The 57671-nt window shown below is 44.2% G+C and carries 49 protein-coding genes and 2 CRISPR repeat arrays (2 of these 51 running past the window's edge); of the genes, 10 read left to right on the forward strand and 39 right to left on the reverse strand.

Translation table 11 applies throughout. The annotated features are described in order from the left end of the window. Positions 1 to 863 carry the 3' portion of a M42 family metallopeptidase gene (locus C400_RS0121840; RefSeq protein WP_016821647.1) on the forward strand. 217 nt of this gene lie to the left of the window's left edge, so 863 of the gene's 1080 nt are visible here — the last part of the coding sequence; the start codon falls outside the window, past its left edge; the stop codon is at positions 861 to 863. A gap of 95 nt (positions 864 to 958) precedes the next feature. On the opposite strand, the gene C400_RS0121845 is transcribed toward C400_RS0121840, so the two are convergent. Then, positions 959 to 1675 carry a metal-dependent hydrolase gene (locus tag C400_RS0121845; protein WP_016821648.1) on the reverse strand — a complete coding sequence of 239 codons (717 nt, stop codon included), beginning with the start codon at positions 1673 to 1675 and terminating at the stop codon, positions 959 to 961. Between the two features lie 350 nt (positions 1676 to 2025). On the opposite strand from C400_RS0121845, the gene C400_RS0121850 reads away from it, so the two are divergent. After that, a complete protein-coding gene (locus tag C400_RS0121850; RefSeq protein WP_017428194.1) occupies positions 2026 to 2739 on the forward strand; it encodes an expansin EXLX1 family cellulose-binding protein in 714 nt (237 codons plus the stop codon). A 230-nt stretch (positions 2740 to 2969) separates the two neighbouring features. Next, entirely contained in the window at positions 2970 to 5231 is a 2262-nt protein-coding gene (locus tag C400_RS0121855; RefSeq protein ID WP_017428195.1) for an AraC family transcriptional regulator, read from the forward strand. 71 nt (positions 5232 to 5302) lie between these two features. Here the strand turns inward: C400_RS0121855 and C400_RS0121860 are convergent, their stop codons facing one another. From C400_RS0121860 to C400_RS0121880, 5 genes are all read right to left on the reverse strand, one after another. Continuing rightward, positions 5303 to 6844, reverse strand: coding sequence for an extracellular solute-binding protein (locus tag C400_RS0121860; RefSeq protein ID WP_016821651.1), 1542 nt, complete (start codon positions 6842 to 6844; stop codon positions 5303 to 5305). Positions 6845 to 6953: 109 nt separating this feature from the next. After that, complete coding sequence (locus C400_RS0121865) at positions 6954 to 7847, reverse strand: carbohydrate ABC transporter permease (RefSeq protein WP_016821652.1); 894 nt, start codon at positions 7845 to 7847, stop codon at positions 6954 to 6956. Between the two features lie 18 nt (positions 7848 to 7865). Beyond that, entirely contained in the window at positions 7866 to 8858 is a 993-nt protein-coding gene (locus tag C400_RS0121870) for an ABC transporter permease (RefSeq protein ID WP_016821653.1), read from the reverse strand. 234 nt (positions 8859 to 9092) lie between these two features. Then, positions 9093 to 9869, reverse strand: coding sequence for an NAD-dependent epimerase/dehydratase family protein (locus C400_RS0121875; RefSeq protein ID WP_017428196.1), 777 nt, complete (start codon positions 9867 to 9869; stop codon positions 9093 to 9095). Between the two features lie 169 nt (positions 9870 to 10038). After that, positions 10039 to 10926 (reverse strand): DMT family transporter, encoded by an 888-nt coding sequence (locus C400_RS0121880; protein ID WP_017428197.1) that lies wholly within the window; start codon positions 10924 to 10926, stop codon positions 10039 to 10041. 212 nt (positions 10927 to 11138) lie between these two features. On the opposite strand from C400_RS0121880, the gene C400_RS0121885 reads away from it, so the two are divergent. Beyond that, complete coding sequence (locus tag C400_RS0121885; RefSeq protein ID WP_017428198.1) at positions 11139 to 11888, forward strand: YdcF family protein; 750 nt, start codon at positions 11139 to 11141, stop codon at positions 11886 to 11888. A 93-nt stretch (positions 11889 to 11981) separates the two neighbouring features. On the opposite strand, the gene C400_RS0121890 is transcribed toward C400_RS0121885, so the two are convergent. Beyond that, positions 11982 to 12452: a DUF523 domain-containing protein gene (locus C400_RS0121890; RefSeq protein WP_017428199.1), complete on the reverse strand. Its 471-nt coding sequence runs from the start codon at positions 12450 to 12452 to the stop codon at positions 11982 to 11984. A gap of 386 nt (positions 12453 to 12838) precedes the next feature. Between C400_RS0121890 and sigK the strand changes: the two genes are divergently transcribed. Then, entirely contained in the window at positions 12839 to 13540 is a 702-nt protein-coding gene (gene sigK, locus C400_RS0121900) for an RNA polymerase sporulation sigma factor SigK (RefSeq protein WP_017428201.1), read from the forward strand. A gap of 248 nt (positions 13541 to 13788) precedes the next feature. Here the strand turns inward: sigK and C400_RS0121905 are convergent, their stop codons facing one another. Further along, entirely contained in the window at positions 13789 to 14160 is a 372-nt protein-coding gene (locus C400_RS0121905) for a hypothetical protein (protein WP_016821659.1), read from the reverse strand. Positions 14161 to 14474: 314 nt separating this feature from the next. Here C400_RS0121905 and C400_RS0121910 point away from each other — a divergent pair, with 314 nt between their 5' ends. After that, on the forward strand, positions 14475 to 14984 hold the full coding sequence (locus tag C400_RS0121910; RefSeq protein WP_016821660.1) for a discoidin domain-containing protein: 510 nt from the start codon (positions 14475 to 14477) through the stop codon (positions 14982 to 14984). A 45-nt stretch (positions 14985 to 15029) separates the two neighbouring features. Here C400_RS0121910 and C400_RS0121915 read toward each other — a convergent pair whose 3' ends face one another. The 5 genes from C400_RS0121915 to C400_RS27045 form a co-directional block, all read right to left on the reverse strand. Further along, positions 15030 to 19619: a fibronectin type III domain-containing protein gene (locus tag C400_RS0121915; protein ID WP_017428202.1), complete on the reverse strand. Its 4590-nt coding sequence runs from the start codon at positions 19617 to 19619 to the stop codon at positions 15030 to 15032. Positions 19620 to 19850: 231 nt separating this feature from the next. After that, complete coding sequence (locus C400_RS0121920; RefSeq protein ID WP_017428203.1) at positions 19851 to 20729, reverse strand: hypothetical protein; 879 nt, start codon at positions 20727 to 20729, stop codon at positions 19851 to 19853. Between the two features lie 211 nt (positions 20730 to 20940). After that, positions 20941 to 22407, reverse strand: coding sequence for an Ig-like domain-containing protein (locus C400_RS0121925; protein ID WP_017428204.1), 1467 nt, complete (start codon positions 22405 to 22407; stop codon positions 20941 to 20943). A 666-nt stretch (positions 22408 to 23073) separates the two neighbouring features. Beyond that, a CRISPR array of direct repeats spans positions 23074 to 23515; the repeat unit is 32 nt; unit sequence CTTTCAATCCACGCACTCACACAGAGTGCGAC. Positions 23516 to 24350: 835 nt separating this feature from the next. Next, the gene (locus tag C400_RS28155) at positions 24351 to 24464 is read right to left on the reverse strand and encodes a putative holin-like toxin (protein ID WP_017428207.1); all 114 of its coding nucleotides are present in this window, start codon (positions 24462 to 24464) and stop codon (positions 24351 to 24353) included. 84 nt (positions 24465 to 24548) lie between these two features. Continuing rightward, positions 24549 to 25199: a hypothetical protein gene (locus C400_RS27045; protein ID WP_017428208.1), complete on the reverse strand. Its 651-nt coding sequence runs from the start codon at positions 25197 to 25199 to the stop codon at positions 24549 to 24551. Positions 25200 to 25371: 172 nt separating this feature from the next. On the opposite strand from C400_RS27045, the gene C400_RS0121950 reads away from it, so the two are divergent. Next, a complete protein-coding gene (locus C400_RS0121950; protein ID WP_014282582.1) occupies positions 25372 to 25587 on the forward strand; it encodes a helix-turn-helix domain-containing protein in 216 nt (71 codons plus the stop codon). Positions 25588 to 25847: 260 nt separating this feature from the next. Beyond that, positions 25848 to 26213: direct repeats of the CRISPR family, unit length 32 nt; unit sequence GTTTCAATCCACGCTCCTACATAGGGAGCGAC. Between the two features lie 654 nt (positions 26214 to 26867). On the opposite strand, the gene C400_RS26325 is transcribed toward C400_RS0121950, so the two are convergent. From C400_RS26325 to moaA, 20 genes are all read right to left on the reverse strand, one after another. Next, on the reverse strand, positions 26868 to 27860 hold the full coding sequence (locus tag C400_RS26325; protein ID WP_017428209.1) for a DUF6602 domain-containing protein: 993 nt from the start codon (positions 27858 to 27860) through the stop codon (positions 26868 to 26870). Between the two features lie 5 nt (positions 27861 to 27865). After that, on the reverse strand, positions 27866 to 28696 hold the full coding sequence (gene cmr6, locus C400_RS26330) for a type III-B CRISPR module RAMP protein Cmr6 (RefSeq protein WP_017428210.1): 831 nt from the start codon (positions 28694 to 28696) through the stop codon (positions 27866 to 27868). Between the two features lie 22 nt (positions 28697 to 28718). Next, positions 28719 to 29090: a type III-B CRISPR module-associated protein Cmr5 gene (cmr5, locus tag C400_RS0121965; RefSeq protein WP_017428211.1), complete on the reverse strand. Its 372-nt coding sequence runs from the start codon at positions 29088 to 29090 to the stop codon at positions 28719 to 28721. Next, the gene (cmr4, locus tag C400_RS0121970; protein ID WP_017428212.1) at positions 29087 to 30046 is read right to left on the reverse strand and encodes a type III-B CRISPR module RAMP protein Cmr4; all 960 of its coding nucleotides are present in this window, start codon (positions 30044 to 30046) and stop codon (positions 29087 to 29089) included. The genes cmr5 and cmr4 overlap by 4 nt, the downstream gene beginning before the upstream one ends. Beyond that, on the reverse strand, positions 30036 to 31325 hold the full coding sequence (gene cmr3, locus C400_RS26335; RefSeq protein WP_017428213.1) for a type III-B CRISPR module-associated protein Cmr3: 1290 nt from the start codon (positions 31323 to 31325) through the stop codon (positions 30036 to 30038). The genes cmr4 and cmr3 overlap by 11 nt, the downstream gene beginning before the upstream one ends. Continuing rightward, positions 31294 to 33222 carry a type III-B CRISPR-associated protein Cas10/Cmr2 gene (gene cas10 / locus C400_RS0121980; RefSeq protein WP_038978046.1) on the reverse strand — a complete coding sequence of 643 codons (1929 nt, stop codon included), beginning with the start codon at positions 33220 to 33222 and terminating at the stop codon, positions 31294 to 31296. Before cas10 ends, cmr3 begins: the two co-directional genes overlap by 32 nt. Then, positions 33114 to 34667, reverse strand: coding sequence for a type III-B CRISPR module RAMP protein Cmr1 (cmr1, locus tag C400_RS0121985; protein WP_017428215.1), 1554 nt, complete (start codon positions 34665 to 34667; stop codon positions 33114 to 33116). Before cmr1 ends, cas10 begins: the two co-directional genes overlap by 109 nt. A gap of 308 nt (positions 34668 to 34975) precedes the next feature. Then, complete coding sequence (locus C400_RS28160) at positions 34976 to 35128, reverse strand: hypothetical protein (RefSeq protein WP_232795407.1); 153 nt, start codon at positions 35126 to 35128, stop codon at positions 34976 to 34978. A 317-nt stretch (positions 35129 to 35445) separates the two neighbouring features. Continuing rightward, positions 35446 to 36126 carry a hypothetical protein gene (locus C400_RS0121990; RefSeq protein WP_017428216.1) on the reverse strand — a complete coding sequence of 227 codons (681 nt, stop codon included), beginning with the start codon at positions 36124 to 36126 and terminating at the stop codon, positions 35446 to 35448. 513 nt (positions 36127 to 36639) lie between these two features. Further along, positions 36640 to 37470 carry a hypothetical protein gene (locus C400_RS0121995; protein WP_017428217.1) on the reverse strand — a complete coding sequence of 277 codons (831 nt, stop codon included), beginning with the start codon at positions 37468 to 37470 and terminating at the stop codon, positions 36640 to 36642. A 26-nt stretch (positions 37471 to 37496) separates the two neighbouring features. Beyond that, a complete protein-coding gene (locus C400_RS0122000) occupies positions 37497 to 37934 on the reverse strand; it encodes an AAA family ATPase (RefSeq protein ID WP_017428218.1) in 438 nt (145 codons plus the stop codon). A 3-nt stretch (positions 37935 to 37937) separates the two neighbouring features. Then, positions 37938 to 38675: a tRNA(His) guanylyltransferase Thg1 family protein gene (locus tag C400_RS0122005; RefSeq protein WP_017428219.1), complete on the reverse strand. Its 738-nt coding sequence runs from the start codon at positions 38673 to 38675 to the stop codon at positions 37938 to 37940. A gap of 100 nt (positions 38676 to 38775) precedes the next feature. Further along, the gene (locus C400_RS0122010; RefSeq protein ID WP_016821668.1) at positions 38776 to 39123 is read right to left on the reverse strand and encodes a DUF2294 domain-containing protein; all 348 of its coding nucleotides are present in this window, start codon (positions 39121 to 39123) and stop codon (positions 38776 to 38778) included. A 185-nt stretch (positions 39124 to 39308) separates the two neighbouring features. Beyond that, positions 39309 to 39974: a molybdate ABC transporter permease subunit gene (modB, locus tag C400_RS0122015; protein WP_016821669.1), complete on the reverse strand. Its 666-nt coding sequence runs from the start codon at positions 39972 to 39974 to the stop codon at positions 39309 to 39311. Between the two features lie 27 nt (positions 39975 to 40001). Further along, positions 40002 to 40823 (reverse strand): molybdate ABC transporter substrate-binding protein, encoded by an 822-nt coding sequence (gene modA, locus C400_RS0122020; RefSeq protein WP_017428220.1) that lies wholly within the window; start codon positions 40821 to 40823, stop codon positions 40002 to 40004. Between the two features lie 75 nt (positions 40824 to 40898). Further along, a complete protein-coding gene (locus C400_RS0122025; RefSeq protein ID WP_017428221.1) occupies positions 40899 to 41978 on the reverse strand; it encodes a thiazole biosynthesis adenylyltransferase ThiF in 1080 nt (359 codons plus the stop codon). A gap of 90 nt (positions 41979 to 42068) precedes the next feature. Beyond that, entirely contained in the window at positions 42069 to 42773 is a 705-nt protein-coding gene (locus tag C400_RS28500; protein ID WP_017428222.1) for a molybdenum cofactor biosynthesis protein, read from the reverse strand. 59 nt (positions 42774 to 42832) lie between these two features. Next, complete coding sequence (locus C400_RS0122035) at positions 42833 to 43081, reverse strand: MoaD/ThiS family protein (RefSeq protein ID WP_016821673.1); 249 nt, start codon at positions 43079 to 43081, stop codon at positions 42833 to 42835. A gap of 133 nt (positions 43082 to 43214) precedes the next feature. Beyond that, entirely contained in the window at positions 43215 to 44027 is an 813-nt protein-coding gene (fdhD, locus tag C400_RS0122040; protein ID WP_016821674.1) for a formate dehydrogenase accessory sulfurtransferase FdhD, read from the reverse strand. 39 nt (positions 44028 to 44066) lie between these two features. Then, complete coding sequence (gene moaA / locus C400_RS0122045; protein WP_026065494.1) at positions 44067 to 45080, reverse strand: GTP 3',8-cyclase MoaA; 1014 nt, start codon at positions 45078 to 45080, stop codon at positions 44067 to 44069. 601 nt (positions 45081 to 45681) lie between these two features. Here moaA and fdhF point away from each other — a divergent pair. Next, positions 45682 to 48624, forward strand: coding sequence for a formate dehydrogenase subunit alpha (gene fdhF, locus C400_RS0122050; RefSeq protein ID WP_017428224.1), 2943 nt, complete (start codon positions 45682 to 45684; stop codon positions 48622 to 48624). A 12-nt stretch (positions 48625 to 48636) separates the two neighbouring features. Continuing rightward, positions 48637 to 49119, forward strand: coding sequence for a DUF1641 domain-containing protein (locus tag C400_RS0122055; RefSeq protein ID WP_016821677.1), 483 nt, complete (start codon positions 48637 to 48639; stop codon positions 49117 to 49119). Between the two features lie 84 nt (positions 49120 to 49203). Here C400_RS0122055 and C400_RS0122060 read toward each other — a convergent pair whose 3' ends face one another. From C400_RS0122060 to C400_RS0122085, 6 genes are all read right to left on the reverse strand, one after another. Next, the gene (locus C400_RS0122060) at positions 49204 to 49557 is read right to left on the reverse strand and encodes a hypothetical protein (protein ID WP_017428225.1); all 354 of its coding nucleotides are present in this window, start codon (positions 49555 to 49557) and stop codon (positions 49204 to 49206) included. Between the two features lie 170 nt (positions 49558 to 49727). Next, positions 49728 to 50729: a 2-keto-3-deoxygluconate transporter gene (gene kdgT, locus C400_RS0122065; RefSeq protein WP_017428226.1), complete on the reverse strand. Its 1002-nt coding sequence runs from the start codon at positions 50727 to 50729 to the stop codon at positions 49728 to 49730. A 48-nt stretch (positions 50730 to 50777) separates the two neighbouring features. Next, positions 50778 to 51785 carry a tripartite tricarboxylate transporter substrate binding protein gene (locus C400_RS0122070; RefSeq protein WP_017428227.1) on the reverse strand — a complete coding sequence of 336 codons (1008 nt, stop codon included), beginning with the start codon at positions 51783 to 51785 and terminating at the stop codon, positions 50778 to 50780. Positions 51786 to 51911: 126 nt separating this feature from the next. Then, a complete protein-coding gene (locus C400_RS0122075) occupies positions 51912 to 54353 on the reverse strand; it encodes an AraC family transcriptional regulator (protein WP_017428228.1) in 2442 nt (813 codons plus the stop codon). 197 nt (positions 54354 to 54550) lie between these two features. Beyond that, the gene (locus C400_RS0122080) at positions 54551 to 56224 is read right to left on the reverse strand and encodes a methyl-accepting chemotaxis protein (RefSeq protein WP_017428229.1); all 1674 of its coding nucleotides are present in this window, start codon (positions 56222 to 56224) and stop codon (positions 54551 to 54553) included. Positions 56225 to 56251: 27 nt separating this feature from the next. Then, the gene (locus C400_RS0122085; protein WP_017428230.1) at positions 56252 to 57256 is read right to left on the reverse strand and encodes a BMP family lipoprotein; all 1005 of its coding nucleotides are present in this window, start codon (positions 57254 to 57256) and stop codon (positions 56252 to 56254) included. A 289-nt stretch (positions 57257 to 57545) separates the two neighbouring features. On the opposite strand from C400_RS0122085, the gene C400_RS0122090 reads away from it, so the two are divergent. Further along, positions 57546 to 57671 carry the 5' end (the start) of a bifunctional cytochrome P450/NADPH--P450 reductase gene (locus C400_RS0122090; RefSeq protein WP_017428231.1) on the forward strand. It continues 3051 nt past the right edge of the window, so 126 of the gene's 3177 nt are visible here — the first part of the coding sequence; its start codon is at positions 57546 to 57548; the stop codon falls past the right edge of the window.

Raw genomic sequence — 57671 nt, forward strand, 5'->3', positions numbered from 1 at the left:
TTGTAAATGGCATTACGGAAAATGGAATGATTCGTTTTCAGCCGGTTGGAGGCTGGTGGAGCCAAGCCATCATGTCACAACGTCTTCAAGTATTGACCCCAAATGGCCCAATCATTGGTGTAGTTGGATCTGTCTCACCACATTTGCTTGATGAAGCGCAACGCAGCAAACCGATGGACATCAAACATATGTACCTGGATATCGGCGTAGACAGCAAACAGGAGGCGCAAAATCTGGGGATTGTACCCGGAACGGCGATCGCTCCGATCTGTGATTTCACTCCACTTGCGAATCCAAAAAAAATCATGGCTAAAGCATGGGACAATCGATATGGTGTAGGCCTGGCCATTGAGCTGTTGGAGGCATTACATAAGGAAAAGGACCAGCTTCCAAATACATTGTATGCAGGAGCTACGGTTCAGGAGGAAGTGGGACTGCGCGGTGCACGCACAGCTGCCAATCTGATTCAGCCGGATATTTTCTTTGCACTGGATTGCAGTGCTGCCAACGATATGGGTGGAGATCCGAACGCATACGGACAGCTTGGTAAAGGCGCACTGTTGCGGGTTTTTGATCCAGGTATGATTACACACCGCGGAATTGTGGAGTATGTGCAGGACATGGCGGAAACTCACAAAATCAAGTACCAATATTTTATCTCCACTGGGGGAACGGATGCTGGTCAAGTGCACTTGAGCGGAATTGGTGTGCCATCTACCGTCATCGGCATATGTGGACGATACATCCACACTTCCTCGTCCATTATTCACACCGATGATTATGATGCGGCCAAGGAACTGATCATTAAGTTGGTTCAAAATCTGGATCGCACAACACTGAATACCATTATTGAACGAGCTTAAGAAGTAACAGAGAATAAGAATCTATAAAAAAACAGTCAAGACACATACGTGTGCTTGACTGTTTTTTAATTTAATAGAAGAAAAAATAGAAGTTCTCAAATTAAATGCTTGTACCGAAGCAAAGCAATCACTACAAGTACAGCTGTTAAGGTGATACAGATATTTTCTACCTTTGCTCCCTTCCGGGTTCCGGTGCTCATTAATCTAAATCTTAGCTTCCATTTGAATGGCGGCAAAGGCTTAATTCCGTTATTCGTCAAGGAATCTGCCAATAAATGTAGCAAGTACGCTATACCTCCAGCCAGCCATATACTGTCGCCATGTAAACGTGTCGTGCCGTAAAGCAGCGCGGTCCATGCTACTGTCCCATATACCGTATGCGTCAATCCTCGGTGCGGAACAAGCGTACATATGATCAGCAGACACCCGGCGATATAATTCCACGGTGCATATGATTCCCCATACCAGGCAAGGCCGATACCAATTAGAAAAATGATAACTTTACGCATAGACCGTGACGGCATAAAAGAAGCGCTGATCATCAGCAAAGCCAAAACAAGATTCCAGGGTGGCGGAGCCAAACGGGTGAAAAACACCCAACCCGCAGCCCCAATCATTAGAAGCTGTATGAGCCTAAGCATTTTGTTCGGTAACGCACGGCTCACAAGCATTGAGTTAGGCTCGTCAATATCCGGCAGCAATGAACCAACCACAGCGGCTGCCACGGCAGCCGGAGTCACTTCGAATCCACTTAAGGCTAATACCGATAGGGAGACCCCGGTTCCAATAATTAAATGGGCTCTTCCCATCATGATGCATAACATCCTTTCTTGCAGTATACACAGAGTCGACATTACTCTATTTGAATCAGCATGATTCGATTGTATACGACAATCAAAACGAGAACAATAGTTCGCTTATTCTATTTAAAAGACTTCATCCAAAAGTCCTAGTTTCGCCCCCCATTACTTGACCCTCCCCTTATTCTTTATCTGTACAGCTATTTCTCAAAAAACACGCCATATGACCTATGGGTATGTTGACAAATATCTTCAACATTTTCTTTTTGCCTCAAAGTCCTATTGTACAATTTGGAATATTAGGTAATATAGTGTTTATATTTACTATATAAATCTATTAAATGAACAAGGAGGAAATGATTATGCAAGAAAAATCTCTGTTCCGAAAGTTCAAAACGATTGGTCTGACGTCGTTGCTAAGTGTCGTATTGTTCGCACTTCCCGCTTCAGCTGCTTGGAATGATACATACACCGGGTACGCCACATATACAGGATCAGGTTACTCTGGAGGAGCATTACTGCTTGACCCTATCCCTTCTGATGCCAAAATTACAGCGCTTAACCCCACACAACTGAATTATAACGGAATCAAAGCCGCATTAGCTGGAGCCTATCTAGAAGTCCAAGGCCCCAAAGGAAAAACGACCGTCTATGTAACAGATTTATATCCTGAGGGTCCGAGTGGCGCACTTGATCTATCTCCGAATGCCTTCAACCTGATCGGCAATCAAAAGGATGGAAAAATCAATATTTCATGGAAAATTGTCAAAGCTCCGGTTAGTGGCAATGTCTCCTACCGCATTAAAGAAGGCAGCAGCCAATGGTGGGCAGCCATTCAAGTACGCAATCATAAATATCCAGTCTTAAAAATGGAGGTCCAACAAAATGGGCAATGGCTCAATCTCGAAAAACAGGATTACAACCACTTTCTGGGTACTAACTTAGGAAAACAGCCTCTGAAAATACGGATTACGGACATTCGCGGTGTCGTACTGAACGATACCATCCCAGCTCTAGCCGAAAATGGCACAGGCCAAGCCTATATCGTTAAAGGTAATGTTCAATTTCCAGACTGATTGAAGTGCCGCCTCATCTTTGCTTCTTTTCATTTGAACCAATAAAAACGGCCGGGAACCGACGCAATCCAGTTTGCGTATACGTGTTCCCGGTCTTTTTACGGAAAAATCATTATTTTTCACAAAGAATCGGTTTGTTCACTGTCCTGTTCATAAGATCATACGTATAATGAATACATAAATAGGGTGTACTTTACAGCTACGTGCACACAGACAGGAGGCCTGTTCATATGAGCAATTTCAAAAAGCATCATAAGCTACACAGCAAATTGCTGGTCAGCATTACGTTATGTATAACACTAACATTGCTGGTATCCACCACTGTATATTATTTCTACTATATTCGCGTGGAAAAGGAGCAGGCGTTCGAAGCCAATCACAATAGCTTAACGTTGAGAAGCAAAGAGGTCATCAACATGACATCTATTGCTCAATCGTTGGCATTTCAAATGTATCGCAGCAGTACCCTATCCAAGCTGTTGTATTATCCCAAGCCCAATGTATATGATGTAACCGCTGCCATGACCGAATTAAATAATTATCTTAACTCCATGCCTTATATTGAATCCATCTACGTGTATAACCCTAAAAGTGACACCTTCTACATTGCGTCCTCACAAGGCCAAAACGGGTTATTCAGCAAGCATGAACTGGCTGATACAGACATCATTCGCGTGCTGGATCATTATCAGGACTACAAACCCTTTACGCCTATTCCACGCACGTATCCGTTGCTGTCTGCCTCAGACTCCGAAGCTGGCGTAGAGCAAGCAAGCCCAGACATCGTAGCCTATACGTATTTATGTTATGACGCAATCAACTCGAACGAAGCGATAAATTCGGCTGTGATTGTGAACGTGTCAGCGGCCTGGATGAACAAGGAAATGGCGTCGACCCCCATCTCAGGTGGGACTGCTTATATTTTAGACGATCAAGGCAGATTGTTATCTGGTACAACGTTGACAGACGAAGCTTTGAACGAAAAAGAACAGCTATGGCTGCACACTAGAGTCAAAAAACAGGAAACAGGCTATTTTGTAGAAGACTTTCATGGTAAAAGATCACTGATTTCCTATACTTCCCCGGATGGACTAGGTTGGCAGTATATTAGTGTCACACCTTATGAAAGCGTTATCAAAATGGCGAGTGTTATTCGTAATGCCATGGTACTGATCGCGGCCATCATCGGAATGGCAGGATTTGTAGCTTCCTGGCTGCTGTCCAAAATGCTGTATACGCCTATTGGTCAAATTGTTGTGCATATGAATTCACTGGAATCGGAGAAACGCAACAGTATGTACACGATTCGGCAAAACATTTTACGGAATGTGATTCGGGGAATCCGAAATCTTCCTGCTGGTGAAGAACCGGAACGACTGCGCGAGCTTGGGATTACATTTCAGTTCGACAAAGACTATCGGCTTGTACTCCTGCGCATAGATGAATATGCCCGCTGGCAAAGCGAGCGTGGACCTGATCTGCTACCTTACAAGTTTGCCATCATGAATATCGCTTCTGAAATATGCGGGCAAACATATCGGGTGGAGACCGTTGATATGGATGAGGATAGCGTCCTGCTGATGCTCAACATTTTAGACCCTGCGGAACATACAGACACGGTACTACTGGAAACCCTATTACGCCAAATACGCGAAGCCTGTCTCGAATATTTGAAGCTAAGTGTATCACTAACCTACAGCGTAATTACAAGTCAACCAGAACGGCTGCATTTGCTGTACCGCCAGGTAGAGAACGCATCTATGCACCGTTTTTTTCAGGGTCATGGCTGTATTATTGATGCGCGAAACACTACAGATGAAGATGTCCAAAATACTTATGTATTTCCATCGGATAAAGAAAAAAAATTGCTGGATACGCTGCTATCTGGTCATACGGAGGATGCACACCGGATGTTCCAAGATCTGTTGATGCATATGGAGCAATATCCGTTTTCCTCTGTGCGGGTGGCAATATCTCGGCTTATCATGAGTGTGAATAATGCCGTTCGGCATATAAGTGAGCTCAATGGATTTGCTATCGAATCTAAACCTGAATTACCATCCGCAGATCGATTAGAGACCGCCGAGGATCTTATTGCTCATTACCAATTGGTCTTTGAACAGATTCGCTCCAATCTGGCGGAAAAACGAAATACAAAGCAAGAACGATTGGTACAACAAATCAACGAACGAATGGAGCAAGCTTATACGGACCCTAATTTCTGTCTCAATCAGATTGCGGAAGAGCTGGATATGTCGCCAATTTATGTCAGCAGGCTTTATAAGCAACAAACCATGTCTACCATCGTAGACGTCATCCAGCAGCTTCGTATTCGCAAGGCCTGTGAGCTGCTGGAACAGACCGACTGGTCGGTGGCTGACGTGGCAGAACAAACCGGGTTTGCGAGTAGCTCTTATTTCCACCGTATGTTTAAACGCAGTTTAGGCGTGACACCCACAGATTTTCGCCGTTCTAAAGCGAATGCGCAATAGGCGATATCAAAAAAGCAAGCCTCCAACTTTCTGGAGACTTGCTTCTACTTTAGATCACAGCTCTTAACGTTTTACTTGATCCCCTTCTCCTTCACATAGGCTTCCCATTGTTTTGTATATTCGGTTTGAATCTTCTCCAAACCAGCTTGGTTCGCCTTTTGCATGAAAGTCTCAAGACCTTGATCAACATTGTCGATCAGCCCAGCTTGAAGCGGGTACAGATACTGCTTCTCGACCTGTTCTAATGCCGCCTTTTCTGCTTGGTAGGTCGTATAGTCCTCTGCAAAACCGGTAAACAGGTCAGGCTTCTGGATTTTATCCAGCTCGGCAAAAATCTTCTTCACACGGTCAAAGCCTGAATCAAACAGCATGTATTCCGGGTTACGCCAAGCCCAGCTGTTCATTCCTTCCCGTGAAAATCCATTCGTACTGCCGCTACCTATCATATGATAGTAACCATCTTTGACTTCGTAGTTTTTGCCTTCAATACCATATTGCGTAAGCAAATTATAACGTTTGTCTGTTACCAGCTTTTCATAAAAGGCCAATGCACGGGCTGGGTTCGGGCTGCTTTTTGGAATTGCAAAGCCATTATGGATCGGATGCACCGGAGTTGCATAGCCTGTTGTCAGCGGGAATGGATAGTACTCAAGCTTCCAGTCGGGATGAGATGCTTTGAGCTTAATGACCATATCATTAAACCGGGTTGGGTTGTCGCCAAAAATACTCGCAGCTTTACCAGAAGTGACCTGATCCTGAAGCGTATCTTTTACGTTTAATACGTTTTTAGGAATGAATCCTTTATCAGCCCAGCGTTTATAAGTATTCAGCTCTTCTTTTTGTTCATCTGAGCCCCAATATTTATACACCTCTGTTGGTTTTTCATATTTGATACCAATGCCATAAGGCAAAGCACCTATACTCTTCGTTACTAATTCGGTATAACGATCATGCAGATTTCCCTTGATATCACTGTTCAAAGATACCGTTTTCATACTAGGCTCATGCTGACGTATCCCGTCCATGTAAGCCTCGTAACTTTTGATGTCTGTCGGTTTAGGCAAATTGTACTTTTCGCGTAAATCCTCACGCCATACAAAACCGTTTGTGACATATTCTTTATACGTGCCAGGCACGGTATAAATTTTGCCTCCGATTTTAACCCCATCCCACATGTCCTGAGGCACGAATTTTTGCAAGGCAGGTGCGGCCTTAGGCAGCAGATCGTCTAGCGGCAGGAATGCCCCCTTCTTGGCATAGGCCTGATACTGCGTCCAATCTGCAGTGAAGATCAGGTCGATAGGCTGACCCGAAGACAATAACAGCTTATATTTTTGATCCCAGTCTGTCCACGTCGTATAGTTAAATTTGACGGTGGCATTCAGATCTTTTTCTGCCAACTTATTAATCTCTGCCTCAATGGTAGACAGATCCTTAGGAGCATCACCCAGCATATAAAATTGCAGCTGTACTTTCTGGGCTTTATCATCCTCTCCATTTGCTTTTTGTGAGCTGTTTCCGCTACCGCCCCCACATCCGGCTAAGAGCGCCATGATAACCATTACTGCAATCAGGATGGACATGCGTTGTTTTCTTTTCTTTGTGAATGTCATGTGAATCCTCCCTTTGAAATGGTAGTCCGTTTAAATAAAACGCTTACAAAAAGTGCTGCTTGGATGGCACAATGTCAGCACATTATGCCATCTCAGCCTTTAGTGCCGCTTATCCTTTTACCGCACCAATCGTCAGCCCCTTGACAAAGTAACGCTGAATGAACGGGTACAGGAGTAAAATGGGACCCGTAACCACGATCGCCATTGCCATTTTGGTCGACTCTGTCGGCATATCGTTGGACAGGGACACGCCGGTACCTGCACCCATTTGAGCAATAAATTGCATGGAGTTAATGACATTATACAGATAGTATTGCAACTGGTATTTATGCGGGTCATTAATAAAGAGTGAGGATGAAAACCAGTCATTCCAGTAAGCCAAAGCCAGAAACAGCCCCACAGTGGCAATACCCGGTGTAGATAAAGGCAGTACAATTCGGTAGTAAATTTTAAAATCACCCGCACCGTCTATTTTAGCGGACTCGAACAGTTCTTCCGGCATGGAGGAACGAATGAAGTTTTTCATCAAAATGATCAGAAATGGAGTCATTAATCCCGGGAAAATAAGCACTGTATACGTATCTAGCAGCCCCAAATACTTCGTGAGCATAATGTACCAAGGTACTAATCCGCCTCCAAACAACGTCGTAAAGTAAATATAGAATGAAAACGCGTTGCGGTATTTAAAATCTTTGCGTGCCAGCACATATCCGGCCATCGTCATCAGGAACAGGCCCAGCGTCGTACCTACAACCGTGGTAAAAATCGTCACCCCATATGCCCGCAACACCTCTTCAGGAAAGGTGAACACCGTCCGGTATCCTTCCAGCGAGAATTGCTGTGGAATGAAGTGATAGCCATCCCTGATAATCGATTCATTACTGGTTAGTGAAGCCGAAATAATAAGTAGGAACGGGAGTAAACAAGCAATGGATGCCACAATGATAATCACATAAGAGATAATTTTAAAAAGTCGAGTGTATACATCCTCTTTGATCGCCATCCGTTTCGGTCCTCCTTTCTAGAATAAGGCATATTCGTCGTTCAGCTTGCGAATGATATAGTTCACGGTCATGATCAGTACAAATCCGAACAGGGATTGATACACGCCTGCGGCCGAAGCCATACCCACATCAAAAGTTACTTTCAAGGAACGATACACATAAGTGTCCAAAATATCCGTCGTATTGTACAGCACACCGTTGTTACCGATTAACTGATAGAACAGATCAAATTGTCCTTTCATAATACTACCCAGTGCAAATAACAGCAGCACAACGAATGTTGACTTGAGCATAGGAACGGTAATGTACCAAATTCGTTGAAAAATGTTGGCTCCGTCTATTTTAGCTGCCTCATAATACTCGTCACTGATCCCTGTGATCGCTGCCAGGTAGATTACCATACTGTAGCCGAGATTTTTCCACAAATAGAACAGGATAATCAGGAAAATCCACACCCATGGTTTGTTATACACATCCACACGTTCACCACCAAATTGCACGAGCAGCGTGTTCAGAAAACCATTATCATAATTAAATATGTTATACACGATGACACTTAGAATGACGAAGGAAACAAAGTATGGAAGAAACATCACAGATTGAGTGATCTTTTTAAAGTAGCGGCCTCGCAACTCATTCAGCAAAATAGCGAGGACAATCGCTAACACGTTGCCGAGTAAAATAAACGCTGCATTATATCCAACTGTATTCAATGTCAATTTGGTCAGCGTGCCGGATTGCCATAGAAAGCGAAAATTCTGGAGTCCGACAAACTGGGCCTCAAATAGGCTGGTATTAAAGTCAAACTGGGTAAATGCGTAATAAATGCCAACCATAGGAATGTACGAATTTATGAAGAAAAAGATTAAAGTAGGTAACAACATCAGAAATAATACTCGATTGCGGATCAGTTCATAGAAAAAACCGTGTTTCTTGCCTGTTCCCAGCCTACCGTTCAAGCGGGAATCCGTCGTAAGCATTGCAGAATTTTTGGGCATAGGCTGATTCAATGTGAGTCACTCCCCCTCTATATACATTACCGACTGCAAGGTTTGTAGCATTGCCGCCGTATAACTATATATTATGTAAGCGCATTCAAAATGAAAAGTGAAGCCTCTCATGCTTCATGAACAAAGGAGTGTCCAGAGGAGTGAACAATTCTGATATTTGTGAAGTTTTATGTGATATGAGGCGCCTGATCGACGCCTTCAGCCCATTCGTCAAGCATATTTGGACGATCTGCTCTATTCCTTTTGCCCACCCTGAAAAATGGTTTCATCCTGTTTTACTCGAAATCCGTTTTTCTTGGCCTGCTCCAGCAGCTCAGCGGCATTATCCTGCGGCTTATATCCGATTAGTTCTTCCAAGTAACCAATGTCATAATAATTATCCGTATTGGCTGACGTACCGTACAAATTAAGATAACTCATCTCCGAAGGGGCCTCGATACAGCAGACGGTCAGATGGATCATATCGCGCTCGGAGATCCATATATGAGCAGCACGCTCCGAATGCGGCCGATCATCCCCAGGAAAATTACCGATGCGGATATTCATTGAAGATATTTTGCCCTGATCGGCATATAGCCGTCCCAGCAGTTCAATGTAGCACTTACTCAATCCATAAAAGCTATCCGGTCGGTAGGGATCTTCTACATCTATGGTTTCGCCTACTTTATAAAACCCTGTGGCATGATTGGAACTGGCAAAAATAATGCGCTTTACCCCATTTCTGACTGCAGCTTCATACAGCTTATACGCTCCGCTTACATTGCCAGACAGTACTTTACCGAGGAAATCCCCCTCATCCTTAATCCATGCAAAATGCAATACCGTATCCACTCCATGTGTAAGTTCAGCCAATCTTGCAGCATCATGTATATCCAGTTCGACAATCCCTGTTTCTTCATCCCTCTTCACATCGGCGGCGGTTATTTCATATTTCCCTTCCGTTTTTAGCCCTTCGTAGAGTACTTTTCCAATTGTGCCCGCTGCTCCTGTTATCAATAATTTCCGTGCCATCGTCCGCATCTCCCTTCTTTATGTGACAGTGTGCTGTCATCCATAGCTTAACCAACTCCCTAGAGTGGGAACCTTGTTACCATCATTCATTACATTCTGTCACCTATAAAAAAAGGACTCTGCTACCTGAGCAGAGTCCTTACTTGTTGCTATTATTAAGTTATTAATTTCAAGCTTGCCGTACTACCCTCACTCTGCGATTAACCAGATAAATGCTAAAGCCGATTAATACCAGACCGATCAGCAGAAAAGCCGTAATCGATTCGTGAAGCAGCATAGAACTGACAAATACCGAAATCACCGGCACCAAAAACGTATAGGAAGCGACCTTACTAGCATCTCCCGAATTGACCAGCGTGAAATACAGCAGCCAGGATAGTGAAATTCCCAGCACAGTCCCGAACACCAGTCCTGACACATATGGAACATTCCATACGATGTCTGACCAGCTTTCCGTTACCGATCCAGCTCCTGTCAACACGATGCCTCCAAGTGTACATTGAAATGCGACCAGCCACAACGAATCCACACGCTTGTTAACCTTTTTCACATACACGGTTCCCAACGCCCAGCTCACCGCTGTAACAATGGCAATAATTACACCTGCAATAGCCACATGTCCTGAAAATCCTCCGACACTGACAGCTGCCACGCCCAGAAATCCAATGATCAATCCAATCACTTTGAGCTTGGACATTGCTTCCCCCAGCCACATCCATGCAAAAATGCCAACCAGCACAGGCTGAAGATATACCAGCACAGAGAACAGGCCTGATGGAACGTACATGAGCCCCACGGTTTGCAAGCCGTAAAACAGTACTACGTTAAAAATACCTGAAATAGCATACACCCGCCAATTTTCTTTCCAGCAAATGCGATTCCATCTCGGTGCTAAAATCGCTCCCAATAGCAGACCACCCAACAGTGTGCGTAGTCCTGCAAACAAAAGGGGAGGCGTGAATTCCAGTGCAACTTTATAGATGGGCCAAGAAATGCCCCACAATACAACCAGTAGCGCGATCATCATTATCCGCTTGGCTGTCGTTAACTCTCCCATGATGCTCTCGCTCCTCTAATGAAAAAAATCACTAGACTTTATATATTACGCCTACGGGACAACTTTATCAAACAAAAATATATAGGTAAAAGCTTCGATTCTCCAGCACGCTTGTTCATGGGATAGGGTTCCGAACAGAGGAATCCAGTCTTTGGCCTATGTTACAATGTACCCAATAGATAAAGCTTATAAGGATAGGAGGGTGTCTGCACTTGATTTATTTCATCAAATTTTTATACAGCTTCGTGCTTCCTCCCGGTTTGTTCATCCTCGTGATGGCAGGGCTTGTAATCTGGCTATGGAAACGGGCGCGTAAACCTGCTGTGGTACTGCTCTTTGTTACATTGCTGCTGTATGTTTCATCGACCAATTTGGCTGGAGATTTGTTAATCCGTAGTCTGGAAAAGCAGTATCCACAGCCCCGTACCATTCAAGGCGATGTTATTGTCGTACTTGGGGGTGGAGCTACAGAGGGAACTCCCGACATCAATGGACAAGGTAATCTGTTAGGGTCTGCGGCCAACCGACTGCTCACTGCGGCTAGACTGCATGAAGCAACAGGTCTACCTATTCTTTTTTCCGGTGGACAAGTGTTTGGAGACAGTGGTAACGAAGCGAATATTGCGCAGAGGCAGCTAGTAGGACTCGGTATTCCGGCAAAGGACATCTTCATCGAAAACCGTTCCTTAAATACACAGCAAAATGCCGTATATACCTCCCAAATTTTAAAACAGCACCAGCTCACAAAACCTATTCTGGTGACCTCCGCATTCCATATGCCCCGTGCTGCACTGGAATTTCAGCGTGCAGGTATGCAAGCCACAGCTTATCCAACCGACTATCTGGCAAGTGAAAAGCTGTCACTGTATGCTGCCAAACTTTCACCGTCTGCTGGGGCCATATCTACAACCGGGACAGCCCTCAAGGAGTATTTGGGGATTTTGGCCTTAAAGCTTAAATAATGTGATACACAGGTGTAAAGCGAACACAGCACAAACAAGCGTCTTGCGCTCACCGCTATAAGCCAGTAAGCGATTAAGACGCTTGTTTTATCATTACATATTCTCATGCAAGAAAATTTCCGATATTTGTTCTTCTGATATGACCTTAAAGCCCTCCCTTTTTAACAAGGCGGAGGTTACCCCATTGCCTGCAATTTTACGGTTTTCGAATGCTCCACTATAGATCGCTGCCGATCCGCAGGACGGACTGTTTTCTTTTAAAACAATAAGTGACGCGTTAACCTCTCTGGCTATATGTAAAGCTTCGTGCGCACCTCTAATGTACATATCACTGACATCATTGCCTGAATACTCGATCACCTTGGCGGTGCCAGTCAGCACATCCTCCCCTGTCCCTCCAACAATCTCAGCAGGCTCTCTCGGCGTCATAAAGCCCCCCAGTAGCTCAGGACAGATCGTCATTGCCTTCTTTTCCTCTACCAACTTCTGAATATGTACATCCAGGCTATCCGTCCCGTTATATCGCACCTTCATGCCTGCCAAACATGAACTTACCAGAATCATTAATCCACCTCATATCCATTGCTTTCACTGTTGAGTAATTTAAAGTATAAACGAGTTTGATTGTAGAGTCATCGTACGAAATGTAGTTACTGCTATCTTTCTAACGGCCGTTGCTTCTGCAGCCATCCAATAAACCATGTGAAATCCTTCCTTAAACAAGGATGTCGTCCAATTGATGAAATACTCATGATCCTGCATGTTGAAAAACTCCTGACGATTTGAAATATGTATTAATGCTGCTCAAGAAAGATATCTGGCAATTTGTTACGAAGCAGTTTTCGGAGTACAGGCACGGATGGGCACCTGCCTACATACAATAAACAGACCGCAAGCCTGGTAAGTAACAAAGTCCAGTAAGTTCGCAACTACCTCAGGAGGTGTCATCCGTGCCCGGACTATTTAGTGCTATCGCTCTGTTCATCAAGGAATTGACGCTACTCGTTTCCTACGTGAAAAACAACGCCTTTCCGCAGCCATTGACTGAGAAAGAGGAAGCTCGACACCTGAAGCTGTTTGCCGAAGGCAACGCACATTCCCGTAACACACTTATTGAACATAACCTAAGGCTGGTGGCCCATATTGTAAAAAAATTTGACAACACCGGCGAAGATTTGGAGGATCTTATATCCATCGGCACCATCGGACTGATCAAGGCTATTGAAAGCTTTCAGACCGGAAAAGGAACAAAACTGGCAACATTTGCAGCCCGTTGTATAGAAAATGAGATCCTGATGCATTTAAGATCCTTGAAAAAAACACGTAAAGACGTATCTCTCCACGATCCTATAGGAACTGACAAGGAAGGCAACGAGATTACTTTAATCGATATCCTCGGTTCCGAGGCGGACGATATTGTAGACAAGGTACAGCTCAAAATCGAGAAGAGTAAAATTTATCGCAATCTGGATATTTTAGATGAGCGTGAAAAAGAAGTGGTGATTGGCCGATTCGGCCTGGAAGCCGGAGGAAAAGAACGAACACAGCGGGAAATTGCACGAGAACTGGGAATTTCTCGCTCGTATGTGTCACGAATTGAAAAGCGTGCGTTGATGAAGTTGTACCATGAATTTTACAAGCAGAAAGGATAATGCATAGGCAGATACCTAAAACCTATACTATTTGGAGGCCCTCATTAGGGCCTTTTTTCATTATTTTTATTTCAAATAGAGTTCCTTGTTAATAAGATGTCTCGGACACAAATATACTCAATGTGAGGGTTAATCACAGATCACAAATGTTTTTAACATTTTTATATTTTTATATTCTTCACAGCTCTAAAATAATCTTGTATTTACATTAGCCAGCACTTGTTTTCCCTTTTTCTTCCAGTACAGTATTAACTTTTTTCTAAATATGATAATGGAAGTGGGGAATAGACTATCGTATCTCCATCATTATCTCGTTTTAAAATAATAGCAAACTCGGCACCCTTACTCTCATCGCCTCTCGGCAGCGGGAATATCATAGCGGGACAACGCAACTCATAATTATGAGGAAATTCCTTTCGAAAATCCTCTAAAGCATAATTCAGAATCGCATCTATTTTATTGGTAAGCACATGATATCCGCCTATTACAAAATCATTGTATTCTTGGGAAGCGATATACTTCTCAAATAATTTGGTTTTGTATTCCTCAACCGTACTAAAGCAAACTTCCCAATCCAAAGGAAATACACCATCTGCTAAATAATAAGTGTATATTTTCATATCTCATACATTCCCCTTCTCGCACCTAAAATAGTTATTCAAGTTATTCATATTCTTTCTTTCAAACATTTCTATTTAAACTAGCCTAGTCTTTGGAATGAGCTAGTTAAGAACCCGAAAACGGCACCCTTTTCTTATTTCCTCCTATATCGTTTAATTTTTAATTACGTTAGGTTCTTATTCTGTCATTGCTAGTATAGTCCACGAGATAACTAGTTGCCATTAGGTATACATTCATTGAGAGTTTCATATAAATCATATACAACAACGGTGTTCAGCATATTAAAAATCATAACTAAGGGAGGTAAATCAACATGACAAAATTCAGTCAAAATCCAGACAGTTATTCGTTTTCCATGGAACCCGCCGTAATAACTGAAGATAATGTTACGACGAACGGAGATAGCAAAAATACTTTTCCGAAAAATGTTCTAATCGATAATAATCTTTATTGGGAAAGCAGCTTAAGCGGTAGAGGTGGAGAAATCATTTTTAAATTAGATACAGGCAAAACGATCAATGATATTCTCTTAGCCCAACCATCTTTTCGAGCTTTTATACTTTCGTTTTCTTTTCATGGCTCGAATGACGGAGAAAACTGGTATAGGTTAGGACAAGTAGAGGCTTTGCCAAGTACTGCAAAAATAACCTATCAATTTAGTAATGAGATTCCTTTTTCATATTATAAAATAACTGTACTTTCCTCTGGATTAAACAATACAACCAGCTATTATGGTATCCGGTATATTCAACTAAGAACCGCTCTCATCAATGGCGTCCCTGCCTACAGAGCATCCAATATAAATCCCGCTATTGCGGAATAAGCTAGTACACAGAAATAAGGGGGGCCGACGCCCCCCTTATTTTGGCTACTTCATTTGAAGCATATTATAAATCATCTCAGCCGCTTCCGCACGCGTAACTTCCTGTTTGGCACGAAAGCTGCCGTCTGGATATCCTTGTACTAAATTAATCTCAGTTAGACCAAGTACATCCTTTCTGGCCCACTCTACAATTTGAGAGGAATCTGAGTATACACTGCTTTCTTGCTGTGGTGTAGCCTTGATAATGTTATTCACCATTTTAGCGGCCTGCTCCCGATTTATGACCCGATCTGGACCGAAGGCTTTGCTACTAAAACCTCGAGCAACTTGATCCTTAATTGCTGTTTTGAGCAGATCAACATACCATGCAGATAGATCAATATCCTCGAAGTCTAGAGTCACATCTGTTTCGAGCGGTAATTTAAGAGAACGAACAAGCATCGAAGTAAATTCCATACGTGTTACGGGTCTATTCGGTTCAAAAAGTGTGCTGGATGTTCCTTTAACTATACCCAAATTAGCAAGCGTATTTATCTTCTCTCTATTAAATACCCGATCAATGTCGCTAAAATGATTTGGCTTTGTCTCGATTGTTGAGCCTTGAAAGAACTCTGTTTTTGTTTCTATCGGCTCCTCTACAACAGTCTGAATCGGTTTTACACTCCCGGCTCCTCCTGCTCCACCACCTGTATCTACAATATTCCCTGTAGTTTTACCACTCGCTTCTTTTGCCTCTGTGCGTTTTCCTTGACTATTTTCTGCCCAAAGTTGAACGGTATACAATTGCTTTTCTCTCAGCTGTCTCCAGATAAAAGCTCGATCCTTACCACGATATAGGACTACTCCTTCACTAGCGAGAACAAAAATATCATTTTCATGCTCTGACTCCCAATGGATGATAAATTCACTATTGGTTGTTTCTGTCTTCGAAAACGCAAATGCTGAAGACGGTAACGTCTCAACCTGACCTTCTGATTGCTTACCTTCACCGCTTGTGTTCACTGGCTTAACAGTAATACGATACAATGTAGAACTATCTAATCCGTCTACTTTAAACTCTTGAGTAGTCGTATGGCCGATAAGCATCTCGTTTTTGTAGACATTGTAAGCATCCGCACCCGGAGCTTCTGGCCATGTAATAAGCAAATCGGTATCCGTTACGCTTTTCACAACCAACCTATGATTTGGTATTTGACCTGGCAATGTACGATACGTAAAGGGAGCAACGTCGCCTTCTCCCGTAGTATTCATCGCCTGTATACCAAACGAGTAAATTATACCAGGCTGGATATCTGAAAGTATGATGCAAGCTTCTCTAGTGTCAAAAACTTCCCCTGTATCTTTGCGGATTACTGCATATTGGGAAGCACTCTTGATTTCATTCCAGGTCAGCGAAATCTGTCTATTCTCAAGTTCTGTAACTTTTACATTTTGTACTTGAGGCGGGAGCGTCAGCAGTTCACCCAACGCTGGCGGGCTGTAACCACTGCTGTTCCCACTGCTCACTTGAAAAGTGTAGTTACTCCCACCTGCTAAACCAGATACAACTATCCGTGGTTCCGTACTATAATAATTTTGACCGTTGATTGTTACCTTATATTGAGTTACCCCGTCAACCGGAGCCCATATCAATGTGGCATCGTGCTCGCGAACATCTACAGCTGCAAGTTGTAAGGCCGAATTAGGTAGCGTTAATGCATTGATAGAAGCATCCAAACCTGTACCACTTCGATTGTAAGCCCGAATTTTTATATTGGCAGATCTACCTGCTGGCAAACCTTCAAAAGTATAAGAATGGATACCACGCGGAATTTGCACCTTTGGTTCATCGTTAACATTCAAAATGTACCCTTCAGCCCCCTGCACATCTTGCCACGCTACACCAACAGAATATACATCCTTCGTTACACTTGAAAGTGTAGTTACCCGTTCTGGTAATGTCATAACGCCGAGATGAGCATAGTCTCCAAATCCTGTTTCATTTTCAGCAGATATACGATAGTTATACTCCGTTCCCGCCTGAAGCTCAGTATCGGTGAATTCTGTATACACATCGTTATAAACCGAGACCTTATCTCGCTCTAGAGCATAGTAGGTGGCAGTGATTACAGAATTCCACTTCAAGTCGATTCCATCTTCTCTTACGGTTACATTCCGGAATCCGCTTGGGCTGTCTGGTAGACTTAAAAAAGATACATGTTTTGCTGCCCCCTCTCCCATGGCGTTTATAGCGGATACAGAAACTTCATAATACTTACCAGGCTCCATCCCCTTAATCGGATTATACACATCCTGTGTAACCGTATCCTTAAATATGATTTCTCCCGTGCTTGCGTCCGCTGCTGTAATAATATATTTATTAGCTGAAAAAACTGGCGTAAAGTCGGCCATGATTTCTGCTGAATGACGAGAGACCGGTCGCAACTGAACATGCTCAGGGGCATCAGGTAACGTTAATACACGGACTCGATTAGAATATGCATTGCCTCCTACATGATTACTGCAACGCAGTTCATACTCATATTCATGTCCTCCTAATAGCCCTGTATCTGTAAAAGAATTTGTCGGATGGTTAACATCCCAAACCTCATTTGTTGTTAGATTTCGGACTGTATAGACATAACCATCATCAAGACCGGAGGGGAGAGTCCATTGCAAATCAACCTCTGTGTTGCGTACAGATGTTGCCGAAAGCTCAACCGGCTGCGGTTGCTTTTGAATGCGAAGTGCACTGCTGACCGTTTCATACATGTTTCCTGCCTGGTCTTTCACCTTCGCATGGACATACCATTCGCCTTCATTTGAGAGATCCAACTGGACTATGGGATCGGCTGCAGCCTCCCAGTTTTCAGGTGAATCGGAGCTGTTCGTGACTTTGTACTGCCTTGACGATGGTTCAATCCCTGAGTACTGGTCAGCATATCGCATGTTCACATGAATATTAGTATCTTTCCATTCACGCATATTGGGTGTCAGTTGAATGCCCGGCGGCTCCAAATCGATATAAGACATTGCGTTCACCGGAACGCTTCGATTTCCAGCTGCATCTACAGCTTGAGCAGTCACTTTTACAATTCCCGAACTATTTAATATTCCCGATGAACCAGGCACATAAGCGCCAGAACCCAATTGATATTCATAATGCACTGCTGTAGTATCCGTTGCACCCGAGAGTGTAAACTGTACTGGTTTATTGATATATCGGTTAGGATTCGTTACCTCAGAAAACATAACTTTCGGAGGGGTGGGTTTGGTACGATCAATCATGACCGATTGAGTCACAATGGGACTAGACACATCAAGATTATTGATCGTCCGCGCTGATAGTTCGTAACTCCCTTCTGCATTTAATGTAAAAGTGCCGTTATATGTCAGCCACTCCCCAGTTGGACTCAAACGATACTGTGTCTTCTTAATTCCATTTGTAGAGTCACTTCCTGACTCAATGGCAATGTCCACATCACGGTTCGTTGGACCCGTTTCGCTAGCCCGTATAACAGGAGCCGTCGGCCCCTTTTTATCAACGGTGACTTCTTTGCTTACCTCCAGGCTCACATTACCGACATTATCAATGGAACGAGCATAAATCGTGCTTTTGCCATCTTGGTTCACATGAAACACTCCACTATAATCCTGCCAAGCCTGATTCACAACACCGGACAATCGAAATTGAGTATGGGCTAGTCCAGAATAATCGTCTGCGCCCGGTTGTAATGAAATGGTATATTCATTACTGTTTCCTGTTGCATCTATAATGGGGGGAGTTGGTGGCATCCTGTCTATTCGGACATTGGCGGAAGAAAGACCACTATACTGGTTATTGACGTCCACTGTTCGGGCATAAATTGTATTTACACCATGATCATTGACAGTGAAGGGACCAATATATTGCTGAAATGCTCCTCCATTCAGGCTATATTCATAGTACTTTAATCCTTCAGGAGCCACATCCCCATCAATCCACACGGTTACAGGCTCTTTGGTCCACCCTGTAACAGCCTGTCCCTCTGCACCAGCATGAATCTGGGGTGGTTTAGGCATCAAGTCTGATTTGGGAATAATACGAATTCCAAACTTGGATATTTCATCACTTGTCTGTTGACTAGTTCCCATCGCTCTGAAATATCGTACATCCCTTAATGTAATAGAGTCGGTGATATCTATCCATTTTCCCTGGTAATAGCTATTGGCATAGAATTTCGTTACATTAGTCCATGTATATAAATTCGTTCCGTTGGGTCTCCAGCTGTCGCCTGCGGCGGCATTAGATGTATATATATCTGTATGATAAGACCCCTCAATGTAAACAAAAATCCTGTAATCCGAAGTCTTAATAGATCTTCCAATATCAACAAAACGATTTGTCGGCTGTTTAGTTCCATCACACGTATACCTTGCCGACCCCATGCCAGTGTATACTTCCGTTGCTCCTACTCCACTTCCTGACCAAGAGCCCCAACTATCGCCCCCACCTGGCAAATTATTTTGGCAAAAAGGGCCTCCGATGATTTCTTGGGTAGCGGCCGATACCCTTTCCGGAAATATGGGAATGGTCATTAATAAGAGGAGTAAAGCCAGTACTCCATACACCCATTTATTGTGCTTCCTAACCTTTCGTTTATTTTTTCGATACATACACTTCTCCTTACTTTATTTTATTTTCAAAGAGTTCTACGTACTCGCTTTGGCTAAAATAGAAAAAGCACCTCAAACGAAGGCAGTAATGCCTAAGTTTGAGGTGCTTCCTCAATTTCACGAGTATGTTTTGAAGTTATTATACTTCGTTTCAAACAGGATGTAAACAGAACAGCAAAATGAACTGAAATAAATTTTCGAAACACTCATCCCAGAGACCCTTTTGAAACTTTAATTGGCCTGAACACCCAAGTTCCGAAAAAATCCCCGCATATTCTGCATGTAAGAATCCTCAGGAGCAGAAGATTCCTTAAGAAGATTTTGCATACTATTCATAAACGCGGAAGCTGAGGATGTATCCGCTTTGTCAAACCGATTCGTTAACTGTGGTTTATTTAACAGCTCTTCAGTCTGTTCTGTACGTTCCTTGTATTTATGAATCCAATCGGGGTTTTGAGGAACCTTTTGTGCAAAACTCAACAGCTGGCTTAATCCATTTCCTCCACCCTTAATGTCATTCATGAACGCAGTATATTTTTGAGGATCGACCTGTTTCATCACTTCCGACAGCTTGACGTAGTCCTCAGGGGCACCTATCGGACGATCTGTAGGAGTCGTGTAGCTAATATCTCCGGTCTCTGAATCAATGGTTCGTGTCAAGGCAATACCAGCTATCTGGTTCATGGTTTGCATAAATTCCTTGGCTTTATCGCCTTCCATGTAATGATCCGCAATATACTTGGACTGGGAAACTCCCATCTCCAGCAATACCGCGCGCTGCTTCTCATCCGTTACCGTTCCATCGACGATAAAATTGGATTGAATCATATTGTACACAGCATCGGATACTTCTTCCGGTTGGCCCTCCAAAACCCGGTTTAATGCATCGTTGATCTGAGTTGTGCCAAAATACTTGGCAGCATGTGACACGATATCCCCCTCAGCCAGCTTTCTGCCAGCTTCACTAATCTCCACGGTGTCCTGAACGACGAACCTGGACACTTTTTCTTCATGTAGCTGGGGGGACGGAACTTGCTTGCTTGTCGGATTGATCCGTAAGCTACCAGAGCTAAGAACCGCTTGTTGTGCTTTAAGAGGTTCAAAATTCATTCTACTTCCTCCTGTCATGTTTGTAACAGGCAATCTAAGGCGTATGTACGATGTAATGTAACCCTGTTGCTATATATATCGGACAAAGCATATATGGAATGAATATACGCTTTGTCCTAAAAATGAACAATTTTTGAAGCAAGATCCTGACTCTGAATATAAATTGTTAAAATAAACAATCTGACGTTGTCATTGCTTTATAGACAGTACATCAACCACCATAAATGCTATAAGCAAAGTGATATACAATATCTGTAGCTGTAAGTGAAGTACCTGACACCTGGGCAGCTACACCTGAAAGATCATAGTAATGTGTAAAGCTTATGGGACCAGACAAGTATTCTGCAATACTTCCCGTAGAATGCGGCAGGGAAAGGGTCACACTAAAGGCTCCATTTTGATCCGTATAACCAGTACCTGTACGAGTTCGATTCCCGCTGCTTTCAGTCCAGTTCTGGTTCAACCATGTCACATTAACTGGTGCATTTGCTACTGGATAATTATCCGTTGTAGTAACAACACCCTTTACAGTCAGGCTGGTGTTTCCATTAACCCGATAATGGCGACCGTATGAGTAGGCTGGATAGTCATTCGGACCGTTTTTAGAGTCATAACCGTTAATTACAATTTTTCCAGCCCGAAGTACTGGTTTAAGTGTGAGTGCATATAAATGGTCGGGTGAATACTGGTTTGTGGTGTACACTCGCACATAGTAGGTTCCCGTATTCAAAGTGACATTATGATTGGTTTGCGGCAGAAGCGCCATTTGGTTGCCACTAAGAGCCCCGTAAACTTCCGCTTTGTAACCGTAGCTTTCCGAAGTGCTGTCCAGTTTGACATTCAAACCATCATAATTGCGATTCGCAGGAATTGTGATTTGATACCAATCGTTGTCAATTCCTGAATGAATGGAGCGTGAATTCAGGGTAGAGCCCCCTGTACTAAATGTAAAGTTGTAGGCATGAAAAGCACTCTCATCCGGTTCATAGGCATCATATTGAGAGCTTATATCCACAGTTAAATAGAAAGGGTCATTTATGCTTGATCCCTTTTTGGAATGGACTGCAATTGCGTAAGCTTTCTCAGATCCGGTAGCATTGCGGCTTCCTACGTTTTCAGGAAGTGATGCAGACCCATGCTCATACTTGTTAAAATAGGTTCCATAGGTGGAGGCATCAATAGCATTGGGGTTAATATCCCCTGTCGTCATATCAAATTCGTATAAATATAAGTCATAGTCAAGCTGTTCTGAAAATGGACCATCCAACTGTGCCTGCAACAATTCACCTGGCTTCACATAAATCGGATATAAAAACTGTGTGCCTCCCTCTTCCGTAATTGTACCTGAATACGTAGCAGAAGAAGCTGTGGCTGCCGTTGGACTAGCTTTCAGGGAAGGAAGGGTCTCCCTTTTCAAAGAGAATGTCTCTGGTGCTTTAAAATTGATATTTTCCTGCATGTTATAAACGGAGGATGTAATACCCTCAGGCTTGTCCGCCCGGATTAAATGCTCAATAACATCTTCTTTGTTCGTTGTTAGCTGAAAACTGGAATCAGCTTCAATAGCTTGTTTTTCCTTGTTCATCTCTGTGCCTTGACTCGCGTTTGCAGTCATCCCAAAAGCAAACAGGAGCATCAAGCTTAGCATAACTGAAATAGCCTTTCTGAACCTCTTCATACTGAAATCCCCTCTCAAATGGTTTAAGGAATTCCCGCTATCCCCGGATAAACCAGGGCGATTTCTAGGCTGTATGGCTCTATCATAAATCATCTTTGATTCTATTGGAATATATTATGCAAAAGATTTTCTATTTGTAATCTGTGAAAATAAGACCATTTTCTTATCCTTGGTGAATAAACACGGCTGAATACTAACTTGTGCTTTCCTAGCTTCATATTTAATGTATCTTTATTACGTCTGGCCGGTACTTTAACTTGATATCAGGCCCCTTCTTGGCATGAACTACAAGCGCCTATGCCTTTTCAGCTCTGGTCGAGTTGCGAGCTCCTATGTTTTCTGGAAGAGAAGTAGTTCCTTGCTCATAATTGTTAACATAAATCCCGTAGTTGGAAACATCTATTGGATTGGAATTAATATCACCTGTCGCCATATCAAACTCGTTTTTCTGACTATAAAAATCACGACAAAAAAGGCTCTCCTGATTTAAAAGGGAGCCAGGTTAAATAAGATTTGTATCGATACTTTGCGAGAATACGTCATACTCCCTTAAAAAGAGTAACTACGTAAAGTAGTCATAAAATCTGCAATTGCTCGCGATTTTAATGCGTCGCACTCATATAGAGTGCGACGCTGCTCAAGGACGCTCAGGCCGCTGGGGATGTACTTTCAATCCACGCACTCACACAGAGTGCGACGCAAAACAATTATCGGAGCTTTACCGCTGCCGAAACTTTCAATCCACGCACTCACACAGAGTGCGACCCACACGTTCAGCAGGACCGAGGATTTTGTAACGCTTTCAATCCACGCACTCACACAGAGTGCGACTTTGGCGTCAATTTACTCATGTTACTTCCCTCCTAACTCTTTCAATCCACGCACTCACACAGAGTGCGACTGCTTGCGCATTTCAAAGAACCAAAAGGTTATTTAGCTCTTTCAATCCACGCACTCACACAGAGTGCGACGACGTTACCGTGTAGTCAAGGGCGGCCGGGGTTCTAACTTTCAATCCACGCACTCACACAGAGTGCGACCGGCCAGAAACGTCGATTCCCTGTCATGTCCTGTAGCTTTCAATCCACGCACTCACACAGAGTGCGACAGCGAAAATGCAGTAATTCATATCCATAGGATATCATTTCCACGCATTGTCGCAAAAAATGATGCCCAATAAGCTTGAATCAACTATTGACTTTTGCGGATAGATAGCCGATTCGATACTTTCCGACAATTTTCGAGGTGCGAAGGACCCGGGATTTTTATGTGCGCTTGGGGTTCGCACCGAATCATCTTTCCTATGGTCACTCCATTTTTGAAGAGCAGGTCAATCAACTTAATTTAGATACTATTTTACCACAAAAAAACTACAACTCTCTTATTTATACGATATAATAGATTTATATATTGTTCTTTTTTGACTATAAAGCACCTCGAATTACCCATAAACATGCACAGAAAAGGGAAATAGATTGTTTTTCTTGAAAAACGCTTTGCGGGCTTGATAGTCTTGTTTGTTGGCTATGTACGCATGTTCCAGTTCGTTCAGCGACATAACTTCTCTTTTCATGCGTAGATATGTTTTATCTCTGTTTGTTTTCAGCGTTTGTAACTACGTCTACATTGCCCTCATGAATTTCCTTGACAGAAACATAATGCAGCCGCTCGTCCTGCTCTGAGAATAAAAATTGAAGATTGATCGAGCAAATCGGTAAAAAATGCTTCCGATCATGTTCAAGATTTCCAACACTGCGTCCTCATATGCTGGATAACGCTTGATGAACTTCTCTGGTATACTCATAGCTGTCCCCTATATTGCCTGACCTTTTTGGTGTATAGGTATGAAAATGAACCTCCCTTCTCTAACTCTTCTTCCTTTATGATGCATGTTCCATTTGAATGGTAACAAACGGGTTTGAAATTCGCTATATGTGGGCCGTCTACTTTCTGTTGTGTTGGTTCAATGCGATTACGATGGTGAAAATTAATGCGATCAGCGTAACCAGCAGCGTACCGAACATCATCATTAATGTCAAAGCATCTTTAACCTCCACAGCCCTCACACCCTTTGCAGGAGACTAGCCAACTGTCCACCCAAGCCATTTTGTCGTCTGCGTAGCAACTACACCTGGGGATTGTTATGTACGGGCATACATTTCCTCTTCTACTCTTTCAATCGCTTGAATCAGCGTCATAAAAGGATCTTCCAGCTTATACTGAATGGCCTGCTCGCCTGTACCGCCAGCATCACACCATTCCCAGTACATATGGACATCTACGGATTCCAGAAAATATACAGATAAGGCTTCGACTGGATTTATAGCATACATAGCCATAAAGGTTTCATTCGAGAGTTGCTCATAACGTAGGTATTCGCCTTTCATTAGGTAGAGCAGATTCTGGATTGCCTGATCATTCACATTAATGATACGACGGATGAACGCATTGCGTCTTTCAACGGTATTCAGTATGATTTGCATAGCATGACGAATCTGCACAGCTTCTGGACTGACTTTGAGCAGGTGAATTAAATCATTAGTGGTTAGATTCGAGTTCCAGGGGGCCGGTGCAATAATCCGTGTCCATGCATCATTATGCCCTCTTTCAAAAACCTGAATCGCGTCCGAAACATCGACACCGATGGTCTGCCATTTTCGATTGAGCGCATCCACAATATGATAGTAGTGCAGCTCCGCTGTTTCCTGCGCTCCCTTTTCCTGCTCCCACACCGGATTCATGCGTACAATATCCTCGATCGCTTGCACATTCGCTTTCAGTTTTTCAGTCATAGGTATCATCCTCCATTGAAATTCTGGTAAAATGGCAATAGCAAAGCTAAGGGTATGCTGGATACATCCCTTTGGGTAGATATTATATTCGCGTTAGCGAATAAATTGTATATGCATTATATTATTCGCATATATGAATAATGTCAATGAGTTTTTAGGAGGTTTCTTTTTCTTGCTAAAATTAAATATAAGGCTTAAAGAAGTGTTAAAAGAGCGCAATATGACGCAAATGCAACTTTCGGAAAAATCAGGTGTTAATCAAGCAAGAATCTCACAGCTTTGTAAAAATGGGAGACAAGAAGTAAACTTGCTTATGCTTGAAAAGATCGCTCATGCTCTGGAGATCAAAGACATTTCCGTGTTAATGCAGTTTGAAGAAACAGAATAGTGTGGTTTGTGCATATTAACGTGGGAGTACATTAAGGAGTCTGTTTTCAAAACGGGCTTCTTTTTTATGTTTCACTTTTTAGAGTGGTGTTCCGAACAGTTCCACGTCTATAAAAATGTTAGTTCATTTTGAACCTATTTCCATATTACAACCAGCACACAAGAAGGCTTGCCTAGTACTAGGGCAAACCTTTTTGTGTATTTCAATGAAAAATGAGGAACGTCATAGCTGTGCTATATGTGCGGTATGAGAAATACATACTTTCAATTCACGCTCCTACATAAGGAGCGACAATATTATTAGTGAGGATGATCAACCCATGACAAAAGTTTCAATCCACACTCCTACATAGGGAGCGACGATGAATGTTACTGCTGGTTGTATCATTGTGACTGTTTCAATCCACGCTCCTACATAGGGAGCGACTCTGCGTCCGGGACGATGGCCTCCCCTAACTCATAGTTTCAATCCACGCTCCTACATAGGGAGCGACTGAGGAAATCAAAGAGGAACCAGTCGATGGACCTGTTTCAATCCACGCTCCTACATAGGGAGCGACCTGCTTTCGGATATGTCTGTGACTTACAGTGATTTGTTTCAATCCACGCTCCTACATAGGGAGCGACAGCACACGTTACAAAGCCTTATCCAGCAAGGATTTGTAAACGCTTTTTCACGAATCTCTTTTCAACTCATCAATAAATGTTAAAAATCTTACCCCAAAATCATTGAATTCCTTGTCTGGCGCGAGGTGCGAATGTTCTGGGGATTTCATGTGCGCTTAGGGTTCGCACCAAATTAAAGGTTAAATTGTTTATTGTACATCACCCTGTGAGAAGCAACGAACTTACGGATGTGAGTATAGCGAGCTGAGTTTAAATTTCACACTTCAATACTGGGAGCGACTTCTTCAGCCTACTTGGGGTTATTACACCATGCGTCTGTTTCAATCCACACTCTCATATAGGGAGCGACCCAGAAAGAGGAAATGAAGGCGTGGAAGCTCAAGCCGTTTCAATCCACGCTCCCATAAAGGGAGCTACAGCCTCTTACCCTATACCCCTATATACCTTTCAATCCACGCTCCTACATAAGGAGCGACAGCACGCGTTACAAAGCCTTATCCAGCAAGACTTTGTAAACGTTTTTTCGCGAATCTCTTTTTAACTCACCAATAAATGTTAAAAATCTTACCCCAAAACCATTGAATCCCTTGTCTGGCGCGAGGTGTAAATGTTCCGGGGGTTTCATGTGCACTTGGGGTTCGCACGAATTAACCCCTATTTACCGTTATTGTTAAACATATTTACATAGGCCATATGTGGAAATAAAATGGGATTGTTAATGAGCATCAACAATTGATTCAATTGAAAGGTAAGAGAAAGCAACGCAATTTCTTGTTGCTTTCCTTGATCCTCATACACACGATAGCTATCCATTTGTAAAGCTCTCTGCAACTCAGAAGATGATTTTTCCGTCTTGAATTTTGCTTTTATGTCATCGTAGTTGATGTTTTCTTTATGATTTAATGCGTCGCTCCACGAAGCAAGATCCTGCAAACGAGATGACAGCCTCACCTTAAGCCGCTCACCCTCGGGATGAATATTTATATCAAAAGGTTCAATATATCGAGTCGAACTCTTACTCAGGGTATGACATAATATCTGGATCGGACGCGTAGATGTTTGCGTCAGTTTTTTTCTCTCATCCGGTTTAGGTTCATTCCCCTTCGTCATAGGTAACAGCAGCTTACCTTTAGCATCTGATTCGTATGAATATTCTCCCATAGCGATACCATTAAACATACGCGTAATCGACTTCAGTGAAGTATTCAGCTTTGTAATGCTTCGTGACCAATCCGTGAGAACCTTCATATCTTTTTTCATCACATTCTTGCTCTTGCATTGCACAACCACAGCAACCGCTTCAATCGGAATATATTTAATACGGCCATGTCTGAAAATATAAGGGGTATACTGTTCATCAAAAATGGCCAGATCCACCTCTTTCGAGACATGCCCGTGTGAGTCAATAAGAAATACCGATTGTTCAATGGAAAACTTACGAGGAATAATTTGCTCGAACAGCGATTTCCAAATATCTTCACGAAAGGTTCCACTGGTCACATGATGTCTTTCTGCCGCCATGTTAAGCTGACTAGTAATGCTTTTTTCCAAATGAATATAGTTTTGGGAAATCTGCTGGATCGCTTTGACTGCGTCCTCTTTGATCTCCTGCTTGATTGTTTTATGAGAACATTTCTTTCTCGACATTCGGTTCACTCCCCTGTTACCCTGACCATACGTCCATAGCCAGCATTCGTTTTGCCGCCAATCCCTTCATGTTCCAGCGCATGCACTACAATTTCCTCTGCGATGTCAAGCCACTGTTTGGCTTGCACCTCATCCAATCCGTCTATAGCACAGGTAAGCATGAAGTGGAAGTGAGAAGAGGATACCGCCAAAAATGGAAGCGGAGTAGGATCGTCGTCATCGCGCGGTGCAGCACTCGTCTTTGGATCAAGTTTCTGTAGCTGAATGGCGTTATAGGCTTGATGATGCGGTGTCATTACATCCTGCACGAGTGCATTACCGACCATATGGGGAGATACCCACGCATCGTGAAAACAAATATAGCCCGCCTGATCCTGAGAGCCGAACAGTGCTGTGTAATAAGTATGGTCTGCGAGGAAATCGGAATTTTCCTTTCCTAATACATGGTGGCAATAATGTGCTGCCAGCCCTTTGATTGCACTGCCGGGAATATAGGGAACCCCATAGATCCGGTGTAGCGTAAGCGAAGTCTCCAATGCCGAAATTCCTCCATGACCAATCAGCAGCGGTGAGACATTTTTCATCACAAATTCATTTATGCGGGACAGACTTAAATTTGCTGCCAGTGCCTGCTTATACTGGTCAAAACGCGCTTGATACCATTCCTGTTGCCCTTTTAATTGCCAGGCAGATTTATACTCTTGGATAACCTGTTTGTACAGTGCTCCTTTGTCTTTCCCTTTGTCAGGGGGATTCTGTATGGCCTGACAGAGTGTTATCTTGTGTGCGCTTGAATCCGTTGTAGCCTGTTTGGTAATCGCAAGATATGCATTCAACACCGTTCCTCCTCTCCTTTCATCATGCATCCATACTATCCGACGCCTCTACTCGGAGAATAGCCTCTGCATATCGTTTAAACCAGACGGCTGCCTTGAGCGTCCTTTGGGACAAATCACGGTACTCCGTCATGTTGGGAGAAGAAAGCTCTTTTTCCCAACTGGAGATTCCCAATGCTGCCTCCATATCGCTAAGATAACGTCCATGAATAGAAGACGGGTCATTGCCTGCTTTACTTCGAAAAAAAGCAACTGTCAATCGCAGTCCGTTCACCAGCAGCATCGAAGGAAATAACTGGCACAGCCGACCATACTCTTTGTCGTTACTACTGGATTCAATCTGCCGGATACTATGGAGTGCTTTTTCGGCATATGTATGGGCTACAGATTTCATAGCGTTCCCCCTTTGACATAGCTGCACTGGATTCTCCCCTTGCCTACGGTGGCGTTTCCTCCAATTTGCAGATACGTCTTCGGTGGCAGTTCGTCCAATAGCTTGCGTCCGTTCATGTTATGCTGTTGACCGAGAACCGGATCGGACCAGATTAGTCCATACAAGATGGATTCTGTCGGTAGATATTCCTCATTCCACAGCGCACCTTCTGCAACGGTTTTTACATTTTGGTCAATACGAATACGAGGTACAATCTCGCTGCACATCGTTACAAAATACTGAAAGGCTTCATCGGCAACGACCGCAATCCGCTCGGTTAGCATGGACTGAGAAATAGGATCATCGGCAAATAACTGCTTTGCCAGCCAATTTACCCAATCGGTGAAAATAGGGTCCTCTACTGCTTCATTGACAAATTCGTCGATAAACAGCATGTCTTTCCCCGTTGCATGATCTCGCTTCCTCAGTTGGCTCAGGGAATGAACTACTGAACAATCCTGATCCTGATCTGACTGCACCAGTCCCGACAGCTTGGATACATTCAATTCTGGCATGGCTATATTGGCTGCTTCTACATCCCGTTTGAACCGTTTCAGTACGAGTGGACAAGTGATATAAGCGAAAGTACCATAGTGACTGGCGACTGGAAAAGCCAAAATTCTGGCATCTGTCATCACCAACGCTCCCGCATTCCCCTCATCTGCGCCCTCAGCATCATCTTCGCCCCGACTACTTCCCTTACCAAAAGCAACATCCAGCCATTTATCCGGCTGCTTGTAGTTTCCATTGCTGAAAAAATCCCGATGCACTCCCTTTATGCTGGAGCCTGGAAAATAGGGCCATTCCGTTACTTTTTCTCTCATCATCGGCATATCCACGATACCTACACCCTGTCCTGCACCCACATGCACTGGAGTCATACAATGCACCATATACATTCGACTGTCAGTTTCCATTTTCCATCCCCCTCATTGAATTCGGTGGATTCCATATCCCCCATGTTGCGAGTCCATAACCATCTTGCTTGTCAAAAAATGCATGTCGACGATCTTCATCAGACATGGACGCAAGCCATTTGCTGCGAACCAGTTCTATCGGATCACCCTCGATGACTTCAAAAAAGTATACACTTCCTGCCGGAGCCATACGACGTACGGCTTTAGCTTTATTCTTACCATAGCTCCAGCCCGAAACGGCCTGCCAGCGGGGGACACATGCCCAGCGCAGCTTGAGCTTGATGGGTAGTTTATGGTCGAGCTTTTTGGTCGATTCTAATTCCTCATTTAACCAGCCTGGTAGCCAGCCCTTGGAGAAGTATGCGGGAGTGGTCAACACCATACGCACATATTTGGGATGAGCGGCTACTGCTTGCAATACCTTTTCCGGACATGTCCAGATATCACTTTGCTTTTGCGAATCCTCAATTTCCTGAAAATGTGCCAGCCTCCGTTTCCCTCCCAAGGAATGAAGACCTTTGATTTTGCCTGTCCAGTTCAATTCCTCCGGTATCTTCACATGGGCGACAAGCGACAGGTCGGGTGGAAGCACCAGCGATTCCGTAGAAAATAAAGCCTTATCCATGGCTGTATACGTATTCGGCTGGATCGCCGTATGCGTGCGTACCTCACGGGCAAAGGGTGCGATGAAATGCTCTGAGGAGGACGTTTTTTTCTTCTTCTCTGTCTGCTGATTCCGCCATTGCCCTATGGCATCCGACCATTCCTGTGGTGAAACCTCATCGCAGAGCCACCGAATCATCCATTCCTCCGAGACGTAGGCAGGCGCTGATTTCAAGTTTTTTTTAATGTTCTCTGGCATCCGAATCGGCCACAGCTTGTCCTCATGCAATCCAGTGTTACCCGTTCCAAGAAAGCCTTGCTTGACCTGTTCTTGTTCTTTCGGAGGCTCGCAAGGTCTTCGCACATGGACACTAATGCTGCCTTTTTTATCCTCGCCTGTCTCATCATCCGTTTCTGGTTCATATAGATCCAGATCATGTGGCATGGGGTAAAAAAGCCTGTTTTCTAACATATATATTGGGCCACGCACATCTACCTTTGCCAAAGTGGAATATTGTGAACATTGTTGACGCATTAACGTACGCAAGGTTCCGGCTATTACCCCTGGTGTGACGGTATTCAAGCTATGTGCCCGGGCACCAGGCGTAGCTCCGAACGGTCTTCCGTCCCGAATCATCAGCGGCTCAAGAGGCTGAATCTGTATGCTGCGTTCCATCGGTTCCACCCACTTTCTCCAAAGTTATTGCAATCACGCATTGTTCTGCCAGCCGATGCAGCAGCGCCAGCGAATCGGAGTGGGATTTCTCCCCTAGCTCCTGCAATCCAGCAAAGATGGGTAACACTTCCCCCACCATATTGTCTGTAGATATATGTGCGGGTTTCTTCCTTATGATCAGTCGCCGTACTTCCTGTAGCAGTAATTCACCCAAACCTTCTTGTGGCACAGTCTTATGAGCTTGTAAATTCATATACTCCGCATGAAGCTGTCTTAAAGCATAGGCAAAGCCGGATGAAATATAGCCTGACTCATACAGTGACTTCATCTTGTTGATCGTCTCCACTGGCTGATCGCCAAAGGGGAGGCTCACCTTCATTTCCTCACTACCACTTCTCTTTTGAAAATAAATAGCCAATGAATCACGCCGTACCTTCGCCAAAGCCTCGATTGACCGTGCCAGTTGCAGCGACTCTTCCAATGGCTCCATCATATGTACAATGGCAATCCCCACCGAAAATGTAGGCAAGCTCGTCCCTTCAGGAACTGCTTGCTTCATAATATGGATGAATTCCTGTTGTATTTCTCCGGCAGCATCCAAACAATGATGAAGCGGGAGTAACGCCATGACATCATCACCGCCGCTGTATATCATCTGGCCTGCATACCGCTGAGTGACAATGCTATCGACTTGTGAAGCAAACCTTGAAAGCTGCTCCGTGAATTTCTGATGCTCCTCCACTGTACTCATGCCACGCAAGCAGTTCCCCATATGATCCCCGTCCCCTACAATCAAAGCATAATAGGAGGTCGGTCTTCTTTTTATCTCATTATATAAAATATCCAATTTCCTGGTAATTGACTGTGTCATCTTCTCCGGCCATTTCTCGATTAGCAGAGTAGATGCCTGTTGCTCCGTCATCAGTTCCGTGATCGCCTCTTCTATCCGGTTGGGATAGAACATACGCGAGTCGTAAGTGTCCGCTTTACCGCCTGCCAATTTGGATACGTCCAGATATTCTTTCAAGTCTTCTCTTATATCCCGGTAAAAAGAATCGACTTTGTCTTTCATCTTTAGATTTTTCGGTTTCCTGACCTCATCCTCAAATTGGCGAAAAGCTACATCGCACACTGATTTAAATTCTCTCTCATGCCCGATAAAACGTGACAAACGCTTCACAAGCGAAATCGCATCAAGCTCTTCCTTCGGTTTGATACCAAATCCGGCATAAGAAGCGTATTTTCCCGTTTTCAGCACAGATTCTCTTCCGCCATCCAAACTGGACTTGGCATCGCCAAAGCGGTTGGCAGGTTCATTAGGACGATAATCACGCAGGGTTTTTCGGGCAGCCATAAGCTGCTCCGTCTGCTTAAGCACATCCTCGTATTTGCCCTCCAACACAGACCATACAGCAAAAAATTCAATCAGATCCTTCACTTGACGTTCCCACATCGGTCCGATGATGCTGTCACCCAGTCTTTTTTTCGCTTTATTGGCATAATCCAGCCATTTGAACGTCACTGCACGCTTCACATCCAGTGCCACCTGTCGCGGGTTATCTGTGGTCACTATAGCCTGTACCTTGTTGGCAACTCTGAGATAATCCAGCTCAACCTTGGTCATGTTCTGGTCCAGATAAGGGAAAATCATCTTTGCCTTATGTACCTCTGACAACTCCCTAGCTGCCTTCTTGCTAATCTCGGACAACACATAGGACCCGAACCACAAGTCGCGAGTTTTACGAGCCTGAGCAATAAATTCCTGCACAGGACCGATAGAGAAGAGCATTAAGTATTGCGTCGGTTGTTGTAATTGTTGCGACCGTTGTAAGATTTGTTCTGTCCGTTGCGGTTGCCCATGTACGGTTTCTTTTCTGATTCTCGATGAATCTTCCATTTTTCGACCTCCTTCCCGTTTAAAAAAGCATCTATTGCAGAAGTGAAAGGCTTCTCTTTATTCCCCATATTCATAGGGCTATCAGAATACGTAAGTTCTTTATAAATGTCCTTTTGGGTAATGTCGTATTGCTTAATACGATCCTTTACTTTCCGTTCATGGCACTTCTTTATTTCTTCTTCATGTTTTGACAACCTGCCCATTTTTTCTGGAACCATTTGCAACTCAAGCTTGTCCAGCTTAGGATGATTTAATCTGACAATGACACCGACTCCCCTGCTCTCACTGATGGCTAACGCCTTTGTAATTAGTGGCGAGGCAAGCCGATTTTTCCCCTTCGGTATTAGCTGAGTCTTATAAGGCTCTCGTTTGTCTGAAAACATGCCCTTTAATTTAAAATCCTGTTTAAATTCAAAAATAATAGGCAAGCCCATTTCGGCCCGTGGAAAAGCAATACATTTGCCTTTATCTTCGGGCAGCGGATCTTTATGTCGACCTTCTGCCATTCCGGTTATGAGTCGCAATGAATCTGCTTCTGGCCACATACTTCGCTTATATCCAGCTTTGAATGCTCTGAAATTTTTGTAAATCTCAATGACCTTTTTCCAGGCGAGAGTCAAATCTCTATCATATGTTTGGATGTGAATTTCTTCAGGCAACGTAGGCCAACCTTGTCCTAATTCTCCTATTTCTTCGCAAGAAAGGAGCTTTAATCCATATTCTAATTGCTTTTTTTCATACCAATCGGTATAGCTAGCGTATTTCTCACCCAGCTTTGGGGAAAAGCTCTCACTAAACAGGCTCCCACAGCCTCGGCGTGTTCGATTCCCGATTCCACCAAAGTTAATCCATGCCCACAAAGCCGCTTCAACTTCTTTTTTTAATGCTTCTATATCTGGAAACAGATTGTCTTGAACTTTATCTTTAGCTGTAGGAATGTAGTCGCTATATTGAACATACAGAGTAAAGGTAAGCTTCCTCAAAGTTCTTACTTTGTTGTTGCTGGTGTATGGAAAAACAGCATAGAGCGGGAGAAAGTTTTTAAAACGATAAGCAGGTTCCTTCCCAGGCCGGACCTGTTTATTCTTATCTATTTCCCTTGCATCCGTAATTTCGGGTTTATGTCTGCTTTCCACCCAAATTTTCACCCTGCTGGGCGAATGGGTATCACCGAAAATTGCGACCTCATGCCTGCGCAACTCTTTCACATCCTGAAATGCTGCTCCTCGTGTCGCACGCCACCAAAAGCGCAAATGTCCCCGGATCGAAGAACTCCGGACAGGAAATGTTTCATCCAATTCCCCCGGTTCGTTGCCGCCTCCGAACATGGGGGTGACAATCTTGATCTCGTAGGGCTTCTTTTCTTTTGATTGCTTTCTGCCACTTATTAAATTTTCTTTTACATCCTTCAGTTCAGGCGGTAAAATGCGATTTTTGTAGTTCATAAACTCACCTCTCATCATGACTAATTATATAGTTTTAATGAACTATTTCCCGAGAAAAAACAACTGTAAATAGGCTAAAGTATCTCTTTTATAGAACATTATACTCTATGATGGAAAATTTTACAGGATTATTTTCCATGATTCTACATTATTCTCGCATACGTTCTCTATCACTTGGAGAATTTCGCTAACCTAAAATACAAAAAGCCAAAAAGCACCCAAGTTCCCGTTTCAGGAGAACCTTCGGTGCTTTTGGGTTATTTTATTTTTTCACAAGATCAAAGGACAATTATTGGTTGTTGTACCTCTCACGTCCAGAGAGTGACGAGTCGCCAGTTCTGGCTGGTTTCAATGTATGCTCCCATATAGGGAGCGACCATAGACTCCAATAAGAAGGGAAGAAGATAGGATGTCTCAATCCACGCTCCTACATAAGGAGCGACGATAATATCAGTCACCACTGAGCCAGACAGAGGCCCGTTTCAATCCACGCTCCTACATAAGGAGCGACTACAAAATTCCAAGCGCCCAATGGTTATTGGCTTCTGTTTCAATCCACGCTCCTACATAAAGAGCGACAACACGCGTTACAAAACCTTATCTAGCAAGGCTTTGTAAACGCTTTTTCGCGAATGTCCTTTCAACTCACCAATAAATGTAAAAAGACACAACCCAAAATCGCTGAATCCCTTGTCTGGCGCGGGGTGCGAATGTTCCGGGGATTTCATGTGCACTTGGGGTTCGCACTTAAAGCCTATGAAATCCATGCCTTATACTGTTATAAATTCTTTTTCAATTCCTGATCCTTTTGCTGCTCACTCAAATGCTGTAGTTCCTTGCTACCATACACTAGACTCAGGCGGGGCTCGAAATTATCACCTTGTAAATCAAGCAAAATTTCTGTATCTTCTGTCTCCCAAGTTGTCTGATAATGCAATTCGCCTGTCGCTACAGCCATTCCCCATTGGCTTGGCGTGCCTTTGTATAAATCTCCCTTCCAAAGGGTATCATCACTGCTAGGCTTGCCGTATTTCTCCGTTAGGCTCTTTTTTAAGTCATTATAATTCTCAATATACTCATTTTTATTCGTATGTTTTTCGGTCACTACATAACCTGCACGAGCCAATTGATCATCCACAAAAAAGTACATAAGTCCGCTTTCCAGTCCCAATATCTTGGAGTAATAGGCCACTGACTCATGATCTTCCTCTTCAACTTCCATATCTTCAGATGCCTTTACTTGTTCTTTACTCATCCCCCAGCCTACGTTACGAAATGAAATTTTACCTTGATATCCACTATTTTCTGCCGCTACCGTCTCATGTACAGATGAACTGGCAGAGCCTCCTGATGCATTTGAACTTGTAGCACTCTCTGTACTCGTAGTATCGCTCTTGGAAGTAGAACAACCTGATAGAACGATTCCTGCTACACATAACCATAAAAATATCTTTTTCATAAACTGACCCCTTTACCGAATATATACCAAAACTCTACCATGTCTTTGGTAATAGGTCTATAGTAGTAATCAAACAAACCATTTTTTCAGCTATCTATTCCCCACCATTACGTTATAATAATCACAACTATTTATTCCGATAAGAAAAAGACGATATATATGAGTCAAGATTCAGCATAAATTTCACGTCCTTTAGTCAGGGTTAATCAGTGGGTGTTGTGCTGCCTGGAGTTTTCACTTGGATCACATTTTTCTGCTGGTCGCTTGGGTAGGATTTATACTCCAATGGATAACGGCAGTTCTTTTAGCCTATAAACACATCCAATCATCCATAGATATACGTAGAAAAAGGAGATCTAAACTTAATTAATGAAAGTAACACCAAGCTTAGCGAGGGTAAAAAGCTCTTCAGAGATTTTGGTGAACAGGTTAACACACTGGCTAAAGAGCACGATGTGAAGATCAATAAGAAATAAATTTTAAAGCTCCCATCTCGGGAGCTTTTTCTATATCCTAGGAATACTCGAAGCAAATTATCGCTTTCATTAATTCTCTATCATAAAATAAGTAAACCTTATCGGCTCCAAACGCTTGAAAATAATATCCGGTGAAAGAACCGATATAGGTAAATGTCTCACCATTGGCACGTTTAGGCACATGAAGCAGATTGGTTTGCTCGAACTTGAGCATTTCTTCCAAGGATTCGTCATATTCCTTGATGTAGCTTTGGGCCTCATCAGACTGAAATGCGATATCATCCAGAATACCGTTGACTTCGGGAAAGCTTAGCCCCCAGCCACTGGATTGCTTTTCCTCAAAATCGTGGGTGAGCTCTTCCACTGACTTTTTGGCCTCTCCAAAGGAGGAATAAGGATAGATTTTATTATTTTCTAAGAAAAATGCTTTGCGAGCTTCGTAATCTTGTTCATTAGCTGTGTACACCTGCTCCAGTCCGTCCAACGCCATGACTTCTCTCTTCATACGTAGGTACGCTTTATCCCCGGTAGATTTCAGCGCTTCATAGGTAGCCTCCAACTGCGCTTTCTGATGAAGACTAAAATAATTCCAGTCTGCTTCAAATTTGTATTTGCCGTCAATTACATCGAATCCCAGCATATCTTCCTTGGTATATAAGGTATGAAATTGCTGAGTATTTTCACCCACACAGCCTTCGTGGATTTCTTTTGCGGAAACAAAATGAAGCCACTCGTCCTGCTCTGGAAATAAGAATTGGAGGTTAATCGAGCAAATTGGCAGAAAGTGCTTGCGGTGATGTTCAAGATCGCTGGCAAATACGTCCTCGTATGCTGGAAAACGTTTGATAAATCTCTCTGGTATGTTCATGGATGCTCCTCCTAAATTGTACGGTTCTATGGTTGCTTTTCGATCCGAAACGTCCCTTCACTCGAAATCACGCTGTAAATTTCATCAAATCCTTCTTCGTAACTTGGGACCTCTAGTTTACTCATTACACTTTTAATACCGATTTCAGGAATATACTCTTTGCCTGTGCGCTGCTCATTACGCTTAATAGATTCAGCATAATCAGGTTCAAAGTAGTAGCCAATGATTTTAAATCCCTTGTTTTTACAAGCATCTATATATTTCTTTCGTTCTTCGACTGTGGGATTGGTATTGTCCACTACAAAACGCTGCATCGTTTCGATGGAGGTCTGAAGGTACATATTTTCCCTATTCCGTGTTTTAAGCATATCAAGATTTATCCGCATATGTGTTTTGAAGAATCGTTCTTTATAAAAAGCCGACTTGCCCGAAGCCTGAATTCCTATAAAAATGACACACTCCAAACCTCACACATCCTTGTCCAGGTATACATAATGGTTAATATAATCTCTATTTTGTGAAAAGATTGGTGTGTCATGATCAACATCCCACTTGCTTCTGACGGCTTCTCCTTTGTTATACTGTTGTTTGGTAATGCAGATTCCCCGCTTTTGCCAGACCGGAAGGTCATTCCAGTTCAGTCCTTTTTCCACAAAAAGCTTGTCTTGAAGCTGATTTCCGTTCAATCCTTGTAGTTCTGAATGCCTGAAATGAGCTTGAGCTACCATAGAAATGCTGTTTTTAGTAGCGTCTTGTTGTCTCCATAGAAAGTAGTTTGCAACCTCATCGTGAGGCAAAACCCATGCTCTTGCATCAAAAGTAGCTAGAGGCTTATCCGGATAAACTTTCTGGATTTCCTCGTTAAATTTGGCAGTAGCCAGAGAGGCAGATATAGACACCATCTTTTGAAGATTATTTTCAAACCATGATTGTGTCGTTAATTTGTCGTAATTCGTAAGAAGCAGAGAGATTTCATCACTCTGATGGTACACCAGTTTACATCCCATAATATTATAGGCCAGATATTTGCACGTCTCCCATAACGCAAAGATTAGCTTCTCATCAAAAGGTTTCGTCATCCCACGTGTAAAGGTATGAAAATGAGCACCATCGATTCTGATAATTACGGGTAAACGGCGGGGTAAACTTAATCTATAAGCATTTTCATATTCCTTCATTCTATTTCCAAAATCATCTTTTTTCATAAACTATGTAGCTCCTTCGCTTTTCATAGTATCTATTAATCAAAGGTGCTGCTGAACTCCCCAACAATATACAATCCAATGTCGGTTTCACCTTCTCTTTTTATTTCACAGCAATATTATCCTCAAAAACAAAAACGGAGATGGCTATATCTTCTTCCACTTTAATATCTGAAAATAAATGCAGTAAGCGGGAATCCATATAATCCTCCAGTTCTTTATTGAACTGTACAGGATAGATTTTTTGTACCATTTTGGTTCGAGCTGCATGCACCATCTCTCTTCCTGCATCCTCTTGCGCAAGAAACTTTTCGGATGGAGTTAAATTACCGTATAGCATTGTGATGGCCATATTATCTACAAAGGTTGTATGTATGCGTTCCGGGCCTTTTCCAAATAGCTCTTTACGTACTTTTCGAATAATTTCGTTAAAACCCGTTTCCTTTCTCATATCGCACCGCTCTCCTAAATCTACTAAAATCCTTGTTACTATTTCCATCATAACCGATTCCTATCATATAAAACAGAGATGAAGCGAAAGTGATTCTTGGAACATGCTTACCATTGAACGTCATAGAAAAGAAAACGCAGCCCGCCCGATCGGACAGACTGCGTATATTACTGAATCCAAACGGACTAGTCCTTCACCAGTCGATTCGATAGCATCAACATGATAAAAGAGAATAGGATAATGACGGCTACCCAGCTCCAGGAGAGTGTCATATTTCCGACCTCGGACGCGGTGTAAATCGCCGTAGGCAGGGTTTGAGTCTGTTCAGGAATATTACCCGCAAGCATCAGTGTAGCACCAAATTCCCCTAACCCTCGGGCAAATCCGAGAATGTACCCTGAAATAAGCGGTCGGTAGGCAAGGGGCATCGTAATATGGCGAAACACTTGCCATTCGTTGGCACCTTGCGCACGTGCAGCCTGCTCTACTTCGGGTTCTACAGCTTCAAAACCTGCTTTGATCGTCCGATAAGCCAGTGGAAAAGCAACAACTACCGCCGCCACCACTGCGGCTCCCCATGTAAATACAATCGTCTGCTGGAACAGGCTTTCAAAGGCAGCGCCAATCCAACTTTTCCTTCCCAGCAAGATGAGCAATATAAAGCCGACAACAGTGGGAGGCAAAACAAGTGGAAGAAGTAGAACGGTCTCAATCACACTGATTCCTCTCCGCAGCTTGCAGTTCGCCATCATCCGAGCTACCACAGTTGCTAATAAAAAGACAATGATGCTGGCAACGACAGCGACTTTAACAGATACGATAACCGGAGGAAGAAAAGCCGACCAATCCAACGGGACCCCCTCCTTTATCTGTGAATTCTATTTCCCGGTTGTTTCTGCTGGAGCTGAAAATCCATCTTTACTAAATACGCTCATGGCTTCATCTGTACGCAGAAAGTCAACAAACTCGCCCGCTTCCTTGCTGTGCTTGGTTGCCTTTACGATGCCTTCTGGATACAGGATAGGTGCGTGCAATTCCTCAGGTACTTCTAGCGCTACGACCGTTTTATCGGATGATTTGGCATCCGTCAAATAAACGAGTCCAGCATCGGCATTGCCTGTTTCAACATAATTTAATACCTGTCTTACGTCTTTGGCGAATACCATTTTCGGTTCCAGCTTGTCCCATAATCCGGCCTTTGTCAGCGATTCTTTGGAATACTGTCCGGCCGGAACGGTAGTAGGCTCCCCAACGGCAAGCTTCATATAAGAAGGACTTGTCAGATCATTGAGTGTAATACCCTTGTTGTCTGTGCTCTTGGCTTTATCTTGCGGAACAACCACAACCAGTTTATTTTGAAGCAGTACGCTATCTTTTTCCACTAATGATGCATCGGTTAAAGCCTTCATTTGCTTCATACCTGCCGAAATAAATACGTCAGCGGGTGCACCCTGCTCAATTTGTTTCTGTAAAGTACCGGATGACGCATAGTTAAAGGTAAGCTTGATATCTGGGTGCTGCTTTTCATACTGTTCCTTGAGCGTATTCAGACTATCTTGAAGACTCGCAGCGGCAGATACGATCAACTCTGTTTTGGCTGCAGGCGCTGTCGACTGTACAGCAGCCGGAGACGAGCATCCAGCCAGAACCCATGCCAACAATCCAACGAATGTGAATATGTACCCGAATTTCTTTTTCAACTTGTTCTTCCCCTGTCCTCTATATTCCGTAATGAGGTGACAGTGCGCAGCTCATTAAGGTCTGAATCTATTGGGTTAACCCAAATATTTGTGATAAATAGACCTCGCCTCGGCGATATCCTTGGTGCCATGGATCAGAACACGTCCATCCTGAAAAAGAACCAACCGATGCATTCCAATGACAACGGATACTAGATATGGATTATGCTCCACTTGGCCCCCCTGACGGGATAGCAGACGGGCCGCTTCGTTCAGATTGCGTACAGAGCCCGTGACCGGTCGGATCTGAACCGTATCACGTCCGCACAGTACAGCCGTTTTAGCCTGATGCTCCAATTGTAGAAATGGATACACCGGATGCTCTCCACACGTCGAGCAATCCGTTTTTTTCATGGCGCTGATTTGGATCGCCTGATGTTGATTATTCCATAGATCGAAGGAAATCAGCTTGCCCTGCAAGGCTGAATTGTCCCCAGTGAGCAGCTTCAATGCTTCGGCACTTTGGTAAGCTGCCACCATCTGTACAGCCGGGCTGATCACACCGACCGTATCACAGGTTGCGCCGCCGAGCGGTACGGTTCCGAGCAGGCAATGCAGACAGGGTGTCTGTCCTGGAACGATCGTAAAGGTTGTTCCGTAACTACCTACACACGCTCCATAAATCCAGGGGATTTGGTGCTTGACGGCGTAATCGTTAATAAGCAGACGTGTATCGAAATTGTCAGTGGCATCTACGATGAGGTCCACTCCTGCTGCAATGTCGCCGATTTCCTCTAGTGATACGTCTTGGACTAGCGCACGGATGTCCACGTCCGAATTGATTTGCTGCAATCGCCTCTGGGCGGCCACTGCCTTGGGTATCTGTTCACGAGCATCTGCTTCGTCGTAGAGCTGCTGGCGTTGTAGGTTACTCCAGTCTACATAATCTCGATCTACCAGCGTCAATCGTCCGATGCCCGCTCGCACCAGCATGTCCGCGTTGGCCGTTCCTAGTGCTCCAGCACCTACCATTAACACATGCTTGCTGCGGATATTTTGTTGTCCTGTCGGCCCGATCTTTCCGAATAATTCTTGTCTTGAATATCTGGCGTGGGACGCCTGCGTGTGTGCTTCTGCATCCGCATCCGTTTTTGGGTCCTTTTTCATTTCAGACATCGTTATTTACGCCCCCATACTTCTAATCCATTAATTGCTGCAAGTCGATCAGACAAGATAAAAGTTCAGATGTCCCGCCTAACTCAAAAGTTATGGGGTGTTATGAGGATTCCAGCCACCCAGCTGGTGCCCCTTCCACTCGGAGCCATCCTCCCACACTTCCTTTTTCCAAATTGGTACGATTTGCTTCAAGCGTTCAATAGCATGGCGACTGGCCTCGTAGCAAGTATCACGGTGTGCAGCAGAAACAGCAATCACGACACTGGTCTCTCCAATCCTTACCGTACCAAGCCGATGTGTAATGGCAGTGCGCGTTGACGGCCAGCGATCAGCAATTTCGTCACCAATTTGCTTCATCGTGTTCATCGCCATCGGCACATATGCTTCATATTCAAGCAGCACCGTTCGCTGACCTTGTGTAAATTCCCGAGTCGTGCCATTAAAGGTCAATGAAGCCCCATGAGAAGGGTCGAGTACCTTTGAGGTTACCTCATTGGCATCAATCGGGTCGTAGGTAATAGCATATAATCCGCATTTAGAAACGACCGTCTCCATTCCGGGAGCTGACTGATGAAGAGCAATTGCGTCTGTTGGAAGCACAAGTTCATCTGGAGAAGCCAACTTTTGATGATGGGTAAAAAAACAACTAGACAGTTGTGAAGCTATCTCCGGGTACAACTCATTCAGCCTTGTTCGAATGTCTGCAATGGTCACCGTTTCCTGTGAAAGTTCCACAGTGAGCACGTCACCAAATTGCTCCGCCATACCTGCGAATAATTGAATATGGTATTGCATATTCATCTGACCCCCTTTGTTCCCTTATCTATCGAATTCACCTAGCCTGTTACTGGAGCTTATCCTCCTGAAACCGGAGGAATAATCGCAATTTCATCATGTATACTAACCAGATCCTCTGGAGCGACATAGGCTTGATTTCTGGCAACAAAAGCTCCCTGCAACTGGGCCGCTGCTTCAGGGAAATATTGGGACAACAAGTCTTTTAATGCGTTGACGGTCATCGTCTCCTGATCAGCAGGCACCGTAATCATAGGCCTTCCCATCAGCTCTGCAAGTCCGGCAAATACTTGAATATGATAGTTCATTAAGTAGGTTCCCCCCTTTCAGTACAAGGACTAACCATCGCATATACACCAAGAAAAACCAACATGAACTAATACCTCGAAAGGTTTTATTCCATGCTGGTTAACTATGATGGTCTACATTGATATTTTTATATTATATTTTAGATTCAACCAGTTCATCAATCCGCTCCGTGTGCGTATACACATTCAAAGAACGACTTCGTATAAAACCGATGGTAGTAATCCCCAGATCCTCTGCTAATTCAAGTGCAAGCTCTGTGGGAGCTGACTTGGACAAAACAACCTCACAACCAATTTTCGCAACCTTCAACAAGATTTCAGACGAGATGCGCCCACTGAATACGATGATTTTATCTTGTAATATAATATCATGCTTTAGGCAGTGCCCATAGATTTTATCAAGCGCATTGTGGCGGCCGATATCCATTCTGGACAGGATTATTCCGTCTTTGTCACACAGCGCAGCATTGTGAACGCCACCCGTCTCCTGAAACGTATGTGCCGAGGTTTGCATCAAATTCATCAGGCGGAAACAGTCATCAAAAGACACCGTAACATGGGCATCATTCATTCTTTTTGCCACTTTAGCATCATTTATAAAGTAAAATCCCTGTCTACTTTTTCCGCAGCAGGAGGTAATGTATCGTTTGGAATGAAAGTTTTGATAAAACTCATTCATCCGACGGGTTTTAATATGAACAAAACCTTCTTTTTCCTGAACCCAAATATCTTCGATATCATCATACCGTTGAATGACGCCTTCAGAGGCCAAAAAGCCTACTACCATATCCTCTACATACTCTGGTGTACAAACCATGGTGGCAAATTCCTGCTGATTGATTTTAATGGTCACTGGATACTCCGTCACCACTGTGTCTTCAAAACGCTTGATCTGACCGTCCCGATAACGTAGGATCTCGCGTTTTACCTCAGCCGGCTTTTCCATGTGCTCAACTCCCTTGTTTCTGACAGGCTGGCTCTTCGGTCACCCGCCGATATGTGACATTTCAATTTTGGACGATGCTTGCTTCGTATGAGTCAATCGTTCCTCTGAATAGCGGTCGGTACGTCCTCTCCAAACACGCTCAATGTAAGATCTAATCTCATCATCGGATTGCTCGGACCGCAGCATCGTGCGAAGCTTGTACCCTTTGGACGCAAACAGGCATGTGTACAAGGAGCCCTCAGCAGAAATTCTCGCCCGTGTACATGTGGAGCAGAAAGCGTCCGTAACGGATGAAATGATGCCGATTTCCCCGTCTCTGTCCAGATACCTGTAGCGCGTCGCCACCTCACCTTTGTATTGGGGTGGAACAGGTTCTAACGGCATGTGCTCATGGATGGTTTCGATGATCTGCTGCTTGGAAACAACCTGATCCAATTTCCAGCCATTGGTGTTACCTACATCCATAAACTCAACAAAGCGCAAAATATGCTTTTTCTTTTGAAAATAGTCGGCCATAGGTACAATATCCTGATCGTTAAAGCCCTTTTGCACGACCATATTTATTTTCACCTGCATTCCCGCTTGAGCTGCAGCTTCAATACCTTCCAGCACTGCCTTTACACTGCTTCTCCCCCCGTTCATGCGGCGGAATCGACCGTCATCCAGCGAATCCAGACTAACCGTCACTCTCTTCAGCCCCGCCTCCCGTAGTGACGCTGCATATTTAGGCAAAAATACACCGTTCGTCGTCATAGCAATATCTTCAACCCCATCGAGTTGAGTTAACGAATGAATGAGCGAGGACAAATCTTTCCTCAGCAACGGCTCACCCCCAGTAATACGCAGCTTTGTAACGCCGAGCGAGACAAAGATACGAGAGAGGCGGGTAATTTCCGCAAAGGTCAATATTTTTTCTTTTGGCAAAAACGGATAGTCATGGCCAAATATTTCTTCAGGCATACAATATCGGCACCGAAAATTACATCGGTCTATGACGGATATTCTCAAGTCCCGTAACGGACGATTCCATTGATCGTCGCTGCGGTTCGCCATCCCGTTCACCTCAATCCGTCTCATTAATAAATCTCTTTTAACTGTAAACTGAACCAAAAAACCGGCATCACAACAACTTCTTCGCTTATGAATATCGAAGAATCTGCTAAATGCCGGTTAATTTATCTACATCAGGATTTTACGAATCCTCACATCATGTGATATAGAAAAATCAAACTAACAAGCGCTGCGCCAAATAAAATATACGCGATTCCCACGTACACTCCATTCACGAATGCTCTCAAATAGATACATTCCTATTGTTAGCAATCCTGGAACGTTTGTCAATGATTTTTCGCTTTCTCAATTGATGATCATTATCAATTAAAAATTTTAATAAATCACCGTTGAACTATCTTAAATTTTACGCTATAGTTACACCAGATGACATGCAGAAAATGACATATTCAATTTATTGATATACAGGCGGTGCGTACTGTCTGGTATTAATACATACTCCAATGGCGGATTGGCCTCCAGGACCTAGAGCTTGGTCACTACTCCACCATAAACACAAGTGCTTAAACACGAGCACTTGTGTTTATGGTGGAGTTTTTTTGTTCCCAATTTTAAAATTCAAAATCTGAAAGGAGCCTGAACCGTGGCGGATAATACGATCAAAATTACATTAAACGGACAGGAACTGAAAACAAATAGCAGCGCAACCATTCTTGAAGTGATCAACGAAAACAATATTGCCCACCCCCAACTGTGTTACGTTCCCGAAGTGGATCCAATCCGCACCTGTGACACATGTATTGTGGAAGTGGACGGAAAGCTTATGCGTTCCTGCTCAACGCTTGCTACAAATGGAATGGATATTCATTTACATTCAGATCGCGCAAAAGCGGCACAAACCGAGGCTATGGACCGTTTGCTGGAGAATCACCTCCTCTACTGCACGGTGTGCGATAACAACAACGGTAATTGTAAACTGCATAACACCGCAGAGCTTATGGAAATTGAACATCAAAAATATCCATATCGACCGAAGGTTGATCCCACAGAAGTAGATATGTCCCACCCTTTTTACCGCTATGATCCCAATCAATGTATTGCATGCGGCCAATGCGTAGAGGTATGTCAGAACCTGCAGGTCAATGAAACACTGTCCCTCGACTGGGAGGCTGAACGCCCTCGCGTGATCTGGGACGATGGAGTTGCCATTAACGATTCCTCCTGCGTCAGCTGCGGTCAGTGTGTAACGGTCTGTCCATGTAACGCCTTGATGGAAAAGTCCATGCTGGGAGAGGCCGGCTTCATGAGCGGCATAAATAAGGATTTATTAAATCCAATGGTTGATCTAATTAAGGAAGTGGAGCCAGGCTACAGCGGTATTTTTGCAATTTCGGAAGCTGAAGCAGCGATGCGTGAAACACGTACGAAAAAAACTAAAACCGTCTGCACGTTTTGCGGTGTAGGTTGCAGCTTTGAAGTTTGGACCAAAGGCCGCAAAATTTTGAAGGTACAGCCTACCTCTGAGGGGCCTGTTAACGGCATTTCGACATGCGTCAAAGGGAAATTCGGCTGGGATTTTGTGAATAGCGATCAACGTTTGACCTCGCCTTTAATTCGTCAAGGAGACGAATTCGTGGAAGCAACCTGGGAAGAAGCCTTGAGCCTGATGGCCAGCAAAATGGGAGCTATCAAAGAAACCTACGGAGGCGAGGCACTCGGTTTTATTTCTTCATCCAAATTTACCAACGAAGAAAATTATCTGATGCAAAAGCTGGCTCGTCAGGTGTTCCAAACGAATAACGTTGATAACTGCTCACGGTATTGCCAATCTCCTGCATCATGGGGGCTACAATATACCGGAGGCATCGGCGGCGACAGTGGCACGATTAAAGACATTGCCTCCGCAGGTTTGGTCATACTAGTCGGCTGTGCGCCGGGAGAAGGACATCCCGTGCTGGCTACCCGCATCAAACGTGCGCATAAGCTGCATGGTCAAAAGTTGATCTCCGTCGACCTGCGCAAGCATGAAATGGCAGAACGCGCAGATTTGTTCATGCGTCCGAAGCAAGGTACTGATTATGTATGGTTATCCGCTGTAGCCAAATACATCATTGAGCAAAACTGGCATGATGCTAAATTCATTGAGAAACATGTAAATTTCTATCCTGAATATTTGAAATTGCTGGAGAACTTTACCCTGGAATTCGCTGAGCAGGAAACGGGTATTTCCCAAGAGACGCTCATTCAGGTAGCGACCATGATTCACAAAGCCGATGGCACGGCCATTTGCTGGGGCATGGGCGTGACGCAAAACATCGCAGGCTCTTACACTTCGATCGCGATTGCCAACCTGCTGCTGGTGACTGGCAACTTTATGCGTCCAGGTGCAGGCGCATATCCGCTTCGAGGACATAACAATGTTCAGGGTGCTGCCGATATGGGTACCATGCCAGATATTTTTCCTGGCTATCAGCCCGTAACGAACGATGCCATTCGGTCCAAGTTCGAAGCGGCCTACGGCGTACAAATTCCAAGCCAGCGCGGACTGGACAACATTCAAATGCTGGAAGCCATTGAGACGGGTAAGCTCAAAGGTATGTATATCGCTGGAGAAGAAATGGCATGGGTGGATGCAGACTCCAATCATACCCAAGAAATGCTGGCGAATTTGGATTTCCTTGTCGTTCAGGATGTATTTCTGAGCAAGACAGCTGAATTCGCTGATGTCATTTTGCCAGCTGTACCTTCACTCGAAAAGGACGGTACCTTTACGAACACCGAACGTCGTGTACAGCGTTTATATGAGGCCCTCCGCCCTGTAGGAGACAGCAAACCGGATTGGTGGATTTTCAGCCAATTTGCCAAGCACATGGGATTTGATTGGGATTACAGTCATCCGAGTGAAATTTTTGAGGAAATAGCGGCGCTCACTCCATTTTTCTCCCAATGTAATTATGACGTATTGGAAGGCTGGAACAGCTTCCATTGGGGATCGCCGGATGGTAGCAACACTCCGCTTCTGCATACCAACGGCTTTAACTTTCCAGATAAAAAAGCACGCTTGGGGCTCTTCGAATATGTACCACCAAAAGAGTATCCCGCTGAATTCGATCTGACCTTAAATAATGGCCGACTGCTCGAACAGTTTCACGAAGGGAATATGACGACAAAGTCAACAGGCCTTCAGCTCAAACTCCCAAAAGTATTTGTGGAAGTGTCCCCTGAGTTGGCAGAGGAGCGCGGAGTTACAGACGGATCGCTGGTTCGACTGGAATCTCCCTATGGGGCGGTCAAGCTGCATGTTCTGGTGACGGACCGGGTACAAGGAACAGAAATTTATGTACCGATGCACTCTACCAGTCATGAGGGTGCTGTCAATCTATTAACTGGTGGAGCATTTGATGTAGTCACCCGTACACCTGCCTATAAACAAACCAAAGTACGGATGCAAGTTTTGGAATTCGATGGTCAAAATCCACTCCCACATATCAATCCACGTTATAAAAAGCGGCATCCGCAAAATGGGGTTGAAGTGAACCGTAAGTGGAATCGTCCCGGTTACATCGATTTGGTAGATCAAAAATAAGGAGGTCGAACCATGGCTAAGCCTATTTCAATTGTGAGAAAACGTATATTGACAGCAGAAGAACGGCAAAAACAATCGCTGGATCAACTTACTGCCGACCTGGCAGACAATGGGGCAGCATTGCAGAAGACGCTTGAAATTGTACGTGAACTGCATGACAGTGGTCTTCTCGAAGCAGCTCAGTCTATGCTAAAAGCCAAAGAAACCATTGCCAAAATCGCTGTAGGACAAGCGACGCGCAAGCCTGTGACGAACATCATCAATAATCTGATGGGTGCAGCAGGGATGCTGTCCGAGGTAGACCCTGAGCTGATGAAAAAACTGGCAAGCAGCGTCACTACGGGCCTGAATGAAGCCGAAGAGCACCTAAAGCAGAATAAAAAGACGCGGCTGCGTGATCTTATGAAGGCAATGAATGATCCAGATGTAAACCGGGCAATGGGGTTCGGTATTCATTTTCTCAAGGGCGTGGGAAAAGGTTTGTCTGATAAATAGCTTAATAGATATGAAAGTGGAAGGCTACTAACCACAGATAATAAAAAGAGCTGGCTCCGAAAAAAACGGGGCAGCTCTTTTTATTTATTTTTTATCTACCTGCAACAAGGTCACTGTTTTAAGAGAAACGGCATCTTTTATTTGCTCCTCCGCGATAACCTTAAGTTTTAGCAAGCTGGAAATTTTTGAAGTGTCCGGCTTGGAAAACAAACGCCATAATTGAGGATCAGGCAATGAATCATACAATTTCGCATGATCGTATTCCTTGCGGTGCTGCTGTACAATCCTGACTCGGTAGTTGCCAATTTCCCAATCGGATACTTCCTGCTCTGCACAATGGGCGGTAATGTCATTGCGCAAATCAGCCAGTTCACCTTCAATTTCTTTTTGCTTTTGCTTTAACTGGTAATAGCGACGCACCTTGTTTTCCAATTCCATCACGCTCCTCTGCTTACATATGTATGTTGGCAGATGCGTTTTAGGACAAGTTTTATCATGTTAGGATGGAAGGTGTATCTATCACTGTAACAGCATTTCCCGGGTAATGGTAACGTCGACCAATTGAGTCCTCGTCATACAAATTTTATTTCAGGGTTTTTGCAAAATCCTCATTTAGGTACATTCGCCCCTGGAGTTACAGGCCCCGCTCCTTTTGACTTCCCCTTGCGCTTCATATAATTGGCCCAGTATGCCGTCAAAATAGGCACCAAAATGGAGGTCACTATGACCGAAGCGGCTACTAATGCCGTTGCAGATTGGGCAACAGGTAAAAATTCAGGCTTGATATTGGCAACAATGACTGGATTCGCTACTGCTGCACCTGCGGTGCTGGAGGCTGCAATCCCTGCCGTACCGTTGCCACCCCCAATATATTTGTCCGCCAGAATCAATGGAATACCTGTAAAGATAATTACAAAAACACCCAACAAAATACCTAACACACCTGTCTGGACAATAACACTCAGGTCAATGGAACACCCCAGCGCAAACCCAAAAAATGGAATAAGTGCTTGTGTCGCGTTTCCAAAATATTTACGGAAATCATGATCCAGATTGCCCAACATAAAGCCGACCAAAAACGGTAATACGGCCCCGACAAATGTTTGCGGTTCAAAAACGGCCAGCCCGGTACTCCCTAGAATAAGCATAGTCACCAGTGGACCTGATTCCAGTGACATCAGCACGAATGCTCCTGCCTCTTCCTTGGAGCCATACTGCTGCATAATAGAGGCGTAGAGACCGCCGTTCGTCATATCCATAGCCGAGATCAGCGCCAGCACCGACAAACCTGCAAATAGCCCACTTTCTACGCCGCCAACAGGCAGCAATCTAGACGCAATGATCGCCACGACCCAAGCGACCGCGATTTTAGTCAATACGAGCGTTCCTGATTTACGCAATACGGTGCCTGTCGCTCGCACATCTATGGAAGCACCCATACAAAAAAACCACACTGCCAAAATGGGCACCGTACCGGTCATCAATCCCTTGGTAAAAGATCCAAAATAGTCGCCTGCCCATGGAGTAAATGTATGAAAAAGTGCGCCGATAAACAGCGGCACCAGCATAATGCCCCCTGGAATTTTATCGATGTTTTGTTTGATCTTCATAACTTCATTCAACCCTTTCGTTTTTGCCAATGCAAAAACAAGGCCGTTTTACTTGCGGCTTAAGCCGAGCTCAGGAATCAGTTTTGCGAAAGTATCATGACTATCCTTCAGTTGACGCGCGAATGCCTCTGCATCCTGGACACGCAATCCCAATCCATGCTTTCGCATTTCCTCCCTGAATTCCTCGTCTTTCGTCCCCTTGATCAGTGCATCCGCCAGCGTTTGAGCCACTTCATTGGGTGTATCCTTAGGTACAGCCAGCCCTCTCCAGGTACCTATAAAATGGACACGCAACCCAGTCGCCTGCTGAAGTGTCGGCACTTTTGGAAACGCTTCCGAAATGGTGTCTGCCTGGATCGCCAGTATGCGAAGTTTTCCTTCGTCCACGTATTTCTTCACCTCTGCGGGACTGACAGGTACAGCGTCCACGAATCCGCTCATTAAAGCAGAAACTGCTGGGCCTGCTCCCTCATAAGGGATATGGGTGAAGCGGACTCCGCTTTTCTGCTCCAGCATCGCGGCAGCTAGGTGCCATATACTGCCTGTGCCTGCATTCCCCATTTTCAGCTTGCCTGGATGGGTCCTAGCATCCTCCAGAAATGCCTCCGCTGTCTTCCACGGCGCATCCGCCCGAACCGTAATGGCAGAAGGGTCCATATTGGTTTGAAGCAGCGGCTTAAAACGCTCATAGGTGATGGGTAGCAGTCCCAAATGTGGCAATGTAGTCAGTTCAGCGACCAGATACGTTACGGTGTAACCGTCTGCCTGCGCCTCAGCTCCCTCCATCAGCCCGACAGAACCGCCGCCACCTGTTCGATTAACGACGATGATCGGCTGCCCGAGATGCTTTTCGGCGGCTTTTGCCAACGCTCTTGCGGTAATATCTGTACCGCCCCCCGCCGCATACGGAACGACAAGCGTTACTGGCTTCGCAGGAAATATACGACTGTGATCCTGCAGGGTGCGGTGATCCACATATTCACTGATACTCAAGGCAGAAAGCATAGCCACTCCTGCCGCAACCAGCACATATTTTTGCCATGGCTTTTTCTTCATTACGCTTCCTCTTCTCCACAAATAAACTGGGCCTATTACGCCCGCCGTCACCTCCAACGTTTTCGGTCATTTGTTCGCGCTTACATGAAGTCAATGTACCGCAACGTGGAGGCCCACATCTATCGTCTAATCTTCGTGTTTATCTTCTATTCCACCAAAGCGCCGATCTTTTGACCGATTTGCATATTCATTAGAAGATTTGTTGATTTGTCTGAATTTCCCTGGGGTCACTTGCTTATACTTGCGGAATACACGAATAAAACTGTTCTCGTTTCGGTACCCGACCTGCTCTGCAATTTCACCAATTTTCAAATGCGTTTCACACAGCAATATGCATGCCTTTTTGACACGTAATCCAGTCAAATAATCATATACGGTAGTCCCCGTTTCCTCTTTGAACATACTACTCACCGAAGACACGCTCATGTGAACATGATCCGCAATTTCCTGAAGCCCGATATTCAAATGCAAGTGATGTTCCATATAGTCGATCATCTCTTGTACACGTACAAAATCTTTGGACTGTTGGCGTCCATGCCATTTCTCTTCAATATCAGTCAACATGATGGCCAGCAGCGCCTCAATGTCTTGAAGGTCTAGCGTCAGAATCTGATTCCAATGATAATCAGCGAGCAGATCTGGCGGAGTCACGCTTTGAGTGGTACACCATTTTAACAAATCTTCCAGTAGTTCATGAACAAATAGGTAGACCTGGTTTGGAGATGTCCTAAAGAGTCGAAGTTCTTCTACCCACTGGCTGACTAGCTTTGCACTTGCACCAGGTTCCTGCGACTCCACAGCACGAATCAGATCCACACGCCGATGGTCCAGTAATCTTGCATCCTGAGCCTGATCCTGTGACTGCACATCCACTATGCAATCCTGTTTCACATTTGTGCTGCTGTTCATATTCATATGTGAACGTCCATATCCCTCATACAAACGTAAATTAAGCGCCTTTTTTCCTTTTATAAAAGACGCCCGTGCCTCTTGAATATCTGTGACCCTATGGCCAATCCCTACCGAAATCGTCAAAGGAAGATGCTCAGCAACAACCTGAATTAGCCTGTCAACGCTGTTGCGAAGCCATACTCTCTCTTTAGCAGCCCCCTCCGCTTCAACTTCATATGTGCTTTCCCTGAACTGCAGCAGTACAACCAAACCACTCTCTTCCTCCGGCGCACTAACTGCTTTCCAACGAGGCTCAAGCATCTCCAGCAAAATGTTGTTCAGCGCATATTTAAGTAGCATTTTGTCCTCTTCCGGAAAGCTTGCGCTCCACGTAGAATACCGATCAATCGACACGATCATAACAACCAAAGAATTATGGTCCCAATCGGAAAAATACTGTTCCCATTTCGTACGCATTTCCTGTACACCCATTCTACGCTGGAAGACATCTTCTATATATTTGGAACGCAGCTCCGGCAAGCTTCGCTCTACCACCAATGATTTGCGGTGAAATTCTCCAACCAACTTGCTAATCACGGGTTCCAGATCATACAATCCTCCCTGACGCGTTCCCTTGTTGCCTGAATTCAAGAGACTATTAATTTTTTTCATAGGGCGAAAAGCGGCATAACTGTAATAGTACACCGCCGAGCACCCAGCCAGGATAGAGATCAAGGCCAGCCACAACATCATATTGCGCGCCAGCTTCACATTTTTCAGTAGTTTGTCCATCGGCACAAGTGATACTAGACGCCAGCCTGTAACATCGGAGAAGGTCTGGTTCGCCATATATTCCATATCTCCAATTTCTACATAAGCATAAGGATTCACATCCAACTCTTTCAAAACTCTGCCCATATCATTTAAGGGTATGGACGATCTCAGTTTGGGATAGATCAGCTCGCCCTCCAGATCATAGACGTATTGCGAGTTGGATAAATGAATATACAGTTTGGAGAAAAAACGGTCGTAATCCAGATTGATTAACACCGCACCCCTGACCTTTCCATTCTCTACTATAGGTCTAGCCAGCGAGAGCAGCTCTATCGTGCCATGCTGTTGATCAGTACCATACCATCTCCGCTTAATCAATAGCGGCTTTTTTTGAATGTTCTGAATCCAGGGAACCCAGGTTGTGTCCGGTGCTTGATTCCAATCGGGCAAATAACCATAATTGCTGGACACGAGAGCATGATTATCCAAAGAAATGACTTCAATCGAATAAATTTCTTCGTGTGAAGAAAGGGTTTTCAAATATTTCTGAAGTCGTTCGATAACGGAGGCTTTGTTGGATAACGATTTTCCATCCGCATAAATACGTATAAAAGACTCTACATCCGGATAATAAGCCGCATCCAGTGCCTTGTTATCCGACTCACGAAAAGCCCGATTAGTCACATCCAGATTGATTTGCAACAATTCTATATTAGGTGTATTCAGCTCGGTATCCAAACCTTCACGGTATCTTGAATACGATAGCAAGCCGATCACGCTGATCACGAGCGACACGCACAGCGTGAGCAGCAGAATCAGTCTTGTCTGCTTATTTTTCAGTATTAATCGAAGCTTAAGTCGCAACATTCCTGTAACTTCATCCTTCCGGACTACGTTGTCCATCTTCCTCTTACTCAATATTAGATGACATATTACCTTTACATCTATTTGACACATGAAGTGGAATTTCCTGCCTTTACAAATCAAACTTAACAGGAGTCATATCATTAATAATAAAAAAGAAGAAGTCTCCCTGTACAAGGTAGAACTTCTTCTTACGTGCTGCTTGCATCCATTGTTCAGCAGCATAGATATTCGTATTAAAGTGTTTGGCTCGTCTTTTCCACCTGAAAACGATTCAGTTCCCGCTGCATCTCCTCGCGAATCTGGCGAAGCTCCTTTACCTTCTCAGCCGATTCCTCGAAGGAACGCTTCTGCTCCACCGTGGAAGCCGTAATCTCTTCACTGCCTGCGGCGGACTGCTGAGTGATTGCGCTAATATTCTCAATAGCTTGCTGCACCTGTACACTCAGTTCTCGTGATACATTCATGTCTATGGATAATTTGCTGACTTGGCCGGCAATTTGCTGCACTTTGCCACTAATCTCTCTAAACGATTCTCCGGTGGAGGAGGTTGCCTTCTCCTGCTCGCGGAACAACTCCTGACTTTGCGCCACAGAAGTCTTCACCTTATCCATAGCCTGCGTGATCCCCTCAACAGCGGTATAAATTTTCTTTACAGCAGATTCAGATTGACTCGCCAGCTTTTTCACTTCATTGGCAACAACAGCAAAGCCTTTTCCCGCTTCACCCGCACGTGCAGCCTCAATCGAGGCATTCAAGGACAACAGCGACGTTTGGCTGGCAATTTCAGATACATAACCGGTCATAGTTGTGATCTCAGCTGCATTAGATTCCAGCTCTCTAACGGTTTGTTCCACTTCAGACATTGCCGAACGATTCTCTGCAACAATTCGCATTTGATCACTCATGACACGCGCACCCTGCTCAATGACACGCAAAGCATCCTCACTATACGTGGTTGATTGCGTAGTCTCCAGCAAATTAGATTCAAACTTCTGCTGCATATCATCCACCACGCTAACTGTCGATGACAGGTCCTCAGCAATTTTCTGACTGCCTATCGCAAGTTCCTCTGTTGATGTGCTGACTTGTGTCACAATTTCCTTCATGGCCTCATTGTGCTGATCAATATCCCGAGCCATCAGATCGACACGATTACCCGCCTGATCAATGGAAAGTACAATGCTGCGCAAGTTCCCGATCATAACACGGAAAGATTCATTGAGCTCGTCCAGCTCATCTCGGCCCTTTGTTTGAGGAAGTTGAACAGTTAAATTCCCCTCGGCAATTTGCTTCGCTGCATCCGTTAACTTGCGGGTTCTAAGGGCAAGCTGCCTGGAGGTATATGTATTATATAGCCCAACCGCCACCAGAAGTAGAACTGCACCTGCCAAGGCTAATTGCCAAGTAAAACGAATACTTTTGGTCAAGTCTTCTGTGTATTGGTCGTAACGCGCCTTGGTCAGCAGATCCAGCATAAATACATCGTTCTGAATCCCCTGGGCACGCATGGCCTCTCGTTTGGATTCTGGGCTGTTCTGAGCACTCGTCGCTTTTTCCGTTGCTACTTTCAATTGGCTGAATTTTGTTTTAATTGTATCCAGTCGCTTTTGCTGTGCTTCGGTCTGCATCATGCCCTGTGAAAGCAAAGTAATCGTTTTTTCAGACTGAGTTAGCTGATTTTGCACATCGGCTTTGTTGCTCTCCGTCATGGAAGTAGAATAATTTTGCAGTGCCTGCCCCGACTGAATCAAATAGGCATTAAGCTGCTGTACATTCAACATAGCTGGAACAAGATTACTGCTTTGAGCGTTAATACGTAACAATTCAAAAATGATATAAGCTACTAAAGCCAGGCAAGCGATCAGGGAAATCATCGCGTTAAGCACCAGTTTACCTTGCAGTTTCATCAGCATTCATCCTCCGTTTGCGAAAATTTATTGGGTGGGTACAGTAAGTGTGCCGGATTTGATTTTTTCCATTAAATCATCCATTACCTTTTGCTGATCCGGATTCAGTGTCACGACACGAATAGGCGCCAAACCTATACCTTCTTCCGCAAGTCCAAACACCATATCCTTCTCCGTAAATTTTCTTTGATGGTCTGCAAAGCCTTTGACTACTGTATAAATTGCACTGTCTACGTTTTTAATCATTGAGGTCACCACCGCTTTTTCTGCAATAAAAAACTGGTCGCTATCGACCCCGATGGCGAATTTGTGCTGCTTCTGCGCTTCCTGTAGCGCACCTACACCGGTTAGCCCTGCTGCTGCAAAAATGACATCAATCTGGTCCTGATTGATCATGTCATCCGCAATTTTCGTACCCAGCTCCGGTTTGCCAAAATCTCCTGCATACGTTGCCGTAACTTTGGCATTAGGCTTGACTGATTGCACCCCTGCACGATACCCAATTTCAAACTTTTTCAACAGAGGAGATTCCGCACCTCCGAGAAAACCCACCTGTTCCGTACGACTCGTCAAACCGGCAACAACCCCGGCCATAAAACTGCCCTCTTCTGCTTTGAAGGTAATGGAGGCCACATTCGGCAATTCCGATGTTTCATCCACAATTAAAAATTTACGGTCTGGATTCTTTTTGGCAACGGCCTCCAAACTGTCCTTCACCATGTAACCCAATCCAATGATTAAATCCGCTTTTTCTTGAACAAGCTGATTAAAAGCAGCCTCATACGTCTTGGTCTCAGTTATTTCCCGGTATTCAAAAACAATCTTCCCCTCATCCCGTGCCTTGACCAAACCTCGAAAAGCCGCATCGCTGTAAGATTGATCACCCAGACCAATATCTGACAGCACGATTCCCACCTTAATGGGTTCGGCCTTGGTTTGTACGTCTGATTGCCCACATGCACTTAGCAATAATGCAAAGATCGTGACAATGGGAATCCACCTAAAAGTTAATAATACAGCTCGTTTTTTCATGACATATCACCTCAACATAAAATGCAAATCCCCAACATCTTTATATCGGTTATAGAGGTGAATTTGTTCATAAATTTTTCTGTAAATTCATTGTAAATGGATAATGACAATGGGTTCATCTTCTTCTACATGTAATAAGCGTCTCTTTTCGTACTGCTTTTATTGTACGAACTGTCTAAAATTATTTATTTCGTTTATCCGGAAAGAATAAAGTGTAATTTTTATGGTAAACGTAGGAACCCCCTTCAACCATCACTCTATGTTGAAACTGAAAGGAGCTAGATTTAGAATGACTTCAACAAATTCAATTCCGCAGCCTAAAACATACGGTCCCTTAGGAAATCTGCCCTTGATCGATACCCATGCCCCTGTCCAGTCGCTGGTTAAGCTTGCCAATGAGTACGGTCCCATATTT

Source organism: Paenibacillus sp. ICGEB2008, assembly GCF_000307675.1.
Lineage (GTDB): Bacteria > Bacillota > Bacilli > Paenibacillales > Paenibacillaceae > Paenibacillus > Paenibacillus polymyxa.

What these genes read in the sequence shown, in the direction of transcription:
- C400_RS0121845 (WP_016821648.1), bottom strand. Translation starts at nt 1,675, where the DNA reads ATGATGGGAAGAGCCCATTTAATTATTGGAACCGGGGTCTCCCTATCG.
- C400_RS0121850 (WP_017428194.1), top strand. Translation starts at nt 2,026, where the DNA reads ATGCAAGAAAAATCTCTGTTCCGAAAGTTCAAAACGATTGGTCTGACG.
- C400_RS0121855 (WP_017428195.1), top strand. Translation starts at nt 2,970, where the DNA reads ATGAGCAATTTCAAAAAGCATCATAAGCTACACAGCAAATTGCTGGTC.
- C400_RS0121860 (WP_016821651.1), bottom strand. Translation starts at nt 6,844, where the DNA reads ATGACATTCACAAAGAAAAGAAAACAACGCATGTCCATCCTGATTGCA.
- C400_RS0121865 (WP_016821652.1), bottom strand. Translation starts at nt 7,847, where the DNA reads ATGGCGATCAAAGAGGATGTATACACTCGACTTTTTAAAATTATCTCT.
- C400_RS0121875 (WP_017428196.1), bottom strand. Translation starts at nt 9,869, where the DNA reads ATGGCACGGAAATTATTGATAACAGGAGCAGCGGGCACAATTGGAAAA.
- C400_RS0121880 (WP_017428197.1), bottom strand. Translation starts at nt 10,926, where the DNA reads ATGGGAGAGTTAACGACAGCCAAGCGGATAATGATGATCGCGCTACTG.
- C400_RS0121890 (WP_017428199.1), bottom strand. Translation starts at nt 12,452, where the DNA reads ATGATTCTGGTAAGTTCATGTTTGGCAGGCATGAAGGTGCGATATAAC.
- C400_RS0121905 (WP_016821659.1), bottom strand. Translation starts at nt 14,160, where the DNA reads ATGAAAATATACACTTATTATTTAGCAGATGGTGTATTTCCTTTGGAT.
- C400_RS0121910 (WP_016821660.1), top strand. Translation starts at nt 14,475, where the DNA reads ATGACAAAATTCAGTCAAAATCCAGACAGTTATTCGTTTTCCATGGAA.
- C400_RS0121915 (WP_017428202.1), bottom strand. Translation starts at nt 19,619, where the DNA reads ATGTATCGAAAAAATAAACGAAAGGTTAGGAAGCACAATAAATGGGTG.
- C400_RS0121920 (WP_017428203.1), bottom strand. Translation starts at nt 20,729, where the DNA reads ATGAATTTTGAACCTCTTAAAGCACAACAAGCGGTTCTTAGCTCTGGT.
- C400_RS0121925 (WP_017428204.1), bottom strand. Translation starts at nt 22,407, where the DNA reads ATGAAGAGGTTCAGAAAGGCTATTTCAGTTATGCTAAGCTTGATGCTC.
- C400_RS27045 (WP_017428208.1), bottom strand. Translation starts at nt 25,199, where the DNA reads ATGACTGAAAAACTGAAAGCGAATGTGCAAGCGATCGAGGATATTGTA.
- C400_RS26325 (WP_017428209.1), bottom strand. Translation starts at nt 27,860, where the DNA reads ATGTCGAGAAAGAAATGTTCTCATAAAACAATCAAGCAGGAGATCAAA.
- cmr5 (WP_017428211.1), bottom strand. Translation starts at nt 29,090, where the DNA reads ATGAAATCTGTAGCCCATACATATGCCGAAAAAGCACTCCATAGTATC.
- cmr4 (WP_017428212.1), bottom strand. Translation starts at nt 30,046, where the DNA reads ATGGAAACTGACAGTCGAATGTATATGGTGCATTGTATGACTCCAGTG.
- cmr3 (WP_017428213.1), bottom strand. Translation starts at nt 31,325, where the DNA reads ATGGAACGCAGCATACAGATTCAGCCTCTTGAGCCGCTGATGATTCGG.
- cas10 (WP_038978046.1), bottom strand. Translation starts at nt 33,222, where the DNA reads ATGGAAGATTCATCGAGAATCAGAAAAGAAACCGTACATGGGCAACCG.
- cmr1 (WP_017428215.1), bottom strand. Translation starts at nt 34,667, where the DNA reads ATGAACTACAAAAATCGCATTTTACCGCCTGAACTGAAGGATGTAAAA.
- C400_RS0121990 (WP_017428216.1), bottom strand. Translation starts at nt 36,126, where the DNA reads ATGAAAAAGATATTTTTATGGTTATGTGTAGCAGGAATCGTTCTATCA.
- C400_RS0121995 (WP_017428217.1), bottom strand. Translation starts at nt 37,470, where the DNA reads ATGAACATACCAGAGAGATTTATCAAACGTTTTCCAGCATACGAGGAC.
- C400_RS0122005 (WP_017428219.1), bottom strand. Translation starts at nt 38,675, where the DNA reads ATGAAAAAAGATGATTTTGGAAATAGAATGAAGGAATATGAAAATGCT.
- C400_RS0122010 (WP_016821668.1), bottom strand. Translation starts at nt 39,123, where the DNA reads ATGAGAAAGGAAACGGGTTTTAACGAAATTATTCGAAAAGTACGTAAA.
- C400_RS0122025 (WP_017428221.1), bottom strand. Translation starts at nt 41,978, where the DNA reads ATGTCTGAAATGAAAAAGGACCCAAAAACGGATGCGGATGCAGAAGCA.
- C400_RS28500 (WP_017428222.1), bottom strand. Translation starts at nt 42,773, where the DNA reads ATGCAATACCATATTCAATTATTCGCAGGTATGGCGGAGCAATTTGGT.
- C400_RS0122035 (WP_016821673.1), bottom strand. Translation starts at nt 43,081, where the DNA reads ATGAACTATCATATTCAAGTATTTGCCGGACTTGCAGAGCTGATGGGA.
- fdhD (WP_016821674.1), bottom strand. Translation starts at nt 44,027, where the DNA reads ATGGAAAAGCCGGCTGAGGTAAAACGCGAGATCCTACGTTATCGGGAC.
- moaA (WP_026065494.1), bottom strand. Translation starts at nt 45,080, where the DNA reads ATGGCGAACCGCAGCGACGATCAATGGAATCGTCCGTTACGGGACTTG.
- C400_RS0122055 (WP_016821677.1), top strand. Translation starts at nt 48,637, where the DNA reads ATGGCTAAGCCTATTTCAATTGTGAGAAAACGTATATTGACAGCAGAA.
- C400_RS0122060 (WP_017428225.1), bottom strand. Translation starts at nt 49,557, where the DNA reads ATGGAATTGGAAAACAAGGTGCGTCGCTATTACCAGTTAAAGCAAAAG.
- kdgT (WP_017428226.1), bottom strand. Translation starts at nt 50,729, where the DNA reads ATGAAGATCAAACAAAACATCGATAAAATTCCAGGGGGCATTATGCTG.
- C400_RS0122070 (WP_017428227.1), bottom strand. Translation starts at nt 51,785, where the DNA reads ATGAAGAAAAAGCCATGGCAAAAATATGTGCTGGTTGCGGCAGGAGTG.
- C400_RS0122075 (WP_017428228.1), bottom strand. Translation starts at nt 54,353, where the DNA reads ATGGACAACGTAGTCCGGAAGGATGAAGTTACAGGAATGTTGCGACTT.
- C400_RS0122080 (WP_017428229.1), bottom strand. Translation starts at nt 56,224, where the DNA reads ATGAAACTGCAAGGTAAACTGGTGCTTAACGCGATGATTTCCCTGATC.
- C400_RS0122085 (WP_017428230.1), bottom strand. Translation starts at nt 57,256, where the DNA reads ATGAAAAAACGAGCTGTATTATTAACTTTTAGGTGGATTCCCATTGTC.